Source organism: Streptomyces sp. NPDC102270, from assembly GCF_044766405.1.
GTDB lineage: Bacteria > Actinomycetota > Actinomycetes > Streptomycetales > Streptomycetaceae > Streptomyces.
Map to the genome: position 1 here is coordinate 1 of NZ_JBIWLX010000035.1, position 47,893 is coordinate 47,893.

The 47,893-nt window shown below is 70.2% G+C and carries 48 protein-coding genes; 31 read left to right on the forward strand and 17 right to left on the reverse strand.

The features are described 5' to 3' along the window. Positions 1-107 precede the first annotated feature (107 nt). The 9 genes from ACIRP7_RS42690 to ACIRP7_RS42730 all read left to right on the forward strand — a co-directional run bounded on the left by ACIRP7_RS42690 (position 108) and on the right by ACIRP7_RS42730 (position 7,806). Positions 108-752 carry an HAD family hydrolase gene (locus tag ACIRP7_RS42690; protein WP_403671511.1) on the forward strand — a complete coding sequence of 215 codons (645 nt, stop codon included), beginning with the start codon at positions 108-110 and terminating at the stop codon, positions 750-752. Between the two features lie 69 nt (positions 753-821). Next, entirely contained in the window at positions 822-1,505 is a 684-nt protein-coding gene (locus ACIRP7_RS42695) for a VC0807 family protein (protein ID WP_403671514.1), read from the forward strand. 66 nt (positions 1,506-1,571) lie between these two features. Beyond that, positions 1,572-2,783 (forward strand): MFS transporter, encoded by a 1,212-nt coding sequence (locus ACIRP7_RS42700; RefSeq protein WP_403671517.1) that lies wholly within the window; start codon positions 1,572-1,574, stop codon positions 2,781-2,783. Continuing rightward, positions 2,734-3,906 carry an acetoin utilization protein AcuC gene (locus ACIRP7_RS42705; RefSeq protein ID WP_403671520.1) on the forward strand — a complete coding sequence of 391 codons (1,173 nt, stop codon included), beginning with the start codon at positions 2,734-2,736 and terminating at the stop codon, positions 3,904-3,906. Before ACIRP7_RS42700 ends, ACIRP7_RS42705 begins: the two co-directional genes overlap by 50 nt. A 91-nt stretch (positions 3,907-3,997) precedes the next feature. Further along, a complete protein-coding gene (locus ACIRP7_RS42710; protein WP_403671523.1) occupies positions 3,998-4,813 on the forward strand; it encodes a phosphatase in 816 nt (271 codons plus the stop codon). A gap of 129 nt (positions 4,814-4,942) precedes the next feature. Then, complete coding sequence (locus ACIRP7_RS42715; RefSeq protein ID WP_016437488.1) at positions 4,943-5,152, forward strand: helix-turn-helix domain-containing protein; 210 nt, start codon at positions 4,943-4,945, stop codon at positions 5,150-5,152. A 177-nt stretch (positions 5,153-5,329) separates the two neighbouring features. Continuing rightward, a complete protein-coding gene (locus ACIRP7_RS42720) occupies positions 5,330-5,428 on the forward strand; it encodes a 30S ribosomal protein bS22 (RefSeq protein WP_003948845.1) in 99 nt (32 codons plus the stop codon). 237 nt (positions 5,429-5,665) lie between these two features. Beyond that, positions 5,666-6,730 carry an NAD-dependent epimerase/dehydratase family protein gene (locus tag ACIRP7_RS42725; protein WP_403671525.1) on the forward strand — a complete coding sequence of 355 codons (1,065 nt, stop codon included), beginning with the start codon at positions 5,666-5,668 and terminating at the stop codon, positions 6,728-6,730. 14 nt (positions 6,731-6,744) lie between these two features. Then, positions 6,745-7,806 carry a lysophospholipid acyltransferase family protein gene (locus tag ACIRP7_RS42730; RefSeq protein WP_403671528.1) on the forward strand — a complete coding sequence of 354 codons (1,062 nt, stop codon included), beginning with the start codon at positions 6,745-6,747 and terminating at the stop codon, positions 7,804-7,806. 379 nt (positions 7,807-8,185) lie between these two features. Here the strand turns inward: ACIRP7_RS42730 and ACIRP7_RS42735 are convergent, their stop codons facing one another. The 3 genes from ACIRP7_RS42735 to ACIRP7_RS42745 all read right to left on the reverse strand — a co-directional run bounded on the left by ACIRP7_RS42735 (position 8,186) and on the right by ACIRP7_RS42745 (position 11,654). Next, on the reverse strand, positions 8,186-9,406 hold the full coding sequence (locus ACIRP7_RS42735) for a DUF5667 domain-containing protein (RefSeq protein ID WP_403671530.1): 1,221 nt from the start codon (positions 9,404-9,406) through the stop codon (positions 8,186-8,188). 233 nt (positions 9,407-9,639) lie between these two features. Next, entirely contained in the window at positions 9,640-10,413 is a 774-nt protein-coding gene (locus tag ACIRP7_RS42740; RefSeq protein WP_403671533.1) for an ECF subfamily RNA polymerase sigma factor, BldN family, read from the reverse strand. A 314-nt stretch (positions 10,414-10,727) separates the two neighbouring features. Then, positions 10,728-11,654: an HAD family hydrolase gene (locus ACIRP7_RS42745; protein ID WP_403671536.1), complete on the reverse strand. Its 927-nt coding sequence runs from the start codon at positions 11,652-11,654 to the stop codon at positions 10,728-10,730. Between the two features lie 117 nt (positions 11,655-11,771). Between ACIRP7_RS42745 and ACIRP7_RS42750 the strand changes: the two genes are divergently transcribed. The 11 genes from ACIRP7_RS42750 (at position 11,772) to ACIRP7_RS42800 (ending at position 25,941) form a co-directional block, all read left to right on the forward strand. Beyond that, positions 11,772-12,059 (forward strand): glutaredoxin family protein, encoded by a 288-nt coding sequence (locus ACIRP7_RS42750; protein ID WP_403671539.1) that lies wholly within the window; start codon positions 11,772-11,774, stop codon positions 12,057-12,059. A gap of 235 nt (positions 12,060-12,294) precedes the next feature. Continuing rightward, positions 12,295-13,062, forward strand: a complete 768-nt coding sequence (locus ACIRP7_RS42755; RefSeq protein ID WP_393600225.1) for a redox-sensing transcriptional repressor Rex — start codon at positions 12,295-12,297, stop codon at positions 13,060-13,062. Beyond that, positions 13,059-14,780: a glutamyl-tRNA reductase gene (locus tag ACIRP7_RS42760; protein ID WP_403671543.1), complete on the forward strand. Its 1,722-nt coding sequence runs from the start codon at positions 13,059-13,061 to the stop codon at positions 14,778-14,780. Before ACIRP7_RS42755 ends, ACIRP7_RS42760 begins: the two co-directional genes overlap by 4 nt. Next, on the forward strand, positions 14,777-15,736 hold the full coding sequence (gene hemC / locus ACIRP7_RS42765; RefSeq protein ID WP_403671546.1) for a hydroxymethylbilane synthase: 960 nt from the start codon (positions 14,777-14,779) through the stop codon (positions 15,734-15,736). Before ACIRP7_RS42760 ends, hemC begins: the two co-directional genes overlap by 4 nt. Next, positions 15,733-17,436 carry a uroporphyrinogen-III synthase gene (locus ACIRP7_RS42770; protein ID WP_403671550.1) on the forward strand — a complete coding sequence of 568 codons (1,704 nt, stop codon included), beginning with the start codon at positions 15,733-15,735 and terminating at the stop codon, positions 17,434-17,436. Before hemC ends, ACIRP7_RS42770 begins: the two co-directional genes overlap by 4 nt. Before the next feature lie 560 nt (positions 17,437-17,996). After that, a complete protein-coding gene (locus tag ACIRP7_RS42775; RefSeq protein WP_403671553.1) occupies positions 17,997-21,941 on the forward strand; it encodes a helix-turn-helix domain-containing protein in 3,945 nt (1,314 codons plus the stop codon). A 272-nt stretch (positions 21,942-22,213) separates the two neighbouring features. Then, complete coding sequence (locus ACIRP7_RS42780; RefSeq protein ID WP_403671556.1) at positions 22,214-22,855, forward strand: hypothetical protein; 642 nt, start codon at positions 22,214-22,216, stop codon at positions 22,853-22,855. 81 nt (positions 22,856-22,936) lie between these two features. Beyond that, the gene (locus tag ACIRP7_RS42785) at positions 22,937-23,815 is read left to right on the forward strand and encodes a glycine betaine ABC transporter substrate-binding protein (protein WP_403671558.1); all 879 of its coding nucleotides are present in this window, start codon (positions 22,937-22,939) and stop codon (positions 23,813-23,815) included. Positions 23,816-23,853: 38 nt separating this feature from the next. Continuing rightward, positions 23,854-24,213, forward strand: a complete 360-nt coding sequence (locus ACIRP7_RS42790) for a hypothetical protein (RefSeq protein WP_403671561.1) — start codon at positions 23,854-23,856, stop codon at positions 24,211-24,213. Positions 24,214-24,294: 81 nt separating this feature from the next. Next, positions 24,295-25,287 carry a porphobilinogen synthase gene (gene hemB, locus ACIRP7_RS42795; RefSeq protein WP_403671564.1) on the forward strand — a complete coding sequence of 331 codons (993 nt, stop codon included), beginning with the start codon at positions 24,295-24,297 and terminating at the stop codon, positions 25,285-25,287. A 294-nt stretch (positions 25,288-25,581) separates the two neighbouring features. Continuing rightward, positions 25,582-25,941 carry a DUF805 domain-containing protein gene (locus ACIRP7_RS42800; protein ID WP_403671567.1) on the forward strand — a complete coding sequence of 120 codons (360 nt, stop codon included), beginning with the start codon at positions 25,582-25,584 and terminating at the stop codon, positions 25,939-25,941. A 29-nt stretch (positions 25,942-25,970) separates the two neighbouring features. Here the strand turns inward: ACIRP7_RS42800 and ACIRP7_RS42805 are convergent, their stop codons facing one another. Next, positions 25,971-26,144 carry a hypothetical protein gene (locus ACIRP7_RS42805; protein ID WP_403671570.1) on the reverse strand — a complete coding sequence of 58 codons (174 nt, stop codon included), beginning with the start codon at positions 26,142-26,144 and terminating at the stop codon, positions 25,971-25,973. Between the two features lie 232 nt (positions 26,145-26,376). Between ACIRP7_RS42805 and ACIRP7_RS42810 the strand changes: the two genes are divergently transcribed. Both ACIRP7_RS42810 and ACIRP7_RS42815 read left to right on the forward strand, forming a co-directional pair. Further along, positions 26,377-27,279: an SAM-dependent methyltransferase gene (locus tag ACIRP7_RS42810; protein WP_403671573.1), complete on the forward strand. Its 903-nt coding sequence runs from the start codon at positions 26,377-26,379 to the stop codon at positions 27,277-27,279. A gap of 113 nt (positions 27,280-27,392) precedes the next feature. After that, positions 27,393-28,604, forward strand: a complete 1,212-nt coding sequence (locus ACIRP7_RS42815; protein ID WP_403671576.1) for a PLP-dependent aminotransferase family protein — start codon at positions 27,393-27,395, stop codon at positions 28,602-28,604. Between the two features lie 6 nt (positions 28,605-28,610). Here the strand turns inward: ACIRP7_RS42815 and ACIRP7_RS42820 are convergent, their stop codons facing one another. Genes ACIRP7_RS42820 through ACIRP7_RS42840 form a run of 5 tightly spaced genes read right to left on the reverse strand, consistent with a single transcriptional unit; the run spans position 28,611 to position 31,231 of the window. Further along, positions 28,611-29,114 carry a hypothetical protein gene (locus tag ACIRP7_RS42820; RefSeq protein ID WP_403671579.1) on the reverse strand — a complete coding sequence of 168 codons (504 nt, stop codon included), beginning with the start codon at positions 29,112-29,114 and terminating at the stop codon, positions 28,611-28,613. Next, positions 29,111-29,368: a polymorphic toxin type 24 domain-containing protein gene (locus ACIRP7_RS42825; protein ID WP_403671582.1), complete on the reverse strand. Its 258-nt coding sequence runs from the start codon at positions 29,366-29,368 to the stop codon at positions 29,111-29,113. The genes ACIRP7_RS42820 and ACIRP7_RS42825 overlap by 4 nt, the downstream gene beginning before the upstream one ends. Continuing rightward, complete coding sequence (locus ACIRP7_RS42830; RefSeq protein ID WP_403671585.1) at positions 29,359-30,177, reverse strand: DUF4253 domain-containing protein; 819 nt, start codon at positions 30,175-30,177, stop codon at positions 29,359-29,361. The genes ACIRP7_RS42825 and ACIRP7_RS42830 overlap by 10 nt, the downstream gene beginning before the upstream one ends. A gap of 44 nt (positions 30,178-30,221) precedes the next feature. Beyond that, entirely contained in the window at positions 30,222-30,407 is a 186-nt protein-coding gene (locus tag ACIRP7_RS42835; RefSeq protein ID WP_403671588.1) for a DUF397 domain-containing protein, read from the reverse strand. Further along, a complete protein-coding gene (locus ACIRP7_RS42840; protein ID WP_403671590.1) occupies positions 30,404-31,231 on the reverse strand; it encodes a Scr1 family TA system antitoxin-like transcriptional regulator in 828 nt (275 codons plus the stop codon). The genes ACIRP7_RS42835 and ACIRP7_RS42840 overlap by 4 nt, the downstream gene beginning before the upstream one ends. Before the next feature lie 113 nt (positions 31,232-31,344). Between ACIRP7_RS42840 and ACIRP7_RS42845 the strand changes: the two genes are divergently transcribed. Further along, positions 31,345-31,746: an ATP-binding protein gene (locus tag ACIRP7_RS42845; protein ID WP_403671593.1), complete on the forward strand. Its 402-nt coding sequence runs from the start codon at positions 31,345-31,347 to the stop codon at positions 31,744-31,746. Between the two features lie 20 nt (positions 31,747-31,766). Here the strand turns inward: ACIRP7_RS42845 and argS are convergent, their stop codons facing one another. After that, on the reverse strand, positions 31,767-33,524 hold the full coding sequence (argS, locus tag ACIRP7_RS42850) for an arginine--tRNA ligase (RefSeq protein ID WP_403671595.1): 1,758 nt from the start codon (positions 33,522-33,524) through the stop codon (positions 31,767-31,769). Between the two features lie 148 nt (positions 33,525-33,672). Here argS and lysS point away from each other — a divergent pair, with 148 nt between their 5' ends. Further along, positions 33,673-35,418 (forward strand): lysine--tRNA ligase, encoded by a 1,746-nt coding sequence (gene lysS / locus ACIRP7_RS42855; RefSeq protein WP_403671598.1) that lies wholly within the window; start codon positions 33,673-33,675, stop codon positions 35,416-35,418. A 96-nt stretch (positions 35,419-35,514) separates the two neighbouring features. Here the strand turns inward: lysS and ACIRP7_RS42860 are convergent, their stop codons facing one another. The 3 genes from ACIRP7_RS42860 to ACIRP7_RS42870 all read right to left on the reverse strand — a co-directional run bounded on the left by ACIRP7_RS42860 (position 35,515) and on the right by ACIRP7_RS42870 (position 38,748). Next, the gene (locus ACIRP7_RS42860; protein WP_403671601.1) at positions 35,515-36,774 is read right to left on the reverse strand and encodes a DUF2637 domain-containing protein; all 1,260 of its coding nucleotides are present in this window, start codon (positions 36,772-36,774) and stop codon (positions 35,515-35,517) included. A 119-nt stretch (positions 36,775-36,893) separates the two neighbouring features. After that, entirely contained in the window at positions 36,894-37,814 is a 921-nt protein-coding gene (locus tag ACIRP7_RS42865) for a DUF3558 domain-containing protein (protein WP_403671604.1), read from the reverse strand. A gap of 118 nt (positions 37,815-37,932) precedes the next feature. Beyond that, positions 37,933-38,748 (reverse strand): DUF3558 domain-containing protein, encoded by an 816-nt coding sequence (locus tag ACIRP7_RS42870; protein ID WP_403671607.1) that lies wholly within the window; start codon positions 38,746-38,748, stop codon positions 37,933-37,935. 205 nt (positions 38,749-38,953) lie between these two features. Here ACIRP7_RS42870 and ACIRP7_RS42875 point away from each other — a divergent pair, with 205 nt between their 5' ends. Then, positions 38,954-40,147, forward strand: coding sequence for an RtcB family protein (locus tag ACIRP7_RS42875; protein ID WP_403671610.1), 1,194 nt, complete (start codon positions 38,954-38,956; stop codon positions 40,145-40,147). A gap of 7 nt (positions 40,148-40,154) precedes the next feature. Here the strand turns inward: ACIRP7_RS42875 and ACIRP7_RS42880 are convergent, their stop codons facing one another. From ACIRP7_RS42880 to ACIRP7_RS42890, 3 genes are all read right to left on the reverse strand, one after another. Further along, positions 40,155-40,289 carry a hypothetical protein gene (locus tag ACIRP7_RS42880; RefSeq protein WP_403671613.1) on the reverse strand — a complete coding sequence of 45 codons (135 nt, stop codon included), beginning with the start codon at positions 40,287-40,289 and terminating at the stop codon, positions 40,155-40,157. Then, positions 40,286-41,062: an SDR family NAD(P)-dependent oxidoreductase gene (locus ACIRP7_RS42885; RefSeq protein ID WP_403671616.1), complete on the reverse strand. Its 777-nt coding sequence runs from the start codon at positions 41,060-41,062 to the stop codon at positions 40,286-40,288. The genes ACIRP7_RS42880 and ACIRP7_RS42885 overlap by 4 nt, the downstream gene beginning before the upstream one ends. A 117-nt stretch (positions 41,063-41,179) precedes the next feature. Continuing rightward, a complete protein-coding gene (locus ACIRP7_RS42890) occupies positions 41,180-41,515 on the reverse strand; it encodes a YnfA family protein (protein WP_403671618.1) in 336 nt (111 codons plus the stop codon). A 132-nt stretch (positions 41,516-41,647) separates the two neighbouring features. Here ACIRP7_RS42890 and ACIRP7_RS42895 point away from each other — a divergent pair, with 132 nt between their 5' ends. Continuing rightward, positions 41,648-42,109 (forward strand): hypothetical protein, encoded by a 462-nt coding sequence (locus ACIRP7_RS42895; protein ID WP_403671621.1) that lies wholly within the window; start codon positions 41,648-41,650, stop codon positions 42,107-42,109. A gap of 47 nt (positions 42,110-42,156) precedes the next feature. Here the strand turns inward: ACIRP7_RS42895 and ACIRP7_RS42900 are convergent, their stop codons facing one another. Beyond that, complete coding sequence (locus ACIRP7_RS42900) at positions 42,157-42,558, reverse strand: winged helix-turn-helix transcriptional regulator (protein WP_403671624.1); 402 nt, start codon at positions 42,556-42,558, stop codon at positions 42,157-42,159. Positions 42,559-42,684: 126 nt separating this feature from the next. Here ACIRP7_RS42900 and ACIRP7_RS42905 point away from each other — a divergent pair, with 126 nt between their 5' ends. The 5 genes from ACIRP7_RS42905 (at position 42,685) to ACIRP7_RS42925 (ending at position 47,785) form a co-directional block, all read left to right on the forward strand. Then, the gene (locus ACIRP7_RS42905; RefSeq protein WP_403671627.1) at positions 42,685-43,575 is read left to right on the forward strand and encodes an NADP-dependent oxidoreductase; all 891 of its coding nucleotides are present in this window, start codon (positions 42,685-42,687) and stop codon (positions 43,573-43,575) included. Between the two features lie 282 nt (positions 43,576-43,857). Next, positions 43,858-44,949, forward strand: coding sequence for an LLM class flavin-dependent oxidoreductase (locus ACIRP7_RS42910; RefSeq protein ID WP_403671630.1), 1,092 nt, complete (start codon positions 43,858-43,860; stop codon positions 44,947-44,949). Continuing rightward, positions 44,946-45,557 carry an FMN reductase gene (locus ACIRP7_RS42915; RefSeq protein ID WP_403671633.1) on the forward strand — a complete coding sequence of 204 codons (612 nt, stop codon included), beginning with the start codon at positions 44,946-44,948 and terminating at the stop codon, positions 45,555-45,557. Before ACIRP7_RS42910 ends, ACIRP7_RS42915 begins: the two co-directional genes overlap by 4 nt. Before the next feature lie 86 nt (positions 45,558-45,643). Next, the gene (locus ACIRP7_RS42920; RefSeq protein WP_403671639.1) at positions 45,644-46,360 is read left to right on the forward strand and encodes a response regulator transcription factor; all 717 of its coding nucleotides are present in this window, start codon (positions 45,644-45,646) and stop codon (positions 46,358-46,360) included. Beyond that, positions 46,361-47,785 carry an ATP-binding protein gene (locus ACIRP7_RS42925; protein WP_403671636.1) on the forward strand — a complete coding sequence of 475 codons (1,425 nt, stop codon included), beginning with the start codon at positions 46,361-46,363 and terminating at the stop codon, positions 47,783-47,785. Positions 47,786-47,893 lie beyond the last annotated feature (108 nt).

The following is a 47,893-nucleotide window of genomic DNA, read 5'->3' on the forward strand; positions in this document are numbered from 1 at the left end:
GGTACTGCAGGGGGGACCCTGTGGGAGAGTAGGACACCGCCGAACAATTTTTGGGAAAACCCCCGTGCCATTCGGCACGGGGGTTTTCTGCGTTTAGGGTCAATAGCATGCGCTATGACCTCGTCATCTTCGACAACGACGGCGTTCTTGTCGACAGTGAGCCGATCTCCAACCAGTACCTCGCCGCCTATCTGACGGAGCTCGGGCACCCGACCTCCTACGAGGACTCCATCCGGGACTACATGGGCTCCGCCATGCACCGGATCCACGACCTCGTCCTGGAGCGGACCGGACAGCGGTTGCCAGCGGACTTCGACGACGTCTTCCACGCGAGGGTCTTCGCCGCGTTCGAGCGGGAGTTGAAGGCCGTGGACGGCGTCACCGGGGTGCTGGAGAAGCTGACGGCGGACGGAGTGCCGTACTGTGTCGCGTCCTCCGGGAGCCATGAGCGGATCCGGGTGGGGCACCGGGCTGCCGGCCTTGACCGGTGGTTCGAGGACGAGCGGATCTTCAGTTCGGAGGACGTGGGGCGGGGGAAGCCGGCGCCGGATCTGTTTCTGCATGCCGCCGAGCGGATGGGGGTCGAACCGGGGCGGTGTGTGGTGGTCGAGGACAGTCCGCTGGGCGTGCGGGCGGCCAACTCGGCGGAGATGGACGTGTACGGGTTCACCGCCATGACGCCGGCCGCGAAGCTCACCGGGGCCACTCAACTCTTCTCCGACATGGGTGAGTTGGCGGACCTGCTGGTCTGACATTTGTCATGCCGAGGTCCGGACGATCGTTTCTACTGGCAACCCCCGGCCGGACGAGAAGCTGAGGGCATGACGACGAAGACGAACTCGAAGCGCGCGAACCTGACTCCTCTGATCGTGGACGTGGCGGTGCCGATCGGGGCGTACTACCTGCTCAAGGACGGGCTCGGGATGAGCACGTTGATGGCGCTGGGCCTCAGCAGTGTCGTCCCGGCCGTGCGGACCGGCTGGAGTGTGGTGAGGGAGCGGACGGTCAACGCTCTGGCCGCTCTCATCCTCGTGGTGAACGTCGTGGGGCTGCTGCTCAGCTTCGTGGCCGGCGACCCCCGGCTGATGCTCGCGAAGGACAGCGGGGTCAGCAGTGTGATCGGGATCGGCATCCTCGTCTCTGTGGCGCTGGGGAGGCCGATGATGACGGCCGGGATGAAGCCCTGGCTGGTGAAGGGGATCGCGGAGCGGGAGGCCGCCTGGGCGCGGCTCCAGGACACGTCGGCGGACTTCCGGCGGGCCGAGCGGCGGTTCTCCGTGGTGTGGGGCGTCGTACTGCTGACGGAGTGTGTGATGCGGGTCGTGGGGGCGTACACGCTGCCGGTGGACACGATGGTGTGGCTCGGGTCCCTGATCATGGTCGGGTCGATGGGGGTCGCCTTCCTGGTCAGCGGGGCGATCGGGGCCGGCCCGATGGCTGGGATGCTGATCGCAGAGACGAAGGCCGGCGCCCCCGCGATGCCCGAGGTCGCCCTCGCCCGATAAAGCTGAGGGAAATTCATCTTTGGCTGGATCTACCCACGAGTACGCCGGGGCCCTACGCTCGCCGCCATGACAGATGTGCTGCGGCGCGGTAGGGCCTCGTTGGCGTTCAGCTTCTTCGCGCAAGGCGTCGCCTTCGCTCTCCTGGTGACGCGGATCCCCGCGATCCAGGACCGGTACGGGGTCTCCGACGCGCTGCTGCCCGCCTTCCTGGCCGCCGTGCCGATCCTCGCCGGGGTCGGGAGCGTCTCGACCGAGCACCTGGTGAAGCGAATACGGCCCAGCCGGCTGCTGCGGTTCGCCCAGCCCGTCGTGCTCCTGGCGCTGCTCGGGGTGGGGGCCGGGGATTCGACGGTTGAGCTGGGTGTCTCGCTCGGTGCCTTCGGGCTCGCCGTGGGCATGCTCGACGCGTCCATGAACATGCTCGGGGTGAGTCTGCAGCGGTCGTACGGGCGCAGCATCATGCTGAGCTTCCACGCGGTGTTCAGTCTCGGCGGGATCGTGGGGGCCTCGCTCGCCTGGGTCGGGGCGCACTGGCATCTCGCGCTGTTCGTGTCCTATCTGCCGGTCGTGGCGGTGCTGGTGCCGCTGTGTCTGGTGGGGAGCCGGTGGTACGTCGACGGGGACACCACGGGAGTGGAGGAGAAGCCGCAGGGGGGCGACGGCGTCGTCTTCAAGCTGCTGCTGCCGCTGTGTCTGGTGATGACCTTCGCCTACATCGGGGACTCCACCGTCTCCAACTGGAGTGCGAAGTACCTCAAGGACGTGCTCGGCAGCAGCGAGCAGGTGGCGACCGTGCCGTACAACGTCTACATGGTGACGACCCTGCTGGGGCGGGCCGTGGGGGACCTCGGGGTACGGCGGTTCGGGGCGGCCGCGGTCGTGCGGCTGGGGGCGGTGGTGGCGGCCGGAGGGTTCGCGGTGGTGGCCGTGGCGCCCGGGCCGTGGGTGGGGATGCTCGGGTTCACGCTGCTGGGGATGGGGTTGTGTGTGCTGGTGCCGCAGACCTTCGCCGCGGCAGGGCGCTTGTTCCCGGGGGCGTCGGACGCGGCCATCGCGCGGCTCAACGTCTTCAACTACGTGGGGTTTCTGATCGGTTCGCCGTTGGTGGGGGCCCTGGGGGACGCGTGGAGCTATCGCGGGGCCATGCTCGTACCGATGGTGTTGGTGCTGGTGACACTGGTGTACGCCAAGTCGTTCGAGGCTCAACCGGACCGATACGGTGGCGAGCATGAGCGGCCGCGCACAGCTGATGTGGGACGAGGCAGTAACGGGCTATGACTTCGGTCCGGACCATCCGATGGATCCGGTCCGGCTCGATCTGACCCGGCGTCTGGTGGACGCCTTCGGGCTGGACCGGGACATGGCGGTCGTGGCCGCGAAGGCGGCGGGCGAGTCGACGCTGCGGCTCGTGCACCGGGAGGACTACGTCCAGGCCGTGAAGGCGGCTTCCGTGGATCCCGGGGCGGCCGACCAGTCGTACGGGCTGGGGACGATGGACGATCCGGCCTTCGAGCGGATGCACGAGGTGTCCGCGCTGATCGCCGGGCAGTCGGTGGGCGCGGCGGAGGCCGTGTGGCGGGGGGACGCGCTGCACGCGGTGAACTTCGCGGGCGGGCTGCACCACGCGATGCCGGGGGGCGCTTCGGGGTTCTGCATCTACAACGACGCCTCGCTCGCCATCGCGCGGCTGCTGGAGCTGGGGGCGTCACGGGTCGCCTATGTGGATGTCGACGTGCACCACGGGGACGGGGTGCAGGCGGCGTTCTGGGAGGATCCGCGGGTGCTGACGATCTCCCTGCACGAGCATCCTCGGACGCTGTTCCCGCAGACCGGGTGGCCGGAGGAGACCGGGGCGGACTCGGCCGAGGGGAGCGCCGTGAACGTGGCGTTGCCGGCGGGGACGGGGGACGCGGGGTGGCTGCGGGCGTTCCACGCGGTGGTGCCGGAGCTCATCGCGGACTTCCGGCCGGATGTGCTGGTGACGCAGCACGGGGCGGACACGCACTTCGAGGATCCGCTGGCTCATCTCGCGGTGTCGCTGGACGCGCAGCGGGCTGTGCAGGTGGCGTGTCACGAGCTGGCGCACGAGTACGCGGGCGGGAAGTGGATCGCGCTCGGGGGCGGGGGGTACGCCGTGGTGGATGTCGTACCCCGGTCCTGGACGCATCTGGTGGCCATCGCCGCGGGGCGGCCGGTCGAACCCGAGGCGATGATTCCCGAGGGGTGGCGGCAGCACGTGTTCGCCCGGACCAGGCAGTTGGCCCCGGCGCGGATGACCGACGGGCGGTGGCCGGTGTCCTACGCGGAGTGGGATGCGGGGTACGACCCCGCGGACCGGCTGGACCAGGCGGTGCTGGCGACTCGGCGGGCGGTGTTTCCGCTGCGGGGATTGCTGGCGTAAGGCCGGCCGGGACGGCGCGGCGCTACTCCGACTGTGCGGTGTTTCCCCGTTCCCGTCTCCCGACCCGCCCTCATCCGCCACCATCGCTCCCGTGTTGAGCACCGGCGCGCTCCGCGCCCATCTGCTGGCCGCTCGTCTGGCCGGACCCGTGGCCACCTCCCGAGAGGAGAGTCTGCGGAATTATCGGTTGTTCGCTGCTCGGGACCCGAGGGTGCTGATCGGACTCGATCCTGAATGGGCATGGAATGAGCGGGACCTGATCGGTCTCATGGCTGACAAGTGCGGGGTTTCGGGCAATCCTCGACACACAATCGGCCGTGATGTGATCGATCCCGAACGGACGCTCGCCGCGCTCGACGCCTTCGCCGAGCGCCTCGCGGCAGTCGCCCAGCGCAGCGGGGCCGTGCTTCTCGGCACCGGCCATCCGCACCGGCTGCTCGGGTTCTACGCCGCTCTCGCGGACGCCCTGTCGGCGGCGGGATGTGCCGTCCTCACCCCCGCGCATGGTCGCCGTGTCGACATAACGACCCGGTTCGGTCTACGCACGTACAACCTTGAGTACGTACGAGGAGTCGCGCTCGTGCGGGGACCGGACGCGGAGAGCTCCGGTGGTGAGCCCGGCGCACACACGCATTCGCCGCTCCCGGTTCGTACTGCCCTGGCAGCCGCGGCGGAGAGCGGCGGGCCGCTTCCGGAGCTCGTGATCGGGGATCACGGCTGGGTCTGCGGAGCAGGTCAGCTGGGGTTCGAGGCCATGGGGCCGGCGGACACGGACGACCCCGCGCTCTTCGTGGGGGAGGCCGAGGGGGTCGTGTCCGTCGTCGTTCCACTTGATGACGGCGTGCGCTCCGATTACTACCTGCCGCTGACCCGCTACGTACTCAATCGAGCGTGTCTGTCACAGTAGGCCGCCGATGGGTGCACCTCTTCCCCATTTGCATCACCCGCCCCTACATTGGGGAGTGAGCACGCAGCGACGAAGAGTCACCGGAAGGGGAAGCCGGTGACCGTCGAGTGCGGAAGGTTCAGGTGTGTCATGGCTGCTGAACAGAGGCCTCTGAGTGAGGTTCAGTTTCTGACCGTGGCGGAAGTCGCCTCGGTGATGCGAGTGTCGAAGATGACCGTGTACCGGCTGGTGCACAGCGGTCATCTGCCCGCGATCAGGGTGGGACGGTCCTTCCGTGTCCCCGAGAACGCGGTTCACGAGTACCTCCGCGAGAGCTATGTGGGGGTGGAGACAGCCTGACGACGACCGGACTCGGGGAGGTTCCCAGGGGCCTCAGGGCACTCGTGGACCCCTGTCGGATCTCCCCGGTTCACCTCGATTACGACCTCAGCGCTCGGGCGGGTAGGCTAACCCCTCGTAGGTCGTGTGGGCCCATGATGCCCAGCACCGAGTGATGAGAAGTGAGCGAGGGTAGTCGTGGGCTCTGTTATCAAGAAGCGGCGCAAGCGGATGGCCAAGAAGAAGCACCGCAAGCTGCTCAAGCGCACGCGCGTTCAGCGTCGCAACAAGAAGTAAGCGACGCCGCGGAAGCGTGCGTGTGGCCCCCCACCCGTTACCGGTGGGGGGCCACACGTGTGTCAGGACGCGCGCGTGGGCCGGATGTCGTCACCTCACGCAGTGGGCGGTCATCACAGCGCAACAACGAACCGCTAAGTTGGCGGAACACGGGGAACACAGGGAGCGCGGCACAGGACTGGGGCTGTACAAGGGCTGTACCAGAGCTGGACTACGGCTGGAAGGAAGGCGCTGATCTTGGGAAAGGTCGTGCTCGTTACCGGAGTGGCCCGACAGCTGGGGGGCCGGTTCGTACGACGCATACAGCGTGACCCGCAGGTGGACCGGGTGATCGCCGTGGACGCGGTGGCGCCGGAGCATCATCTGGGCGGTGCCGACTTCATCCAGGCGGACATCAGGCAGCCCGGCATCGCACGGGTCCTGGCCGAGACGGCCGCCGACACCGTCGTACACCTGGACGTGACGGCGATGGCGCTCGGCAGTGGGAGCCGGACCACGGTCAAGGAGACCAACGTCATCGGCACCATGCAGTTGCTCGGTGCCTGCCAGAAGTCGCCGAACGTGCAGCGGCTCGTGGTGAAGTCCAGTACGAACGTGTACGGGTCCGCGCCCCGCGATCCCGCCGTGTTCACGGAGACCACCCCGCCCAAGTCCCTGCCCTCCGGCGGCTTCGCCAAGGACACGGTCGAGGTCGAGGGGTATGTACGGGGCTTCGCGCGGCGGCGCCCCGACGTGGCCGTGTGCGTGCTCAGGTTCGCCAACATCCTGGGGCCGACGGCGGACACCCCGCTCGCCTCGTACTTCGCGCTGCCGGTGCTGCCGACCGTGTTCGGGTACGACCCGAGGCTGCAGTTCGTGCACGAGGACGACGTGATCGAGGTGCTCAGGATCGCCTCGCACGAACCGGAGCGGGGCACGCTCAACAGCGGCACCTTCAACATCGCCGGCGATGGGGTCCTGTTGCTGTCGCAGTGTTCGCGGCGGCTCGGGCGGCCCACCGTGCCCCTGCTGCTGCCTGCCGTCACCTGGGCCGGTTCGCTGGTGCGTACGCTGGGGATGACGGACTTCTCGCCCGAGCAGATCCGGCTGCTCACCCACGGCCGGGTCGTGTCGACGGTCCAGATGCGCGAGACGCTCGGATTCCGGCCGAAGTACACGACGGCCGAGACCTTCGCGGACTTCGCGCGCAGCCAGGGTCCCGGGCTGCTGCCGCCGGAGGCCCTCGAGAGGGCCGTCGACCGGATCGCCGCGCTGCCGCCTCTCGCCGGCAGCGGCCACCCCCCGACGCAGAGCGCCAACTGAGGAGCGCATCAACGATGGCGGACGCCAAGGTCATTCCGTTCGACGACGACCGGTCCCGCGCAGGCGCCGTACAGCGGCCGGCGCGGCGCCGCAGCGCGGGGAGCCGGCGCAAGGGCACCGAGCCCGCGCTGGTCCGTGAGGTCCAGCCCCTGCCCAGCGGGGCTTTCGCGCAGGATGATGTTCCTGTGACGCGTGAGGAACAGCTGCCGCAGCAGGCGAACGACGAGGGCGGCGCGGGCGGCCTGGAGCGGCGCATCGCCGGGGGCCTCAGCTTCCTGCGCCGGCGGTTCACCGGGGACTACGAGGTCGACGACTTCGGGTACGACGAGGAACTCACCGACCAGGTCCTGATGTCCCTGCTGCGGCCGGTGTACGAGAAGTACTTCCGGGTCGAGGTGAAGGGCGTCGAGAACATCCCGGCGGAGGGCGGCGCGCTGATCGTCGCCAACCACTCCGGGACGCTGCCGCTGGACGGCCTGATGATGCAGGTCGCCGTCCACGACCACCACCCCGCGAACCGGCATCTGCGGCTGCTGGCGGCGGACCTGGTGTTCATGCTGCCCGTGGTCAACGAACTCGCCCGCAAGCTGGGCCACACCCTGGCCTGTGCGGAGGACGCCGAACGGCTGCTCGGGCAGGGCGAAGTGGTCGGTGTGATGCCGGAGGGCTTCAAGGGCATCGGCAAGCCCTTCAGCGAGCGCTACAAGCTCCAGCGCTTCGGCCGGGGCGGTTTCGTCTCCACGGCCCTGCGGCAGCGCACGCCGATCATCCCGTGCTCGATCGTCGGCGCGGAGGAGATCTACCCGATGATCGGCAACGCGAAGACGCTGGCCCGCGTCCTGGGCTTCCCGTACTTCCCGCTCACCCCGACCTTCCCGTGGCTGGGCCCGCTCGGCGCGGTCCCGCTGCCGACGAAGTGGACGATCCAGTTCGGCGAGCCGATCCCCACGGACGGCTACCCGCCGGAGGCCGCCGAGGACCCGATGCTGATGTTCAACCTGACGGACCAGGTCAGGGAACAGATCCAGCACACGCTGTACAAGTTGCTGGTGCAGCGGAGGTCGGTGTTCTTCTGAGTCGGCGCGCGGACTCGGCTGCCGACGAGGCGGGCGTGGCCGCGAGGACGACCCCGCTGCGTGAAGGCGCTGTGCGAAGCCTGCGCGGCAGTGCGAGGGCAGCGGACGGGAGGGGCCAAGTTGCTGGTGCGGCGGAGGTCGGTGTTCTTCTGAGTCGGCGCGCGGACTCGGCTGCCGACGAGGCGGGCCCCGCTGCGTGAAGGCGCTGGACGGAGTCCGGCGCGGCTGTGCGAAGCCTGCGCGGCAGTGCGAGGGCAGCGGACGGGAGGGGCCAAGTTGCTGGTGCGGCGGAGGTCGGTGTTCTTGTGACGCGCTGATCCGGTACGACGGTGGGGGCGCTCTTCCTGAGAAGGGCGCCCCCACCGTCGTACCGGAAGAGCTAGTTCGCGTCCTCGCCGTTGATGCCCAGGCCGGGGAGGAGGCCGGGGAGGAGGGGCGGGAGGGTGACGTCCGGGTCGGCCGAGGGGGCCGGGGACGTCGGGGTGGCGGTGCCGGTGTCCTTCGGGGGGTCGAGGAGGCCGCCGGTGTTGCCGCCGAGCAGGCCGTCGTCCTCACTGCCGGACGGGGTGGACTTGCTGGGGCTGCTGCCGCCGGTGTGTTCCGAGGAGCCATCCGTGCCCGGGGCAGTCGAGTGGCCGGAGCCGGTCGAGGTGTCGGAGGACGCCGAGCCGGAGCCGCCCTGCCGCTGCCCTCCCTTGCCGCCGCTCTGCGCCGGGGGTTCCGGGAGCAGGGACTGCAGCGGCGCGACCTCTTCGTCTATGGCGTCGAAGACCTCGGACACCTGCTCGCTGACATCGCCGAGCTGGACGGGCAGCCGGTCGCGGAGCGCGCCCCAGGCCTCGCGGTGCGAGCGCGAGAAGCCGGCGAGGGCCTGGATGGGGCCCAGGGAGTTCGGGTCGCGCTCGTACGCCGCGTGCAGCAGGCGGTGGCCCTCGGAGGCGTCGTGCTGCATACCCGAGAGCGCGCGGCGGATCTCGCCCACGGACTCGTGGTCGAGGTGACCGCCCCGGCCGCGCTCCATCAGACGGCGGGCCTCGTTCAGCCGGGTGGAGGCCTGGTCGAGGTAGGCGACACCGCGCTCGTCGTCCCCGTCGGACAGATAGGTGAGCTTGAAGTCCTCGATGCCGCGCTTGAGGCCGTACAGCGAATCCCCGGGCAGCGCGTCCGAGCTGGCCGCGGCCACACCACCGAAGGCTCCGGCGGCGACTCCGACGCTCAGGCCGCCCGCGGCCAGGCCCTTGGTGAGCCGGGAACGCGGTCGCAGTTTCCCGAGCCCACTCGCCCGGTGGGTGCCTTTGGCCCGATGGGAGCGCTGCTCGGGGACCGCGGGTTCCGCCCCGTCGCCCTCCAGCAGCATGGCCTCCATCGCGGCCACCAGCTGGGCTCGCTGGACGACCTTGACCTTCGGGTCCAGCTCAGGCCTGGGCAGCTCGCCGAGACACTCCGCGAGGACCAAAAGACGGTCCGGATCGGGGTGTTCCGCGGCGGCCGGCGCTGGTCCTTCGGACTGCTGCTCGGCCGCCGGTTCCCGGTCGGACTGCTCCTCCAGGGCCTGGGCGAAGGCGTTCGCCCGCCGGTGCGCCGATACGTTCGCGATCACTGGCGGCACCTCCTCTCGTCATGACGGTCGACTCCCCAGGGGGTCCTGAGGGTTGCACGCCCTGACCACAAGCACACGATCGGGTGATCGAAGTCGGCCAGGGAGTGACCACAGGGAGCCTGCATCCCGCACAACGAGCGGCGTGGCACTTGGGTTACGGACTGCGGATGATCGGATCGGGGAGTCAACGGACTTTCACCGAGAGCGAGTTGATGGTTACCGGGCGTGTGCTCTCAGCGGGCGTCGTCCGGGAGGAGTCGGGCCAGGGTGCGGACGGCCCGGTACTGGAGGGTCTTGATGGCGCCCTCGTTCTTCCCCATCACCCGGGCGGTCTCGGCGACCGAGAGCCCCTGGAGGAAACGGAGGGTCACACACTCCTGCTGCTGTGGGTTGAGCCGGCGGACGGCGTCCAGCAGTGCGGCGTTGGAGAGGGCCTCCAGGACGGAGTCCTCGGGTGAGCGCTCGACCTCGTTGGCGTCGAGCATCTCGCCGGTGGTGATCTCCAGCCGGAAACGGCTCGACTTGAAGTGGTCGGCGACGAGGTTGCGCGCGATGGTGACGAGCCAGGCGCCGAAATCGCGGCCCTGCCAGGTGAAGGTGCCGATCCTTCGGAGCGCGCGCAGGAACGTCTCGCTCGTCAGGTCCTCGGCGGTGGCCTTACCTCCTACCCGGTAATAGATGTACCGGTACACGGTGTCGCTGTACTGGTCGTACAGCCGGCCGAAAGCGTCGGCCTCGCCGGCCTGGGCGCGTTCGACCAGGTCCATCATGCGGGCGCTGTCGCTGTCCGCGGCCGGACGGCGGGCCGGTGCGGCACCGGTCGAACGCCCTCGTCTGCCGACGGCCGCGGAACCGTCGGCCAGTGCGTAGCACGGGCCGATCGGTGCCGCGGCTACGGCGAAGGCGGGGACGGCGTACGCGGTGGGGACGAAGCCGCGCAACAGGTCTTGGACCGTTGCGCGCAGCGTAGCCAGGCCCGAGGCGTCAACCCCGACGTGTGGGTACACGGGACTCCCAGAGGCAGAGCTTCCATCACGTGCAGTGCGGGACCGTTCACCCGTCGTAGCGACGGAGGGGTACCGGATTGCGTCTGAGGAGAATAACGCTTAGTGCAGGCGCTGCTACACCCAGTTGCTCTATTCATCGATTACGTCGCTTCCGTAACCGATTGGGGGCCGTTCAAGTACCGGAGAGTGACCGGTTGTTGATCGAAAACGGTCTTGTTCTGTCAGGGAACGGGGCGTGTTGTGGCCGTGTGCAGCCAATGCGCCTGCACACGGGGTTACGCGTACAAAACCTGGGGATTGGTGTGTTTGCCTGGTTACCGGCGGCGCTTGTGCAGGGCGATCGCCGCCACCGTGCCGCCCGCCACCGCTCCCACGCCCGCGGCCGCCGGGATGCCGACCTTCGCCGCCTTGCGGCCCGTGCGGTAGTCGCGCAGGCGCCAGTCCAGTCGACGGGCGTGCTTGCGGAGCTTGGCGTCCGGGTTGATCGCGTAGGGGTGACCCACCAGCGAGAGCATCGGGATGTCGTTGTGGCTGTCGCTGTACGCCGCGCAGCGCGACAGGTCGAGACCCTCCGCCGCCGCCAGGGCCCGGACCGCCTCCGCCTTCGCGGGGCCGTGCAGGGGCTCACCGACCAGCTTGCCCGTGTAGACGCCGTCCACCGACTCCGCCACCGTGCCCAGGGCGCCGGTGAGGCCGAGACGGCGGGCGATCACCTGGGCGATCTCCACCGGGGCCGCGGTGACCAGCCACACCTTCTGGCCGGCGTCCAGGTGCGCCTGCGCCAGCGCGCGCGTGCCCGGCCAGATGCGCTCGGCCATGTACTCGTCGTAGATCTCCTCGCCGATCGACTGGAGTTCGGCGACGCGGTGGCCCTGCACGATGGAGAGCGCCGAGTCGCGGGCCTCCTGCATGTGTTCGGGGTCCTCGACACCGGCGAGGCGGAACCACGCCTGCTGCCAGGCGAATTTCGCCAGCTCGCGGGTCTCGAAGAACTTCCGTTTGTACAGGCCACGGCCGAAGTGGAAGAGGGCGGCGCCCTGCATCACCGTGTTGTCCAGGTCGAAGAAGGCGGCGGCCTTGTCGTCGCCCAGGACCGGGAACTGTGACGCCGGTTCCGTCCCAGGGGTCTCCTCGACCTCCTGGGAGGACTTGCGCGCGGCCTCCGCCGAGGCCTCGCCTGCCAACACGCTTCGCGCCGTGGCGGAGCGCCTACGGGGAGTGAGCCATCCGAGAGCGGCCATGGCGTGAGCATAGCCAGTCTGTTCGGTGGTTCCGGAGTCGAGAGGTTTGGAGGGTGTGAACACTCCACGACTGTGCCGTTAAGCAGGCGGTCACGTCCGGCGGCGACGCGCGGGAGAATGGCCCGCATGAGTCCCATCTTCCGCCGAAAGCAGGCCAGGGCCCCCGAGGGCCGGCTCGTCACCCTGATCCGCAAGCCCGGTTGTCATCTGTGCGACGACGCACAGCTGGTGATCGAGAAGGTCTGCGGAGATCTCGGGGTTCCCTGGGAGTACAAGGACATCGACCAGGACCCTCAGCTCCACGAGCAGTACTGGGAGCAGATCCCCGTGGTACTCGTCGACGGTGAACAGCACACGTTCTGGCGAGTGAACGAGGAACGTCTCCGCAAGGCGCTGACGGACTAGTCCACCTGGCCCGGCCGGTCGCTTAGGATCGATGGCGAAGTTGCCTCGGGGGCGGGATTGAAGAGGGAAGTGTGCGGTTTTGCCTCCGAGAGAGACGCGCGTGACCCCGGTCACGTTGGCCGGGCAAATCGGACACCATCTTTGTGCACGCGTTCACAAAGACATAGCCTGCATTCGACGGGGCGGTCCGGGGACGTGTGACCGCCTACAGCCCCGCTCTACCCGCAGGAGCACCGTGGCAACTGGCCGAACTCACCGACCGGCGACCCGTAGCCGAGGGATTCCCGAGGCCACCGTCGCCCGCCTTCCGCTGTACCTACGAGCCCTGACGGCACTGTCCGAGCGCTCGGTACCCACGGTGTCCTCCGAGGAACTCGCCGCTGCCGCGGGGGTCAACTCCGCGAAGCTGCGCAAGGACTTCTCCTACCTGGGTTCCTACGGAACGCGCGGTGTCGGCTACGACGTCGAGTATCTCGTCTACCAGATCTCCCGCGAACTGGGCCTGACCCAGGACTGGCCGGTTGTGATCGTCGGTATCGGCAACCTCGGCGCCGCGCTCGCCAACTACGGCGGCTTCGCGTCCCGTGGGTTCCGGGTCGCCGCGCTGATCGACGCCGATCCGGCGATGGCCGGCAAGCCCGTCGCGGGCATTCCGGTGCAGCACTCGGACGACCTGGAGAAGATCGTCGAGGACAACGGCGTCTCCATCGGTGTCATCGCGACCCCCGCCGGTGCCGCCCAGCCGGTCTGTGACCGGCTCGTGGCCGCCGGCGTCACCTCCATCCTGAACTTCGCGCCGACCGTGCTGTCCGTGCCGGACGGCGTGGACGTGCGCAAGGTCGACCTCTCCATCGAGCTGCAGATCCTCGCCTTCCACGAGCAGCGCAAGGCCGGTGAGGAGGCCGCCGCCGCTTCCGACGGCGCCGCTCCGGTCGTCGCCGGCCGCGGCGGCTCCGCCGACAAAGGGCCCGACGGGGACGTACCCGCCGTGATGCCGGCATGAGTCTCCTCGTCGTCGGGCTAAGCCACCGCAGCGCGCCGGTCAGTGTGCTGGAGCGGGCGGCGCTGCATGTCGATGCGCAGGTCAAGCTGGTCCAGGACACGGTCGCGGCGGAGCCGGCCACGGAGGCCGCGGTGCTCGCGACCTGCAACCGGATCGAGCTGTACGCCGACGTGGACAAGTTCCACGCGGGCGTGGCCGAGCTGTCCACCCTGCTCGCCCAGCACAGCGGGGTGGGCCTCGAGGAGCTCACTCCGTATCTCTACGTGCACTACGAGGACCGGGCCGTCCATCACCTCTTCTCCGTGGCCTGCGGGCTCGACTCCATGGTCGTCGGCGAGGGGCAGATCCTCGGGCAGATCAAGGACTCGCTGGCGCGGGCGCAGGAGCTGCACACGGCCGGGCGGCTGCTGAACGACCTCTTCCAGCAGGCGCTGCGGGTCGGCAAGCGGGCCCACTCCGAGACGGGGATCGACCGGGCCGGGCAGTCGCTGGTCACCTTCGGGCTGGAGCAGCTGGCTCTGGGTGCCGAGGTGCCGGACTGGGCGCGGGGCAAGAAGGCGCTGGTCATCGGCGCCGGATCGATGTCCTCGCTGGCCGCGGCGACGCTGGCGCGGGCGGGTATCCCCCAGATCGTGATCGCCAACCGTACGGCCGAGCGGGCCGAGCGGCTCGCGGAGATCCTCAACGAGGGCGCTTCGGGCGGGGACGTGGTGGCCCGTGCGGTACCGATGGCTTCGGTGCCGGACGAGCTGACACGTGCCGATGTCGTGGTGTCCTGCACGGGGGCGACCGGGCTCGTCCTCAGTGCCGAGACCGTCGCCGCCGCGCGGGGGTGGGTCGCACAGCCCGGCGCCGACGAGGTGCCGCCCCACGGCGGATCGGGAGCCGCCCCGGCGGCCCGAGTGCCCGCGGGCTCCGCAACCGACGAGAACTGTCCGCTCGACCTGGCCCCCGTTCAGGCCACGGCCGGTTTCTCCGTGCTCGGTGAGGCCGCCGTGGCCGGAATGGCCGCCTCCGAGCTGGAACAGCACGCCGCCTGGGTGGACAACGCACCTCGGCCGCAGAGCTCCGGGCCGGCCGTGACCGTGCTCGACCCCGCCGAGGAGGCCGACGCCATCGCCGCCCTCGCGGCGACCGCCGCCGTCATCGGGCGGGTGCCCGAGCGGCGCCGGCCCGAGCCCGTCGCCGAGATCCCGCGGCCCACCCCCTCGCTCTTCCTGCTCGACCTCGCCATGCCCCGGGACATCGACGCCGCCGTGCACCGGCTGGCCGGGGTACGGCTCGTCGACATCGAGTCGCTCGCCGAGGCCTCGGCGGACGCTCCGATGGCGGCCGACGTCGACCAGGTCCGTCGTATCGTCGCGGACGAGGTCGCCGCCTTCGGGGCGGCGCTCAGGGCCGCGCACATCACGCCCACGGTCGTCGCGCTGCGGACCATGGCCGCCGATGTCGTCGCGAACGAGATCGCGCGGCTCGACGGGCGGCTGCCTGGCCTGGACGACAAGCAGCGCGGGGAGATCACGCAGACCGTACGGCGCGTGGTCGACAAGCTGCTGCACGCGCCGACCGTACGGGTCAAGCAACTCGCGGCCGAGCCCGGCGGTGCCGGGTACGCGGACGCGTTGCGGACTTTGTTCGACCTCGACCCCGAGACGGTGGCCGCCGTCTCCCGCGCCGAGGACAGCACCACCGATGAGAAAGACCGAGGCTCGTCATGAGTACCAAGGCGCTACGGCTGGGGACCAGGCGGAGCAAACTCGCCATGTCCCAGTCGCGGCAGGTGGCGGACGCCGTGAGCCAGGTGACCGGGCGGCCCGTCGAGCTCGTGGAGATCACCACGTACGGCGATGTGTCCAAGGAGGCGCTCGCGCAGATCGGCGGCACGGGGGTGTTCGTGACCGCGCTGCGCGAGGCCCTGCTCAAGGGTGAGGTCGACTTCGCGGTGCACTCGCTCAAGGACCTGCCCACCGGGCAGCCGGACGAGCTGACGCTTGCCGCGATACCCGAGCGCGAGGACCCGCGGGACGTCATCGTCGCCCGGGACGCCCTGAAGTTCACCGACCTGCCCCGCGGAGCCCGCATCGGCACCGGTTCGCCCCGGCGCACCGCACAGCTGAACGCGTACGCCCGCGCACACGGACTTGATATCGAGACGGTTGCGATCCGGGGGAACATCGACACCCGGGTGCGGTTCGTGCGCGATGGTGAGCTGGATGCGGTGGTGCTGGCCGCGGCAGGGCTGCAGCGCATCGGCCGTATCGACGAAGTGACCGATTTCCTCTCGGTCGACACAGTTTTGCCTGCTCCCGGCCAGGGAGCACTGGCGATCGAGTGCACCGCGGACAACGCGGACCTGATCGCAGCGCTCGGCGAACTCGACGACCCGTTCACGCGGGTCGCCGTGACCGCCGAACGGTCACTGCTCGCCGCCCTGGAGGCCGGCTGCTCCGCCCCTGTGGGCGCGCTGGCCGACCTGCTGGCCGACGGGCAGATTGTCAAGGAAATGCGCCTGCGGGGCGTCGTCGGCACCACCGACGGCTCGCGCACGGTGCAGTTGTCCACCACCGGTCCCGTGCCCGAGACGTACGACCAAGCAATGGCGCTCGGCCGTGAACTAGCGGCCGAGATGCTTGCCCAGGGCGCGGCCGGTCTGATGGGGGAGCGAGCACTGTGAGCCCCACCACACTTCCCGTCGGTCCCGAACACGGGCACGTCACCTTCCTGGGTGCCGGACCCGGAGATCCGGGACTGCTGACTCTGCGCGCCGTCGAGGCGCTCACGAACGCGGACGTTCTCGTCGCCGGGCACGAGGTGCTCGACGTCGTGCGCGTCCACGCTCGGTCGGGCGTCGCCGTCGTGAACACGGACACCGAGTCGCCCTCGACTCCGGTTCCGGGCACGGGCGCGCCCCAACTGACAGTTGTTGACGGCACGTCAACAACCGCCCCTGCCCCCGCTGTACGGGATGCCGCACATCTTGTCATGGAGGCCGCGCGGGGCGGCAGGCGGGTCGTGCGTGCGGTGTCCGGGGACCCCGGGCTCGACGCGTACGCCGCCGAGGAGATGCTGGCCTGCGCCCGCGCGGGCGTGCCCTTCGAGGTCGTGCCCGGTGTCGCCGCGGCCGTCGGCGTGCCCGCGTACGCCGGTGTTCCGCTGCGCGACGCGCAGGGCGCGGACGTGCGGTTCGTGGACGCGCGGACGGCCTCCGACCGGTGCTGGACGGAGGTGGGGGTGTCGGACGGGACCGTGGTCGTGTCGACGACCCTGGACTCCGTGGGCGCCGCCGCCGGGGAGCTGGTCGCGGCCGGGCGCAAGCCCGATACGCCGATGACGGTCACCGTCGCCGGTACGACCACACGCCAGCGGACCTGGACGGCCACCCTGGGCACCATCGCCCAGACGCTCAAGCAGGCCAAGGTGCTGCCCTCGCCCGAGGGCGGGCGGCCGGTGATAGCCGTGGTCGGTGAGCGCTCGGCCGCCGCGCAGCGCGACCAGCTGTCGTGGTTCGAGAACAAGCCGCTGTTCGGCTGGAAGGTTCTCGTGCCGCGTACGAAGGAGCAGTCGGCCTCGCTCTCCGACCAGCTGCGGTCCTACGGGGCCGTGCCGCACGAGGTGCCGACGATCGCCGTCGAGCCGCCGAGAACGCCCCAGCAGATGGAGCGGGCGGTCAAGGGGCTGGTCACGGGCCGGTACGAGTGGATCGCCTTCACCTCCGTCAACGCCGTCAAGGCGGTACGGGAGAAGTTCGAGGAGTACGGGCTCGACGCGCGTGCCTTCGCGGGGATCAAGGTCGCCGCGGTGGGCGAGCAGACGGCGAAGGCGCTGGTCGCCTTCGGTGTGAAGCCCGATCTGGTGCCGAGCGGTGAGCAGTCGGCCGCGGGGCTTCTCGAGGACTGGCCGCCGTACGACCCTGTTTTCGATCCGATCGACCGGGTGTTCCTGCCGCGCGCCGACATCGCGACCGAGACGCTGGTCGCCGGGCTCATCGAGCTCGGGTGGGAGGTCGACGACGTCACCGCCTACCGGACCGTGCGGGCCTCGCCGCCGCCGGCGGAGACGCGGGAGGCGATCAAGGGGGGCGGGTTCGACGCCGTGCTCTTCACGTCGTCGTCGACCGTGCGGAACCTGGTGGGTATCGCCGGGAAGCCGCACAACGTGACCGTGATCGCGTGTATCGGTCCCGCCACGGCGAAGACGGCCGAGGAGCACGGGCTGCGGGTGGACGTGATGGCTCCCGAGCCGTCCGTGCACAAGCTGGCCGAGGCGCTGGCCGACTTCGGGCTGCGGCGGCGTGCTGCCGCGCTGGAGGCGGGGGATCCCGTGACGCGGCCGAGTGAGCGGCGGCCGGGGGCCAGGCGTCGTCGTACTACCTGACCCGGGTGGGTCGGTCGTGGTGGAGGAGCGGCTGCGGGTGAGGCTTGCGGGCTTGCGGTGCCCTGATCTGTTCGGATCCCCTGTTCCACCGGGGTGACGGGCGGTTCAGGGCCTGCTCGTCGGCTCCGGCGGTACCTGCCTGACCGGGCTGCCTGTCGCGTCTGGCGGTACCCGCCTGGGCGGGCTCCCTTTCGCCTCCGGCCGTACCCAGCCGGCCAGGTCGCGCGCGGCTGTGCCCGTCAGCGGCCTTCGTCCGCGAGGGGCTCCCGGGTCCGGATCACGCACAAGATGCGTGTCGCCGCCCCGGACCGTTCGGGTCGCGCGGTGGTGACCATGCTCCCGGGCACGGAGCGGTGGGCCCTGCGTATCCGCGAAGCCCCCGGAACATGATCGTCGCGTTGTCGCCGCGACGTCGGCTCCGTACGTGCCCCTCCATGACGGTTGCCGTTCTCCTTGGATCTTCGCAGGGTTCACACACCCTGGAATACCCTGCTCCGGTACTTTAAAGTGCAAGGAAATCGCTTGCCGTGACGGTGTATGTCCTGAGGTGAGGTGGCGTCTTGGGCCGTCCCGAACGACCAGTGGACCCCGGCGCAGGGCCCGTACAGCGCTTCGCGAACGAGCTGCGGGCGCTTCGCAGGGACGGCGGATCACCGTCGTACCGGGCGATGGCCCAGCTCACCGGCCTCTCCGTGACCGCCCTGTCGCGGGCCGCCTCCGGCGAGCGGCTCGCGTCGGCCGCGGTGGTACGGGCGTATGCGCGGGCCTGTGGAGCGGATCCGGACGAGTGGGAGCGCCGTCGGGAGGCCGTCGCCGAGGAGGCGGCGCCGCAGGGGGCGGAGGAGGGGGACTCGCCCTATCAGGGGCTGGCGCGGTTCGAGCCGGGCGACCGGGACCTGTTCTTCGGCCGGGACCGGTTGGCCGACGACGCGCTGAAGCTGGTGGTGGACCACCGGTTCGCCGTGCTGCACGGCACCTCGGGCAGCGGGAAGTCCTCGCTTCTGCGGGCCGGGCTGCTGCCGCGTCTCGACAGCCTGATCCGGGAGCAGGACTGCGATATGGAACTCCGGCTGATCACGCCGGGGGCCCGGCCCGCCGCCACCCACGAGAAGCTGCTCGATCCGGCGCCGGACGGGCCGGAACGGTTCGTGGTGGTGGACCAGTTCGAGGAGATCTTCACGCTGTGCCGGGACCGGGCCGACCGCTGGCGGTTCGTGGACCGGCTCCTGGCCGCCGCTGAACCGGCGAGCCGGCTGCGGGTGGTGATCGCGGTGGGCGGAAGATTCCTCCCGCGCTGCGCACAGCACGACGGTCTGGCCCACGCGCTGCAGCACCACGCCCTGGCCGTCCGGCCCATGACACGGGCGGAGTTGCAGGAGGCGGTGGTCAGGCCGGCCACCGCGGCGGGGCTGCGGGTGGAGCGGGAGCTCACCGCCCGGATCGTCGAGGAGGCCGCGGACCGGCCCGGCGCGCTGCCGCTGCTCTCGCAGGCCCTGCGGGAGACCTGGCGAAGACGGACCAGCGGCGTTCTGACGCTCGCCGCGTACGAGGCGGCGGGCGGCATCAACGGAGCGATCGCCGCGGCCGCCGAAGAGGTCTACGGCCGTCTCTCACCTGTCCAGGTCGTCACCGCACGGCGGCTGCTGCTGGCGCTCATCACCCCCGGTGAGGGCAGCGCCGACACCCGTCGCCCGGTCAGCCTCGCCGATCTGCGCGAGTGGCCCGACCCCGAGCTGCCGGTCGTCCTCGACCGGCTCGCCCGCGCCCGGCTCGTCCTCCTGGACGAGGGGAACGTCGAACTCGCCCACGAGGCCCTGATCACGCACTGGCCGAGGCTTCAGGCGTGGATCGAGACGAACCGGGAACGGCTGCGCGAGCACCGCCGCCTCAGCGAGGTCGCGCGGCGGTGGACGGAGCGCGACCACGACCCCTGCAGCCTCTACCGGGGAACCCAGCTCGCCGTGGCCGACCTGCTGTTCGACCGGGGCACCAGCGACCATGACCTCACCGGGCGGGAACGGGCCTTCCTCAGCGCCTCCCGGGTCGCCGACTCCATGGAGCGCTGGAAGGCGAGGCGAATACAACGGCGGATGCGGTCACTGGCTGTGGTGTGCACCGTCGTGGTGGTGGGCGCGCTTGTCGCCGCGCAGGTCGCCTGGCAGCGCGGCAACGCGGCGGACCTGGAGAACATCCGCGCCACGGCCCTGGAGGCCGCCGCCCTCGCCGCCCGGACCCAGGCGGTCGATCCCCGTACCGCCGCCCTGCTCAGCGTGGCCTCCTGGCGGCTCGCCCCCTCCCCGGTCAGCCGCGCGGCCCTGATCAGCACACTCGCCGAACCCGAGGACGACGTCCTGACGGGGCCCGTGCTCGGTGACGACGACCGTGCCTTCCTCGTCGACTCCGGCCGCACCCTGCTGGTGGCGGGGACCGGCGCCTGGTTCTCCTGGGACGTGGCCACGCACCGCGCCACCGGATCGGGGCCGCTGCCGGACGGCCGGGTGGCCGAGGCGGACCCGGCGGGCCGGACCCTGCTGACCGACGGCGGGCGCCTGTGGCACCTGACCGCGGGGGCCGGTACCGGTCATGCCGTGACGGGTGGCCGGGTCCTCGGCATCGGGGCCGACGGGAACAGCTATGTCGTACGGGACTCCGGACCGGACCCCGAGGTGCGGCTGCGTGCGGCCGACGACGGCAGGACCTTGTTCGAGGCGGCCGGCAACACCTATCCCGTCCCCTCGCCGGACGACTCGCTGGTGGCCGTCTGCCGACCGGACCGGCCGCCGCAGGTGTGGGACACCGCCCGCGACGCGGCCAGGCCGGGCGACTGGGGGACCCTGCGGACGGCGGACTGCTCCTCGGGGAGCGTCGTCTTCGGCGTGGACGGCGCCCGGCTCGCCGTGGCCACGGACACCGGCGTCCGCGTCTGGGACACGGCCACCGGACGACGACTCGCCGATCTCGCCGGGCCGGCCACCGGGCACCTCGCCTTCACGCCGGACGGAGCGTTCCTGGCGGCGTCCGGCCCCGACGGTGTCACGGTCTGGCGGATCTCGGCACCCCGGCTGCCGGTGCTGCGCCGGCCGGGGCCCGGCAGCTCCGTCACCGCCCTCGCCTGGGACCCCGCCGGCCGGGCCCTGCGCTATCTGACGGGCAGCACCGTGCACTCCCTCGACCTCGCCTCCGCCCTGGCCTCCCCGTGGCGCGCACGACCCGTGGACGCCGTACTGCTCAGTCCGGACGGCCGGTTCCTCGCGACCGCGGAGCGGACCGCGGCCGGCTACCTGCTCCGCATCCGGGAGACCCGTTCCACCCGCCTCGTCGCCGAACTGCCCTTCCCCCGCCTGGCCACCGGCCTCGCCGGGTCCTCCCGCCCGCTGCTGGCCTTCAGCCCGGACAGCAGCAGCATCGCCTACGGCACCACCGGGGTGTCCGGACCCGTGCCCACCGCTCGGTTCGCGGTGCGCGACGTCTCACCGGCCGGCGGGAAGGGCACCTTGTTCGACGTGACGGGTCCGGCCGCGTCCACGGCCCGCGCCATCATCCTCACCGCGCGCGGCCGGAAGCTGGTGGTCGGCTGGAGCACACCCGCGGGACCGCTCGTCGGGCGGATGTGGGACACCTCGCACGGGATCCCGTGGGTGCGGTCGGACGATCCGAAGGCCGTGAGCAAGGAGGCCCTGGCTGCGGGCTTCGCTGGCCGGACGGCCATAGCGCTGGTGGGGCCCGACCTGCACCCCTCGTTCAACGACGGAGGACAGACATACGAGCTCGCGGTCAGTCCCGGTGGCAGCCATGTGGCGACGGGTGGGGCCTTCGGCACCGTCACCATGTGGGACACCGGAACGTACCGTGACCCGCTGGCCGTGATCCCCGCGCCCTCTGCCGTCGCCGGTTGCACCGCCTGCGCGCGGGTCACCGCCCTGGCCTTCGGCCCCGACGGCAGCACCCTCGCCGTCGCCTACAGCTCAGGAGCCCTGCGCCTGTGGGACCTCAGCCTGAACCGGCCCCTGGGCGACGGCCCGGCAATCTCGGGTGACGTGATCGAGTCCCTGGCCTTCGGCTCCGACGGCTACCTCTACGCCGCCGGGCCGCATGTCTCCGTCCAGGCCTATCCCGTAGGTCCCGCGCAGGTCGCCGCCCGGCTCTGTGTCCGCGCGGGGCGGTCTCTGACCGTCGCCGAGTGGCGGCGCTACCTTCCCGGCGCGTCCTACCGGCTTGTCTGTGACGGGCCCCGCCCGGACGACGGGTCCGCGCAGGCCGCGACCGAGGCAGGCCCCGGCCTTGTCGAGCCGGCCCGCACACCATCGCCACCGTCAGCGGCCGTGCTCCCGGGCGCCGCCGACAAGGCGAAGCCCTCGCCCGCCCCCGATCCCCGGCCCCGGAAGGAACACCACACGGGCGGGAACCAGGCGGGTCAGGGCGAGAACCGGAGGACGAAAAAGCCGGCCGAGGGAAAGCCGCCGGCACCCCGGAACACGTCGGCCGTCGCACGGAAACACCGGTGACACCGAGCGTTGGTGTACCCGTCGGTAGGGTCGCCGATCGCTTTGTTTACCCCTCTGACCTGCATTGATCAACAACTCCGGGGCTCCGAGAGTGGTTGTCGAACGGCCCGCTCCACCACTGCCGACTCCTCCCCCCGGTGCGGTAGTGGCGCGGTCACCGTGCCGGCCCTCACACCCCCGAGGGCCGGCAAAACGAAGAAGCGCAGCAATTCCCGGGATGTCCTCAGCCGAGTTTCCCCGCAGTGGGAAGCCGTCTTCCACTGGAGTATTCGATGCGTTTTGCGTTCCGTGCCACCACCCCCTCCCGCCGCCTCGCCCGCAGCGCCGGTGCCGTCGCGGCCCTCGCCCTGGGCGCCTCCCTCATGGCGGCCCCGCAGTCCTACGCCGACAGCAGCCCCTCGGTCCGCCAGCTGCTCCAGGCGTGCAGCACGGCCGACCTGTGCAAGTTCCACCCGCAGAGCTACACCGCGTACACCGGGCCTGGGCACCAGGTGGGCTCCACCGCGTTCAACTGCGCCTCCGAGATCAACCAGCACACGGTCAACTGGTCGGACACGACCTCCGCCACGAACACGGTCGGCGTCGCGATCGAGGCGGGAGTGGAGTTCTGGGAGGTCTACAAGGTCTCCGTGGAGGTCTCGTACTCCCACTCCTGGACGGCCTCGCACACCGACTCCGAGACCAAGACGCTCAACGTCCGCCCCGGCTACAAGGGCTGGCTCCAGCGCGGCACCGCCAAGCAGAAGGCCACGGGCTGGTACGAGCTCCACTTCGGCAAGCGCTACTACGGCCACTACATCTGGTACGTCAACAACTACCAGGCGGCCGGCTGGGACCAGGACCACCCCAAGAACGGCTACGTCACCTTCCACGACGCGCCGATGACGTCCGGCGAGCGCGCTTCGCACTGCTGAACCGTCCCCCAGGACAGCGGGCGGCGCCGGGCAAGCGACCGCACCGGGCCGCCCGCCCCCACCGAGAAGTGGTGTTCCGTGATGCCAGCAAGTCGTCTTCGTCCGCGTGCCGCTGTCGCTGCCGCCCTCTGCTCGCTGCTGTTCCTGACGGGCTGCGGTGGCACGGCGAAGGGAAACGCCGCGGCCGCCTACGCGGATGACGCGGGGCCGGTCGTGATCGGCACCGACGGTTCGGCGGAGAGCCGGATCGTGGCGGCCCTGTACGGCGAACTGCTCGCCGACGCAGGGGTGAAGGCGCGCATGGCGAGCACCCGTTACTCCTCTCCGGCCGCCACCACGCGAGCCGTGGTGGAGGGGCGGATCGGTCTCGCACCCGCCTACGAGACCTCGACCCTGCGCGCCCTGCCCGCCGGCCAGACTCTGCCCGGCAACATGGCCGCCACCCTCAGCATGGCTCTGCCCCAGGGCATCGACGCCCTGCCACCCGCGCAGGCACAGAACGGCGTCGTCCTCGCGGTCACCCGGGCCACCGCCCGCACACACGGCCTGCGCACCCTCGCCGACCTCGCGAAGCCCGGCCGCCTCACCCTCGGCGGCCCCGCCTCCGGCGATCCGGACGCCCCGTCGGTCGCCTCGCTGCAGGAGGCCTACGGCACCCACCTCACCGAGACCCGTACCTCGGCCACCGCCGACGTCCTGGTCCTGCGCGGCACCGACCCCGTCATCACCCGGGACGGCCTGGTCGTGCTGACCGATCCGAAGAACGCCCTGCCCCCCGAGCACGTCTTCCCGCTCATCGGCGCCCCCTACGCGGGCCTGGCCGCGAGCAAGGCCCTTGCCAGCCTCAACTCCCGTCTGACCACAGCACAGTTGGCCGTACTCGCCGCTTCCGTCGACGGCGGGGCAGCCCCGTCAGCCACGGCGCGGACCTGGCTGCGGTCCAACGGCCTGCTCGGCTGAACACCCCCCGACCCCCTCTTCCGAAAGGCACCAGCGACATGGGCAACGTCCGCAGAAAGCTCACCATCGCCGCGCTCGCCCTGGCCTCCGCCACCGGCGTCCTCGCGGCACCCGCGACGGCCAGCGCCGCGACCGCCAACGTGCAGGTCCAGGTCTGCAACGACAACGGCTCCGCCCTGAAGTTCTTCCTCGTCGGCTACAACGACCAGGGCGACTGGGTCAACTCCCGGTTCTGGGACGTCCCGGCCAACGGCTGCACCACGGCCTGGAACTACTGGTGGCAGACCAACAGCTCGGTCGAGCTCCACTACGTCCGTCCGCCGGCCGGCTGGAAATGGCACGAGGTGTACGTACCGAAGTCCAAGAACGGCCGTACCTTCACGTACCACCAGTCGTAGGACGACCACCGCCCGCCCCGGGGCCCGGCCGGCGACAGACCGTCGGCAAAGGTGCCCCCGGGGCGGGCGTAGCGTAGGTGTATGACGACGTACGGATCCTTTCCCGGCTCGCGGCCGCGGCGGTTGCGGACCAGCCCCGTCATGCGGCGCATGGTGGCCGAGACCCGGCTGCACCCCGCTGACTTCATCCTCCCGGCGTTCGTGCGGGAGGGCGTCAGCGAGCCCGTGCCGATCGCGGCCATGCCCGGGGTCGTGCAGCACACGCGGGACAGTCTGAAGAAGGCCGCCGCGGAGGCCGTCGCCGCCGGGATCTCCGGGATCATGCTGTTCGGGGTGCCGGAGGAGTCGAAGAAGGACGCTCTCGGCACGCCGGGCACGGACCCCGACGGGATTCTGCAGGTCGCCCTGCGGGACGTGCGGGCCGAGGTCGGTGACGAGCTTCTCGTGATGTCCGATCTGTGTCTCGACGAGACGACCGATCACGGGCACTGCGGGGTGCTGGACGACCAGGGGCGGGTCGACAACGACGCGACCCTGGAGCGGTACGCCGAGATGGCCCAGGTACAGGCCGACGCCGGGGCCCATGTGGTCGGGCCCAGCGGGATGATGGACGGGCAGATCGGTGTCGTCCGGGACGCCCTCGACCAGATCGGGCGGGAGGACGTCGCGATCCTCGCGTACACGGTGAAGTACGCGTCCGCGTTCTACGGGCCGTTCCGGGAGGCCGTCGGGTCCTCGCTGCAGGGCGACCGCAAGACCTACCAGCAGGATCCCGCGAACGTACGGGAGTCGCTGCGTGAGCTCGCCCTCGATCTGGAGGAGGGCGCCGACATGGTGATGGTCAAGCCGGCGGGGCCCTACCTCGACATCCTCGCCCGGGTCGCCGACGCCGTCGACGTGCCGGTCGCCGCCTATCAGATCTCCGGTGAGTACTCGATGATCGAGGCCGCCGCCGAGAAGGGCTGGATCGACCGCGACCGGGCGATCCTGGAGGCGCTGACCGGGATCAAGCGGGCCGGGGCGCGGAACATCCTCACCTACTGGGCGACCGAAGTGGCTCAGAAACTCGCCTGACGGCACCGCCGGACGGCGTGTCACGGCAACGGTTCGAGCTCGGTCCGGATACGGCAGGAGCTCGAACCGGCCAACGCCCGGATAACAAAGCCCACTTCGCCCGGCGACCTTCTGGCGATCTGTCCGTAATGCGCACCCGGTCACGGTGGATTTGTCGTGCTGTGTCGGCCGTCCGGCTTGATGAACCGCTTACATCCGTCGAATTGACGAGTTCCCGACATCCTCCATATCTTCTGCGCCTGGCCTGATCCATTCGGAACGGTTCCGAACGGCGATCTCTGGGGGGACACCACCATGAGCTGGTTCATCGAAGTTCTCAAGAAGTACGCGGTCTTCAGCGGGCGTGCGCGCCGCAAGGAATACTGGATGTTCGCGCTGTTCGCCACGATCATCTACGTCGTGTTCCTCGTCCTCAGTGTCGTCACCAAGCAGACGTGGATCGTGTTCCTCCCCATCGTCGCCTTCCTGCTGCCCGGCCTGGCCGTCACCGCGCGCCGTCTGCACGACACGGGCCGCAGCGGCTGGTGGATCCTGTTCCAGTTCGTCCCGATCGCCGGTCCGATCACTCTGTTCGTCTTCTCGGTGCTGGACAGCGAGCCCGGTGACAACAAGTACGGTCCCAACCCGAAGGCCATCGCCCCCACGTACGCGTGACGCCGTAGCTCTTCTCCGAGGCCGCCCGGTCAGTGCCGGGCGGCTTTCTGGTGTTCCGGGGCGGTGACGGCGGCCGCTCTGTTCGTGGCCGGGCCCTCGTCGCGTACGCCCTGGCCGTCGTTGCATCCCGTCAGCGTGACAAGGGTGAGGAGAGCGAGGGCGGTTGCGGCGAGCACACGGGGCGTGCGGGGGCGGATGGGCATGGGATCAGGCTGCGGGGTGGAGGGGGCGTCCGCCAGCCCTGGCAGGGGGATTCGGGACGGCCTGGTCGCTCAGGCCTCTGTGACCTGCGGGGACGTGGTGTCCCGAGTCCCCGGCGCGGGACGCGGGACGGGGCATGTCGGGCACCGGGCACCATCAACTGCCCCCGAGAGTTAGGTTCTTGACCATCGTGGTGGTTGTCCGTTGAAGGACCGACTCATAGGGGAGACGCCCATGTCCGGTGACGCGCTGAGCCAGGACCCGGCCGAACTGGCCAAGAGGATCGACACCACCAAGGCACATCCGGCCCGCGTCTACGACGTCTTCCTCGGCGGCAAGGACAACTACCCCGCCGACCGCGAGGCGGCCGCCGCCGCGCTCGCCGCCAACCCGCGTGGCTACCTCGACGTACGCCACAACCGCGACTTCATGCGCCGGGCCGTCGACAGGCTGGCCGAGCGGGACGGGATCCGGCAGTTCCTCGACATCGGCACCGGGCTGCCCACCGCCGAGAACGTCCACCAGATCGCCCAGCGCATCCGGCCCGACTCCCGGGTCGTGTACGTCGACAACGACCCCGTGGTGCTGGCCCACGCGCGTGCGCTGCTCACCAGCGGCCCCGAGGGACGTACGGACTACATCGACGCCGACTTCAAGAGCCCCCAGCAGATCATCGAGCAGGCCGCCAAGACCCTGGACTTCGACCAGCCCATCGCACTGTGCCTGGTCGCGATCCTGCACTTCGTCGAGGACGAGGAGGCCTTCCCGATCGTGCGGGAACTCGTGGAGGCGCTGCCGTCGGGGAGCCGGCTCGTGCTCAGCCACCTGACCGACGAGATGCACCCCGAGCCGACCCGCGCGGTCCAGCGGACGTACACCGAGCGCGGGTTCACCTTCGTGTTCCGGTCCAAGGCCGAGGTGGAGCGGTTCTTCACCGAGGCGCCCGGTGTCACGCTGGACGAGCCCGGGGTCGTTCCCGCCCATCTGTGGCACCCCGGCCCGGCGCCCGCGCCGCCCGCCATCGACGCGGAGGACTTCGCGTCCCTCGACGACATCGAGAAGATCCGCTACCGCGACATCAACGACGTCACGGACGACGACATCAACGTCTACGCGGCCACCGGCACGAAGAGCTGAGGGGCCGGGCGCCCGGCGTCCGTATCGCGGAAAGGTACGTGTAGGCGGCACTCGGTTCTCTAGGCTGCGCGGCATCCAGTCGTCCCGTCGTCGCAGTCGAAGGAGCCGTGCCCATGACGGTGCCCACGTTCGCCTCCGTGCCGCCGCTCGCCGCCCGGGCCCGGGCGGTCGGCGGGTCTCCCGTACGGGACATCCTCGCCGTCACCGCCCGCCCCGAGGTCATCAACTTCGCGGGCGGGCTGCCCGCGCCGGAACTGTTCGACGCGCAGGGCATCGCGGACGCCTACCGGGCGGTGCTGGAGGAGATGCCCTCGCGCGCGCTCCAGTACTCGACGACCGAGGGCGAGCCCGCGCTGCGGACGGCCCTGGCGGAGCGGACCTCGGCTCGCGGACTGCCCACGGAGGCCGACGACATCCTCGTCACCACCGGCTCGCAGCAGGCACTGTCGCTGCTCGCCACCGCGCTGCTGGAGCCCGGGGACACGGTTCTCGTCGAGAGCCCCTGCTATCTGGCCGCACTTCAGGCGTTCGGGTTCGCGGGCGCGCGGGTGGTGGCCGTGCCGGGGGACGCGGAGGGGCCCGACCCCGTGGCACTGGAGGAGCTCGTCGTGCGGGAGCGGCCCAAGCTGCTCTACACCGTGCCGACCTTCCAGAACCCGACCGGACGGACCATGTCCGCCGAGCGCCGGGCCGCCGTCGCGTCGGTGGCCGCGCGGTGCGGGCTGTGGATCGTGGAGGACGACCCGTACGGCGAACTCCGCTTCGAGGGCGAGCGGGTGCCGTGGATCGCGTCCCACGAGGAGGTCCGCGACCGGGTCGTGCTGCTCGGGTCCTTCTCCAAGGTCATGGCCCCCGGGCTGCGGCTCGGCTGGCTGCGGGCGCCCGGTGACCTGCGGCGGGCCTGCGCGGTCGCCAAGCAGGCCGCCGATCTGCACACCCCGACCGTCAACCAGCTCGCCGCGGCACGGTACTTGGCCGACCGCGACCTCGACGCGCATGTGACGCGGGTCGCGGGCGTGTACCGGGAGCGCCGGGACGCCATGCTGGCGGGGCTGGCCGACGCCCTGCCCGAGGGGTCGGCCTGGACCCGGCCCGAGGGCGGCATGTTCCTCTGGGCGAGGCTTCCGTCGTCGTACGACACGACCGCGCTGCTGCCGCAGGTCGTGCGCCGGGATGTCGCCTACGTCCCGGGCGCGCCCTTCTACGCCGGTGAGCCCGACCGCTCGACCCTGCGGCTGTGCTTCGTGACGCAGACGCCGGAGGAGATCGGGGAGGGGCTGCGGAGGCTGGGGGAGGGGCTGCGGGGCGACCGGGCCGGTGTGTGAGACGCGCTAGCCGAAGGGGGTGACGGACGGGGCGGTCCAGAAGGTGACGGTCGGACCGTAGGAGCCGTCCTCCTCGTCGCTCACCTCGACGGTGATCTCCAGGTCGGGGTACCGGGCGGACAGGATGCCCTGCCAGCATTCCCCCAGGGCCAGCGCGAGTTGAGGCAGTTCCTCGCCGAGTTGATCGTCGTCCGTCAGAGGTGTGTTGACGAAGGTGTCCCACAACTTGACCTGGTTGGTGACTGCTTCGACACGTTCCCGGTCGTCACCCAGGTTCGTGAACCAGTTGTCGACGTTCTCCTGACCGAACCGTGCCTTGAGGAACACACCGCCGCGGTACTCGACCGTCTCGGGGCAGAACAGCCAGGCCGCGGCCAGGACGAAGCGCAGGCCGCCCTCGAAGTCGAGGTAGTTGGCCGGGGTGAGGTTCTCGTCCTTCCAGTCCGTGCGCCACCTGGTGAAGAACGCCGGCAGCCTCCGGTCGGTCCACGACGGCTTGCTGCTGGTCACGGGATCTCCCAGGGGAACGCGGCGCGTACTTCGTTCGACGGGCGCACGAAGACCTGACCGGTTTTCGGGTTGGTGTTGCGCTCGTACTCTACGACGTGCGGGGTGTCCACCCCGCCGTGCGGACGGCCCTCCAGGTCGACCCGCTTCACCGCACGGCCTTCGGAGTCGTACGTCGTGTAGTTGGTGACTTTGCCGGTCTGCGGGTCCGTTTTGTAGAATCGCCTCGGGTGCTTCCCGGGACCGGTCAGTCCCACCAGAAGGACCAGACGCGCTGGCCCAGCACCGCGTGTTCGGCGTACTCGGACAGGGCCTCGTGGTGCCCCTGGGTGATGTTGTCCGGGCAGAACGCGAAGTGCTCGGCAGCGACGGCCTCGGCTTCCTCCCTCGTGGCAGGCGGGGCGGCTACGGAGACGACCAACTGGTCGAAGCTGAGCGCGATGACGCGTATGCCGAAGCGGTCCTCCCAGGAGCGGAGGACAGCGCAGAGGCGGGCCACGTCGTTCTCGTGGTTCAACGGGCCCGTCCAGCCGATCGCCGCCGGGATGTCCGCGCTGCGGCGGGCCGGGACCAGGGCGAGACGCGGCTCCTTGAACCACGAACCCTCGTCGAGGAGCGCGTCGGCGGTCTCGGCGGCCCGGGTGTCGGGGTCGGCGGGGAGGGAGGCGGGGGCCTTGGCCAGACCGGGCCAGGTGTCGCTGAAGAACTCCTCGTCGGCGCCGAGCTCGTCGTCGGCGTACTCCTCCCAGAAGCCCGCCAGCACCTCCTCCGGGTCGTGGTCCCCGGGGTACGACATCTCCCCGGGCATCAACTCCCACTCCTCCGGCCCGCCTTGAGTCCCGCCGACGTCTATCAGGACAGGCAGCAGCCCGGCTCGGGCCGCCGGTGTGCCCAGTGCGGTCCATGCGCCGGAGGACGCGGCGTACTCGGCATGCCACAGCAGCGGTTCGTGCCACGGTCCGTCGTCGGTCGCGTCGATCAGTCTCCCCAGGGGGAGTCCAAGTCCGAGCGAACGACCGCTCGGGTCTGCCGCGAGGGTGGGCAGCGGGTTGGGAAGAGTCGCCATGCCCGTGACTGTAGGGGCCGCCACTGACAATGACCGACGGCGCGCTACTTGAGAGCGGTGGTGAAGGCGGTCCAGGTGGTGGGGGTGACCTTGAGGGTGGGGCCACTTGCTTCGGGGTTCTTGGAGTCGCGGATGTGGATGGTGTGGGGGCAGGTGGCTACCTCGACGCACTGGCCGCCTTCGTCGCCGCTGTAGGTCGACTTGAACCACTGAAGTCCTTCGGCGCTCATTGCTCTCCTAGCAGGCGGTCGAGCAGGTCCCTGGAGTCCTGTGTGGTCAGGGCCTGCGTCCGCAGCATCGCATATTTGCGCGCCAGCCTGGATACCTCATCCGCGTCAGAAACCCACTGGCTGCCGCGCTGCGACTCGGTGTACGCGAGGTGCTGGTGGTCCGGGGTTTCGAGGAGAGTGAAGGGGCCGTTCAGGCCCGCGTTGTACGGACTGTTCAGTGGTAGGAACTGGAGAGACACGCACGGGAGTTCAGTCAGCACTCGCAGATGGCGCAGTTGCTCCCTCCAGACGTTTTGTCCGCTGATCCTCATGTGCAGCACCGGCTCCCACACGATGAAGCTCAGCGTCGGCGGGTTCCTGCGGTGCAGGATCTCCTGACGTTCCAGGCGGGCCGCCGTACGCGTCTCGATCTCGTCCTCGTCGTACGCGGGCACCCGGTTGCGGAGTACGGCCCGGACGTACTGGTCGGTCTGGAGGAGGCCGGGCAGGACCGCGTTGTCGTACCAGGACAGGGAGATGGCCTCCCGCTCATGCTCCATGTACAGCTCGGCCCACATCGGGAACTGGTCGATGTCCGGCAGGTTGGCCACGCCCGCCGCCAACATCCCCTTCGTCTCCAGGACTTCGTCCAGCAGCGCGGCCAGGTCCGGTTTCAGTGTCCGCCTGCCCTGCTCGATCGACGCGATGGTCTCCTCGTCGACGCGGACGAGGTCGGCGAGGGCGGTCTGGGTGTGGCCCGCGGCGCGGCGCGCGGTGCCGAGTTGTCTGCCCAGCATCTTCATGGACGTGAGGTTCTTCGGCCGCGGCGGCTTCCTGGCGCTCATGAAGGTCTCCATCCCCCTGCGGTCGCGTACGTCACCGGGTGTGAGCCCGTACAAAAAATCTGTACGGGTTCACGGAGTGATCAACTGTAGTCACTCTCCGCGACCCTCGTCTCGTGAACGAGACGACCCAACTACCGCTCCTGCGCGAGAGGTTCTTCCGCCGTGAACGCCGGTCCGCGCAGGCCGCCCGCCGCTTCACGGCCGAGGCCCTGGCCGGCTGGGGCCTCGCGGAGAACTCGCGGGCGGACGACGTACTGCTCTGCGTGAGCGAACTGGTGACGAACGCGCTGCTGCACGGCGTACCGCCCGGACGCCAGTTGCGGCTGTTCCTGCGGTACGACGTGAGCACCCTGGTCGTCGAGGTGCACGACAGCGGGGGCGGTGTGCCGCACATCGTCCGTGACGGGGACGAGGGCGGACGGGGGCTGTTGCTGGTGGCCGCGCTGAGTGACCGGTGGGGGGTGCGGGAGCGGGAGTCGGGGAAGGCGGTGTGGTGCGAGTTCGTCGTGCCGTAGCGCCTTCCCCAACCGACAGGTCAGAGCTTCTCGGGCGTCCTGATCCCCAGCAGCGCCATGCCCTGGTGCAGGGTCCGGGCCGTCAGGTCGCACAGGAGCAGACGGTTCTCCGCGATGTCCTTCGGCGGTGCCGGTTTGATCACCGGGCACTTGTCGTAGAACGACGTGAACAGCGAGGCCAGCTGGTAGAGGTACGCCGCCAGCTTGTGCGGGGCGTACTCCGCGGCCGCCTCGAAGACCGTGCTGCCGAACGTGTCCAGGTGCAGGCCCAACGCCCGCTCCGGCTCCGCCAGTTCGAGCTCCGGGTGGGCGGCCGGCCGTACCTCTCCCGCCTTGCGCAGGATCGACTGGATACGTGCGTACGCGTACTGGAGGTACACGGACGTGTCGCCGTTCAGCGAGACCATCTGGTCCAGGTCAAACTTGTAGTCCCGGTTGGGGGACGTAGACAGGTCGGCGTACTTCACCGCGCCGATGCCCACCTGTGCAGCCCGCTCCTGGATCTCGTCCTCGGTGAGGTCCTTGGCCTTTTCGCGCACGACCTCTGCCGCCCGCTGCACCGCCTCGTCCAGCAGGTCCTCCAGCTTGACGGTCTCGCCCTCACGTGTCTTGAACGGCTTGCCGTCCGCGCCGAGCACCGTGCCGTAGCCCATGTTGTGCGCGGTGACATCGTCGGACAGCCAGCCGGCCCGGCGGGCAGCCTCGAAGACCATCTTGAAGTGGAGCGACTGGCGTACGTCCACGACGTACAGCAGTGTCGTCGCGTGCAGGTCGGTGACCCGGTTGCGGATCGCCGTCAGGTCGGAGGCCGCGTAGCCGAAGCCGCCGTCCGCCTTCTGCACGATCAGCGGGACCGGCTGGTCGTCCTTGCCGCGGATCTCGTCGAAGAAGACGACGAGTGCGCCCTCGGAGCGGACCGCGACGCCCATCTCCTCCAGGAGGCGGGCGGTCTCGGGCATGCCCTCGTTGTACGCCGACTCGCCGACGATCTCCTCGTCGCGGATCTCCATGTCCAGCTTCTCGAAGACCGAGTAGAAGTAGACCTTCGACTCGTCCACGAACTGCTGCCAGAGTTCGAGGGTCTCCTTGTCACCGGACTGCAGGGCGACGACCCGCTTCCGCGCCCGCTCCTTGAACTCCTCGTCGGAGTCGAAGACCACACGGGACGCCTTGTACACCCGGTTCAGGTTCGACATGGCCTGCTCGCCGTCGACCTCGCCCGGAGGGGCCAGCTCGCCCGGGTTCTCGATCAGGTACTGGATGAGCATGCCGAACTGGGTGCCCCAGTCGCCGATGTGGTGCCGGCCGATCGTCTTCTCACCGGTGAAGTCGAGCATGCCGCGCAGGGCGTCGCCGATCACCGCGGAGCGCAGGTGCCCGACGTGCATCTCCTTCGCCACGTTCGGCTGGGCGTAGTCGATCACCGTGATGCCGGGCTCGTCCTTGAGCGGTACGCCGAGGCGGTCGCCGTCCTCATAGCGCGCGGCGAGGGTCTCGGTGATCGCCCGGTCCGTGATCGTCACGTTCAGGAACCCGGGGCCGGAGACCTCGACCTCCTTGATCACGTCACCGGTGACGATCTGCGACACCACCTGCGTCGCCAGGTCCCGCGGGTTCGCCTTGGCCTTCTTGGCGAGCGCAAGGATGCCGTTCGCCTGGAAGTCGGCCCGGTCGCTGCGTCGCAGCAGTGGGTCCGCGGAGGCCTCCGGCAGCGTGGCCGAGATCGCGGAGCCGAGCTGCTGATTGACGGAGTCGCTGAGGGACGTGACCGGGGCCATGGGAGTGGGTGCCGTTCTCCTCGGGGGATCAGATAGACACGGTCAGTATCCCATGGGAGGTAAAGCGGTTTTCTCCGGCGCGGGGCGGTCTGGGAGAATGAGGTGTCCATCAAGCCTTCAGTACTCCAGTACTTCAGTAAAAGAGGACGTGCCGATCGTGGCTCAGAGCACCGAGACCACCGACTGGGTCTCCCGTTTCGCGGATGAGGTCATCGAGGAGTCGGAGCGTCGGGCCCCGGGCAAACCGGTCGTCGTCGCGTCCGGGCTGTCGCCCTCGGGACCGATCCACCTCGGGAACCTGCGCGAGGTCATGACCCCCCACCTCGTCGCCGACGAGATCCGGCGCCGCGGCCACCAGGTGCGGCACCTCATCTCCTGGGACGACTACGACCGGTACCGCAAGGTTCCGGCCGGTGTCACCGGGGTCGACGAGTCGTGGGCCGAGCACATCGGCAAGCCCCTGACCTCCGTGCCCGCGCCCAAGGGGTCCGCCCACCCGAACTGGGCCGAGCACTTCAAGGCCGCCATGGTCGACGCGCTCGCCGAGCTCGGCGTCGAATTCGACGGGATCAGCCAGACCGCGCAGTACACCTCGGGCGTCTACCGCGAGCAGATCCTGCACGCCATGGCGCACCGCGGGGACATCGACGCGATCCTCGACCAGTACCGGACCAAGAAGGTCCCGGCCGCCGCGAAGAAGCAGCAGAAGCCTCTCGACGACGCCGAGGTCGAGGCCGCCGAAGGGTCCGGCGCGGCCGCCGAGGACGACGGCTCCTCCGGATCCGCCGGGTACTTCCCGTACAAGCCCTACTGCGGCAACTGCGAGAAGGACCTCACCACCGTCACCTCCTACGACGACGCCACGACCGAGCTGTCGTACACCTGCAACACCTGCGGGTTCTCCGAGACCGTCCGGCTCAACGAGTTCAACCGCGGCAAGCTCGTCTGGAAGGTCGACTGGCCGATGCGGTGGGCCTACGAGGGCGTCGTCTTCGAGCCCAGCGGCGTCGACCACTCCTCGCCCGGCTCCTCCTTCCAGGTCGGCGGGCAGATCGTCGGGATCTTCGGCGGGAAGCAGCCGATCGGACCGATGTACGCCTTCGTCGGGATCTCCGGGATGGCGAAGATGTCGTCGTCGAAGGGCGGGGTGCCCACGCCGGGCGACGCGCTGAAGATCATGGAGCCGCAGCTCCTGCGCTGGCTCTACGCCCGCCGCAGGCCCAACCAGTCCTTCAAGATCGCCTTCGACCAGGAGATCCAGCGGCTCTACGACGAGTGGGACAAGCTGGACACCAAGGTCGCCGACGGATCCGCGCTGCCGGGCGACGTCGCCGCGCACTCCCGCGCGGTGGGCACCGCCGGCGGGCCGCTCCCGACGACGCCCCGGCCCCTGCCGTACCGGACCCTCGCCTCCGTCGCCGACATCACCGCCGGGCACGCGGACCAGGCGCTGCGCATCCTCAGCGACCTGGACCCCGACAACCCGCTCTCGTCGCTGGACGAGGCCCGGCCCCGCTACGACAAGGCCGAAGCCTGGATCAACACCCAGGTGCCCGCCGACCAGCGGACCGTCGTGCGCAGCGAGCCCGACGCCGAACTGCTGAAGTCCCTCGACGAGGCATCCCAGCAGTCGCTCCGGCTGCTCCTCGACGGGCTGGCCTCGCACTGGTCGCTCGACGGGCTGACCCACCTGGTGTACGGCGTGCCCAAGGTGCAGGCCGGATTCTCCGCGGACGCCACGCCCAAGGAACTGCCGGCCGAGATCAAGACCGCTCAGCGGACGTTCTTCGCCCTGCTCTACCAGCTGCTGGTCTCCCGGGACACCGGGCCCCGGCTGCCCACGCTGCTGCTCGCCGTGGGCCAGGAGCGGGTCCGGGCGCTGCTCGGGGAGTAGGCGGTTCGCAGAAAGGGCCCTCGTTCCAGAGTTCCCGGATTTCCCGGATTTCCCGGATTTCCCGGAGTTCTCGGACGAGGGCCCCTTTCGCGTGTCTCAGGCGATGTGGTCTTCCTGGAGCTCCGCGGTGTGACGGTTCGTGAAGCGGTTGACCATGCGCTCGGCCTCCCGCTGGGGGAGCACGACACCGTACGTCGCCTCCACGTCACCCCGGAGCTGGCCGGGGGAGGGATAGCTGCCGTCTATCGACTTCTTGAAGACCTGGTAGAAGTCTTCCTCCGTCGGTTCCGGAGTGCCACCGCCCTCACCGAGCTCCCGGGTACGGCCGTTGCTCACCGGGATGGGAAAGCTGCCCGTCTCCTCCATCGAGGGCTCCCTGGGGGGCTCCTCGTACTGGATCTGCTGCAGCTCGTACTGCTCGGCCTCCATCTGCTCCTCGTACCAGCGGTTGTACTGCTCCGCGGGGTCGTAGTCGGGGTTGTAGCCGCCGTGGTACTCGATCTGCTGCGGGGCCTCGAACCAGGGGCTCAGGTCGGGCTCCGGTTCCTGCTGCGCCTGAGGCTGCTGCGAGGTGCCGTTCAGCTCACGGCGCTGCTCACCGGCCGCCGCCGCCCGCTGCGGGTCGGGAGCCGCCCCGGCGTCACGAGCGCCCGCCACCGCGTCGATCGCGGGAGCCGGCGGAAGCAGGACCGGCTCGATGCCCGCCGCCGCCAGTCCCGCCGGAGCCGTCTCCGCCAGCGGAACCCCGTACCTGGCCAGCCGGAGCGGCATCAGGGACTCCACCGGAGCCTTGCGACGCCAGGCCCGGCCGAAGCGGGAGTGCAGACGGGCCTGATAGACAAGACGGTCCTGCTCGAGCTTGATGACCTGCTCGTAGGAGCGCAGCTCCCACAGCTTCATCCGGCGCCACAGCAGGAACGTGGGGACGGGGGACAGCAGCCAGCGGGTGAGGCGGACCCCCTCCATGTGCTTGTCCGCCGTGATGTCCGCGATCCGGCCGATCGCGTGCCGGGCCGCCTCCACCGACACCACGAACAGGATCGGGATCACCGCGTGCATCCCCACACCCAGCGGGTCCGGCCAGGCCGCCGCGCCGTTGAAGGCGATCGTGGCGACCGTCAGGAGCCACGCCGTCTGGCGCAGCAACGGGAACGGGATACGGATCCAGGTCAGGAGCAGGTCCAGCGACAACAGGACACAGATGCCCGCGTCGATACCGATCGGGAAGACGTAACTGAAGTTCCCGAAGCCCTTTTGGATGGCGAGTTCACGAACGGCCGCGTACGACCCCGCGAAGCCGATGCCGGCGATGATCACGGCGCCGAACACGACCACGCCTATGAGAATGCGATGCATTCGAGTCAGCTGCATGGGCGCGGACACCCGTACTCCCCTCCCTGTACCTGTTGTTGCGCGCAACAGAGTGGCACATATGTGCTGCGCACGGATGGCCGGTACGTGCCGTCAGTACTTCTTCAGCCCGACTTCGCGGCCGACTTGGACGGAGATGCCGACTTCGAGGCGGCCCCGGACGCGGACTTCGAGGGCGCCGCGGACGGGGACGCGGACTTCGACGGGGCCTTCGAACCCGACGCGGACTCCGACGGGGCCGGGCTCGCCGCACCCTCGCCGTTCGCCGCCGCCACCGCGGTCACCGTCTCCTTGGCGGCCCGCTCCGCGAGCTTCGCGAGGCTGTCCGCGCTCGGCGCCTTGTCACCGGCCAGACCCGCACCGTTGTAGTCGACGGTCACCACGACGTTCTCCACGCGCGTGACCACCGTCTGCTGCTTGAAGGAGCCTTCCTTCTTCTTCAGGTCGTAACGCACCAGCGTCGCCGCGTCACCCGTCCCCGACACCGGCTGCGACTTGGCGTTCTTCGCACCGGCCACCGACTGGGCATCCTGAATCTGCTGCTCGTAGTACTTCTGCGCCTGCGCCTCACCCGTACCGCGCGAGGTGTCCGACTCGAAACGCAGCAGAGACACATTCAGCCAGCGGAACTGAGAGCCCTTCACCCCGTTGTTGTCGAGGCTGCTCCACGAGCAACTGCCGCGCGTACCCGCCTCCGACGTGCCCTTCTTGCCGGCCTTCGGAGCCTCGGGCACCAGCGACTTCAAGGTCTTCGCGGACAGCACCCCGCACGACTCGGGAAGCGACTTGTACGCCGCCGCCTGCACCGTGGGCGCCGCGCTCGCGGAGGCCGACACCGTCGCACCGGCGTCCGCGGCCTTGTCGCCACCGCTGCCGGAGCCGGAGTCGCCGGAGTCGGAGGAGCAGCCGGCGGCGATCAGCATCACCGGGACTGCGGCCGCGCAGACAAGGACGCGGTGAAGACGCTTCGCTCGCTGAACACCCTGGTCACGCTCTGCTCGTCGCTGCATGGTTCCTTCACTCATGACGCTTGTGGTTCCTGCCGTCGGATCGGGTCCGAGGGGCCACGGTACGCGGTGAGCATGCTGTGCGGTCCAGCTTCGAATGCCTCGTGCGCACGGGTGAGGGGCGTGTGAAGAGCACTCAGCCCGACAGCGACCCGGCCAGCTGAGAGGCCAGTTTCCGGGCGTTGTCCTGCATTTCCTTGCTGTCCGGGGTCACGCCGATCGTCGTCGGCTGCTCCTCGTACTCGATGGTCACGATCACGTTGGACGTGCGGAACGCCACAGTCACCTTGCGCTGCTGAGCCGTCGAACCCGAGTTGCTCAACACGTCGTCCAGGAACGCCTCGTCGCCCAGATCGTCCAGCACGCGGGGCTGGAGATCCGACGGTGTGGTGGACGCCGAACCGCTCAGACTCGCGGAACCACTCGGAGTGGCCGTGGGAGACGCCGTAGGACTGGCGGTGCCGCTCTCCTCCACGGCGGACACGGCACTGGACGTCGCCGCCACCGGCAGATCGGCCTTCTCCTCGGCCTGCGCGAACAGCTGCTGCGCCTGACTGTCGTCGCTGACCGCATTGTCGTACGACACCACCCGCTCGAAGTCGACCGACAGGTACTCGGTGGCGTCCGTGGCCTCCACCTTCCAACGGCAGCCGACCTTACGGTCGGTGTCGTAGGTGAGCGTGGCGTCGCCCTCGTACGCCTTGGTCCGCTGGTCCTCGTCGGCGATCTGCTGGATGCCGGGCAGCAGCACGTCCAGACTGCTCTGGCCGACCACGCCACAGGCCTCGGGCAGCGTACGGTACTTGCCGGGCTGCGCCACGACGGAGGCGGTGCCGGTGTCACCGGGATTGGCGTCGTCCGTCGGGCCGTCGCCACCGGAGCTGCCGGTGCAGCCGGCCAGCACCGCCGCGAGGAGGGCGGCGACGCCGGGTACATAGGCCTTCCGCTGCACGGTGGGGCTCCTCTCGGAAAGTCTCCGACTCGTGGGGATCCAAGTGTCCCCGCAGGTTATTCGCTTGCCGCACGGGGGCGTCCCCAGCAGACAATGTGTATCGCACGCACTGCCGTGAACGCCGGTCCGTCATCCCATACGTCGACCTTGGCACCGGTTTTGCGATTCAAGACTTCTGTTTGCTTTCCGGGGGAATGAGGACGATATGTCGTACGTGGAGATGCCGGGCGCCAAGGTCCCGATCCGCATGTGGGCCGACCCGGCGACCGTCGAGGACGTGGCCCTGCAGCAGCTGCGCAACGTCGCGACCCTGCCGTGGATCAAGGGCCTCGCGGTGATGCCGGACGTGCACTACGGCAAGGGCGCGACGGTCGGGTCCGTGATCGCGATGCAGGGTGCGGTGTGCCCGGCGGCGGTGGGGGTGGACATCGGCTGCGGAATGTCGGCGGTGAAGACGTCCCTGACGGCGAACGACCTGCCGGGGGACCTGTCCCGGCTGCGCTCAAAGATCGAGCAGGCCATTCCGGTGGGGCGGGGGATGCATGACAGTCCTGTCGAGCCGGGGCGGTTCCATGGGCTGGCTACTGCGGGGTGGGACGACTTCTGGGGGCGGTTCGACGGGGTGGCGGATGCGGTCAAATTCCGTCATGAACGCGCTGGAAAGCAGATGGGAACGCTCGGATCCGGAAATCACTTCGCAGAAGTGTGCATAAGTGATGACGGATCGGTCTGGCTCATGCTGCACTCCGGTTCTCGGAACATCGGCAAGGAGCTGGCCGAACACCACATCGGAGTCGCCCAGAAACTCCCGCACAACCAGGGGCTGATCGATCGGGACCTTGCGGTCTTCGTCGCGGACACTCCGCAGATGGCGGCATACCAGAACGACCTCTACTGGGCGCAGGAGTACGCGAAGTACAACCGGTCGATCATGATGGCCCTCTTCAAGGACGTGCTCCGCAAGGAGTTCAAGAAGGCCAAGGTGGTCTTCGAACCTGAAGTGAGCTGCCACCACAACTATGTGAGCCGCGAGCGCTACGAGGGGATGGACCTGCTCGTCACGCGCAAGGGGGCGATCAGCGCCCGGGCCGGGGAATACGGCATCATCCCGGGCTCCATGGGGACAGGTTCATACATCGTGAAGGGCCTCGGAAACGAGAAGGCCTTCAACTCGGCGTCCCACGGCGCCGGTCGGCGCATGAGCCGTAACGCGGCAAAGCGGCGGTTCTCGACGCGGGACCTGGAGGAGCAGACGCGGGGCGTGGAGTGTCGTAAGGACTCCGGTGTCGTGGACGAGATCCCGGGCGCCTACAAGTCGATCGACCAGGTCATCGACCAGCAGCGGGACATGGTGGAGGTCGTGGCGAAGCTGAAGCAGGTCGTCTGTGTGAAGGGCTGAGCCGCGCTCACTTCGGGGCGTGCGTCACCGCGTAGATCATGACGAAGGCCACGATGTGGATGCCGAAGAGGAAGTAGGCGAGCCACCACCACATGTGGCGTTCGTCGTGGGGGTCCTGCGGGTCTTTCCGTTCCCCGGTCACAGGTCCCTGTGGACCTTTGTGTTGGACGCCTGGGCTCGGGGGCGCAGGACCAGGAGGTCGACGTTGACGTGGCTGGGGCGGGTGACGGCCCAGGTGATGGTGTCGGCCACGTCGTCGGCGGTGAGGGGTTCCGCGACGCCCTGGTAGACCTTCTCCGCCTTCTCCTGGTCGCCGCCGAAGCGGGTCAGGGCGAACTCGTCGGTCTTGACCATGCCGGGGGCGATCTCGATGACGCGGATCGGGCGACCGACGATCTCCAGGCGCAGGGTCTCGGCGAGGACGTGGGCGCCGTGCTTGGCGGCGACATAGCCCGCGCCGCCCTCGTAGGTGCCGTGGCCCGCCGTGGAGGAGACCACCACGACCGTGCCGTCGCCACTCGCGTCGAGCTTCGGGAGCAGGGCCTGGGTGAGGTTCAGGGTGCCGATGACGTTCGTCTCGTACATCGAGCGCCAGTCCGCGGGGTCGCCGGTGGCGACCGGGTCGGCGCCGAGGGCTCCGCCGGCGTTGTTCACGAGGACGCCGACCGTCTTGAAGGCGGAGGCGAACTCGTCGACCGCCTCGCGGTCCGTCACGTCCAGCTGATAGGCCGTCGCCTGGTGGCCCGCCGCGTTGATCTCCTCCGCGAGCGCCTCGATACGGTCCTTGCGACGGGCGGTCAGGACGACGCGGTAGCCGGCCGCGGCGAGCTGTTGTGCGGTGGCCGCGCCGATTCCGCTGCTCGCCCCGGTGACGATCGCGATCCGGGACGCGGGGGACGGGGCGGCGGGGGCCATGGCTGCTCCTCGGGCGGGCGTGGGTACGGGCTTCCGCCAGGATAGGTCGGCCGGTTTGCGAGGCTCCGGGCGGTCCGTATGGCGGGCCGGTCGCCGAGATGTCCTGAGTGCGGCCGCTCACTCGCCCCGCGGGGCGTACATGATCACCGCCATGCCCGCGAGGCAGATCAGCGCGCCCGTGATGTCCCAGCGGTCCGGGCGGTAGCCGTCCGCAGCCATGCCCCACAGGATCGAGCCGGCCACGAAGATGCCGCCGTACGCGGCGAGGATGCGGCCGAAGTGGGCGTCGGGCTGGAAGGTGGCGACGAAGCCGTAGGCGCCGAGGGCGAGGATGCCGCCCGTGGTCCACATCCAACCGCGGTGCTCCCGTATGCCCTGCCAGACCAGCCAGGCGCCGCCGATCTCGAAGAGGGCGGCGACGACGAAGAGGGCGGCGGAGCGGGCTACGAGCATGGGGATCAGCCTCGCATGCCCGTCCGCCGGCGTCCCGGTGTCACCTGATGGAGGGCGCCTGTCGGCCGACGTACGTGGGATACATCCCTGCGACCGCGGCGGTTCGGGCGGCTGGAGCGAGGAGTGGGTGGCATGCGGGTGCTTGCGGTGTGGGGTGCGGTGGTGGTGGCGCTGGTGGCGGGTGGGGGTACGGCGGTCGCGGTCGGCGGCCCCGAGGCGGATCTGGCGTATCACGGGGCCGCGTCCCTGTCCGGCGGGCAGGTGGACGTGCGGTTCTCGCCGCGCAATCACGGGCCTGCCGCCGTGCCGGACGCGACCGTACGGCTGCGGTGGTCGGAGCCGCTCGTGGACGCGCAGGCGCTGCCGAAGGGGTGTGCGCGGTCCGAGGAGCGGGTGGTGTTGTGCGCGGTGGGGGCGCTGGCGGCGGACGGGGTGGGGGAGCGGGTCGATCTGCGGGTGCGGCTGCGGGGGGTGCCGTCGGAGGTGCTGCTGGAGATCGACACGGTGTGGAACGGCGGGACGGTGGACGGGAACCGGGAGAACGACCGGCAGCGGGTGCTGGTGCTGGACAGTGAGGACGAGTACTACTTCTGACGGGTCGCCGGCCGCCCGGTTCTCCGCGCGCCTGAGCGGGTCCGGCGTCAGTCGGTCGAGGCGTCGTAGCGGTCTCTCGCCTCGTGGACTTCCTCGATGTGTGTCTCCGCCCAGCGCTTCACCGCGGTCAGCAGGCCGGCCAGGCTGTGGCCGAGGGCGCTGAGTTCGTAGTCCACGCGGACGGGGACGGACGGGGTGACCGTGCGGGTGAGGATGCCGTCGCGTTCCAGGGAGCGCAGGGTCTGGGTGAGCATCTTGGGGCTGACGCCGGCGATCTTGCGGCTGAGGTCGCTGTAGCGCATGGGGCCGGTGGACAGGGCCGAGACGACCAGGCTGACCCACTTGTCGCTGAGGCGGTCCAGGAGCTGGTTGGTCGGGCAGCCCTTGATGAACGCGTCGTACTCCTCGCGCGCCTGTTCGCGCCGCTGGGCCGCCGTCATGGTCGGCATGGCTCACCTCCGGGGTATGTAGGCACCTTCAGGTAACTACTTACCAATGGATAGTAGCTCTTCCTAGGGTTGTTGACAGCGACGGAGATACCGGAGCGAACAGCGACCAATGGGGAGTTTCCAGTCATGCGTGCTGCTGTGGTGAGGACCTTTGGCGGGCCCGAGGCCGTGGAGGTGGTGGAGAGCGAGCTGCCCGAGCCGGGGGCCCGGCAGGTGCGGATCAAGGTCGCCGGTGCCGCGCTGAACCCGGTGGATCTGGGCGTGCGGGCCGGCTTCTTCGGTGGGGCGGGCAAGCGGATCGGTCTCGGCTGGGATGTCGCGGGGACCGTGGACGCGGTGGGCGTCGCGACGGTGTGGAGCGTCGGGGACGAGGTGGTGGCACTCCAGGGGGGTGTGGCGAAGGCGCTGGGCACGCATGCCGAGTACGTCGTCGTGGACACGGACGCGGTGGCCAAGGCGCCGGTCACGGTCGACGCGGTGCACGCGGCGACGCTGCCGCTGAACGCCCTGACCGCCGTTCAGGCCCTGGATCTGCTGGAGTTGACCGAGGGGCAGTCGCTGCTGGTCACCGGGGCGGCCGGTGCGGTCGGCGGGTTCGCCGTCCAACTCGCCGTGCACCGGGGGGTGTCGGTGACCGGGCTGGCTCGGGAGGGGGACGAGGAGTTCGTACGGTCCCTGGGGGCCACGGAGTTCACGACCACCGTCGCCGCTGCCGGGACCGTCGACGCCGTACTGGACGCGGCGGTGCTCGGTGAGGCGGTGCTGGAGCGGGTGCGGGACGGGGGTGCCTACGTCGGTGTACGGCCGGGGGCGCATCCCGGTTCAGTGCGCGGGGTGCGGACGGTGTCCGTCGCGGTGGAGGCGGACGGGGCGCGCCTGGCGGAGCTGGCGGGGCTGGTGGACAAGGGGGTGCTGACGCTGCGGGTGGCCGGGACGTACGCCCTGGACGAGGTGGTCAAGGCACATGCCCGGCTGGAGGAGGGGGGTGTGCGGGGCCGGCTCGTGCTGGTGCCGTAGGGGGTGGGCCGGGTGGGTTCGCTTTCGCGGCGGAGGCGGAGGCGGAGGTGGGGGTGGGTGAGGTGGATTGTCGGATGCGGGTCGTGGGGGGCTGGTCGCGCCTGCGCGGCGGAGCCGCACATCGACACAGCCCCGCGGCCCTGGGTGGGTGTGGTGGGCGTCGGTGGTGTGTGGCACCGGCGGAAGTCGTCGGGGATGCCGTGGGAATAGGTGTGGGGGCGGTGTCGTTCTCCGGGCACGCGGTTATAGTTGAACCGTAAACAACCTGGAGGGTGAGCGACCATGCAGTTCGGGATCTTCAGCGTCGGCGACGTCACGCCGGACCCGACGACCGGGCGTACGCCGACCGAGCGCGAGCGGATCAAGGCCATGGTCGCGATCGCGCTGAAGGCCGAGGAGGTCGGGCTCGACGTCTTCGCGACCGGTGAGCACCACAACCCGCCGTTCGTGCCGTCGTCGCCGACCACCATGCTCGGGTACATCGCGGCGCAGACCGAGAGGCTGATCCTCTCCACCTCCACCACGCTGATCACCACCAACGACCCGGTGAAGATCGCCGAGGACTTCGCGATGCTCCAGCACCTGGCCGACGGGCGGGTGGACCTCATGATGGGCCGCGGGAACACCGGGCCGGTCTACCCCTGGTTCGGCAAGGACATCCGGGAGGGCATCAACCTCGCCATCGAGAACTACGCCCTGCTGCGCCGGCTGTGGCGCGAGGACGTCGTGAACTGGGAGGGGAAGTTCCGGACGCCGCTCCAGGGGTTCACCTCCACGCCGCGCCCCCTCGACGGCGTCGCTCCGTTCGTCTGGCACGGGTCCATCCGGTCTCCGGAGATCGCCGAGCAGGCCGCCTACTACGGCGACGGCTTCTTCCACAACAACATCTTCTGGCCCGCCGACCACACGAAGCGGATGGTCGAGCTGTACCGGGCCCGGTACGCCCACTACGGGCACGGCACCGCCGAGCAGGCGATCGTCGGGCTCGGCGGCCAGGTGTTCATGCGGCGCAACTCCCAGGACGCCGTGAAGGAGTTCCGGCCCTACTTCGACGTCGCACCGGTCTACGGACACGGGCCCTCCCTGGAGGACTTCACCGACCAGACCCCGCTGACCGTCGGCTCCCCGGAGCAGGTCATCGAGAAGACGCTGAAGTTCCGCGAGTACGCCGGGGACTACCAGCGCCAGCTGTTCCTCCTCGACCACGCCGGACTGCCCCTGAAGACCGTCCTGGAGCAACTCGACCTGCTGGGCGAGGAGGTCGTACCGGTGCTGCGCAAGGAGTTCGCGGCCGGGCGCCCGGCCGGCGTCCCGGAGGCTCCCACCCACGCGTCCCTGCTGGCCGCCGAGCAGAACAAGGAGGTCGTCGCATGAAGCTCGTCGTCGTGTCCGCGGGGCTGAGCGTCCCGTCGTCCACCCGGCTGCTGGGGGACCGGCTGGCCGCGGCCGTGGGACGGGCGACCGAGGTGGACATCCAGGTCGTGGAGTTGCGGGAACTCGCCGTGGAGATCGCGCAGAACTTCACGAACGGTTTTCCGGGACGGGCGTTGGCCGCCGCGCAGGACGCGGTGGCCGGAGCCGACGGACTGATCGTCGTGACCCCGGTGTTCTCGGCGTCGTACAGCGGACTGTTCAAGTCGTTCTTCGACGTGCTCGAGCCGGAGGCGCTGGAGGGCAAGCCGGTGCTGATCGCGGCGACCGGTGGCTCGGCCCGGCATTCGCTGGTGCTGGAGCACGCGCTGCGTCCGCTCTTCGCCTACCTGAAGGCCGTCGTCGTGCCGACCGGGGTGTACGCCGCCTCGGAGGACTGGGGCGCCGAGGGGCTGGACGGGCGCGTCGAGCGGGCCGCGCGGGAGCTCGCGGGGCTGATGGGCGGGCTGTCGGCGGTCCGCGGGGCCCCGCGCCGGGCCCCGGCCACGGACGGCTTCGTGGACGTGGTGCCCTTCGAGGAGCAGCTCGCCGCGTTGCGTCCGACGGGGTGAGAGGCCAGTAAGAAGGGTCCCCGGTGAGCTGCTCATCACGTCGTACGACTCGGCGGGCACGGCACACTGAGGACGTGTCCCACAATGTGCTGCTCGCCGAAGACGACCGCGCCATCCGTCACGCCCTGGAGCGCGCCCTGACCCTGGAGGGCTATCGGGTCACCGCGGTCGCCGACGGCGTCGAGGCGCTGGCGCAGGCCCACCGGACGCCGCCGGACGTGCTCGTCCTCGACGTGATGATGCCCGGGATCGACGGACTCCAGGTCTGCCGGGTGCTGCGCGCCGAGGGCGACCGTACGCCGATCCTCATGCTGACGGCGCTCGTGGAGACCCAGGACCGGATCGCCGGTCTGGACGCGGGCGCCGACGACTATGTGGTCAAGCCCTTCGACGTCGAGGAGGTCTTCGCCCGGCTGCGGGCCCTGCTGCGGCGGACCAGCTCCGACGGGATGGCTCCCGCGGTGGGCGCGGTGGTGAGGGCCCCGGCGCCGGAACTGCCCGAGGGGCGGATCGAGGCGGCCGGGCTGCGCATGGACATCCAGGCGCGGCGGGCCTGGCGGGGGACGCGCGAGCTGGAGCTGACCCGTACCGAGTTCGAGCTGCTGGAGCTGCTCGTGCGGAACGCCGGCATCGTCCTCGACCACTCGACGATCTACGACCGTATCTGGGGCTACGACTTCGGGCCCGGCTCCAAGAACCTCGCCGTCTACGTCGGCTATCTGCGCCGCAAGCTCGACGAGCCCGGCGCCCCGCAGCTGATCCACACGGTGCGTGGCGTGGGTTACGTGCTCCGGGAGGACTGAGTGGGGCGGCTGGCTCGGCTGTGGGCCCGGCCGCGGCCCCGGCTGCTGTCCCTGCGGACCACGTTCGCGGTGTCCTTCGCCGCGGTGACGGCCGCGGTGACCGTGCTCGTCGGGGTGCTGTCCTACAGCGCCGCCGCGCGGCTGGTGCGGGTGGACCAGGAGTCGGTGTTCGACCAGGTCGTGCAGGATCTGCGGGGCGAGGTCCGGCAGCAGCGGATGGCACCGGAGGACTTTTCGTCCTCGGCACCGGGGCATGACCTGGTACGGCCCGCCCGTACGGATGTGCAGGTACTGGGGCCCACGGGAGCGGTCGCCGATCCCGGGCGTCCCGGGCTGCCGGTGATCTCCGGAGACCGGCGGGTCGCGGCCGCCGGTGCGGCCGGGCGGATGGTCCTGCACAAGGAGGTCACGGTCGGCAGCAACGTGTACCGGATCGCCACCGTCTCGCTGGGCGGCGGGCGGGGCGCCGTGCAGGTCGCGCAGGAGTTCAGCGACACCGAGGATCTGCTGCGGGCGCTTCAGCAGCGGACGTTTCTGCTCATGGCGGCGGTCGTGGTCGGCGCCGGGCTGTTCGGATGGTGGCTGGCCCGGCGGATCACCCGGCGGCTGGTGATCCTCACGTCCGCCGCGGAGGACGTGGCGCGGACCCGGCGGCTGGGCATCGAGGTGCCGGTCACCGGGTACGACGAGGTGGGGCGGCTGGGGCGGGCCTTCGACCGGATGCTGGGGCGGCTCGCGCAGTCGGAGGAGGACCAGCGGCGGCTGGTGCAGGACGCGGGGCACGAGCTGCGGACGCCGCTCACGTCGTTGCGTACGAACATCTCGCTGCTGCGGCGGATCGACGAGTTGCCGCCCGCCACGCGCGACGAGCTGGTCGCCGATCTCACGCAGGAGGCACGGGAGCTGACCGATCTGGTCAACGAGCTGGTCGACCTCGCGGCGGGGCAGGCGGACAACGAGCCGCCGCAGCGGGTGGATCTCGCCGATGTCGCGGAGGAGGTGGCGGGGGCGGCCCGGCGGCGGATCGGGCGGGAGGTTCTCGTGCACGCGAGCGGTTCGACGGTGACGGACGGGCGGCCGGGGATGCTGCAGCGGGCGGTGTCGAACCTGGTCGAGAACGCGGCGAAGTTCGACCGGGACGGTACCGCTGCGATCGAGATCTCGGTGTCGGGGTTCACGGCGGCAGGGCCGGTGCGGGTGGAGGTGCTGGACCGGGGGCCCGGGATCGCCGAGGCCGATCTTGTGCGGGTGTTCGACCGGTTCTACCGGGCGGCGGACGCGCGGTCGTTGCCGGGGTCGGGGCTGGGGTTGTCGATCGTGCGGGAGGTTGCGCTGTCGCACGGGGGGGCACCGTTTGCGTTTCCCCGGGAGGGGGGCGGGACGGTGATCGGGTTCACGGTGGGTGGGGATGCCTCCGGCGGTTGAGCGGCGTTCGTCTGCGGGTTCGGTGGGGGCGGGCGTTGTGCGCAGTTCCCCGCGCCCCTGATGCCTGCGGCGCAGCTGCGGCTCCGGTGGGGGCGGGTGTAGCGCGTG

Excerpts from the sequence above, each read along its gene's own strand:
- ACIRP7_RS42690 (WP_403671511.1), top strand. The coding sequence starts at position 108 with ATGCGCTATGACCTCGTCATCTTCGACAACGACGGCGTTCTTGTCGAC.
- ACIRP7_RS42695 (WP_403671514.1), top strand. The coding sequence starts at position 822 with ATGACGACGAAGACGAACTCGAAGCGCGCGAACCTGACTCCTCTGATC.
- ACIRP7_RS42700 (WP_403671517.1), top strand. The coding sequence starts at position 1,572 with ATGACAGATGTGCTGCGGCGCGGTAGGGCCTCGTTGGCGTTCAGCTTC.
- ACIRP7_RS42705 (WP_403671520.1), top strand. The coding sequence starts at position 2,734 with ATGAGCGGCCGCGCACAGCTGATGTGGGACGAGGCAGTAACGGGCTAT.
- ACIRP7_RS42715 (WP_016437488.1), top strand. The coding sequence starts at position 4,943 with ATGGCTGCTGAACAGAGGCCTCTGAGTGAGGTTCAGTTTCTGACCGTG.
- ACIRP7_RS42730 (WP_403671528.1), top strand. The coding sequence starts at position 6,745 with ATGGCGGACGCCAAGGTCATTCCGTTCGACGACGACCGGTCCCGCGCA.
- ACIRP7_RS42745 (WP_403671536.1), bottom strand. The coding sequence starts at position 11,654 with ATGGCCGCTCTCGGATGGCTCACTCCCCGTAGGCGCTCCGCCACGGCG.
- ACIRP7_RS42750 (WP_403671539.1), top strand. The coding sequence starts at position 11,772 with ATGGCCCGCATGAGTCCCATCTTCCGCCGAAAGCAGGCCAGGGCCCCC.
- ACIRP7_RS42760 (WP_403671543.1), top strand. The coding sequence starts at position 13,059 with ATGAGTCTCCTCGTCGTCGGGCTAAGCCACCGCAGCGCGCCGGTCAGT.
- hemC (WP_403671546.1), top strand. The coding sequence starts at position 14,777 with ATGAGTACCAAGGCGCTACGGCTGGGGACCAGGCGGAGCAAACTCGCC.
- ACIRP7_RS42780 (WP_403671556.1), top strand. The coding sequence starts at position 22,214 with ATGCGTTTTGCGTTCCGTGCCACCACCCCCTCCCGCCGCCTCGCCCGC.
- ACIRP7_RS42785 (WP_403671558.1), top strand. The coding sequence starts at position 22,937 with ATGCCAGCAAGTCGTCTTCGTCCGCGTGCCGCTGTCGCTGCCGCCCTC.
- ACIRP7_RS42790 (WP_403671561.1), top strand. The coding sequence starts at position 23,854 with ATGGGCAACGTCCGCAGAAAGCTCACCATCGCCGCGCTCGCCCTGGCC.
- hemB (WP_403671564.1), top strand. The coding sequence starts at position 24,295 with ATGACGACGTACGGATCCTTTCCCGGCTCGCGGCCGCGGCGGTTGCGG.
- ACIRP7_RS42800 (WP_403671567.1), top strand. The coding sequence starts at position 25,582 with ATGAGCTGGTTCATCGAAGTTCTCAAGAAGTACGCGGTCTTCAGCGGG.
- ACIRP7_RS42805 (WP_403671570.1), bottom strand. The coding sequence starts at position 26,144 with ATGCCCATCCGCCCCCGCACGCCCCGTGTGCTCGCCGCAACCGCCCTC.
- ACIRP7_RS42810 (WP_403671573.1), top strand. The coding sequence starts at position 26,377 with ATGTCCGGTGACGCGCTGAGCCAGGACCCGGCCGAACTGGCCAAGAGG.
- ACIRP7_RS42815 (WP_403671576.1), top strand. The coding sequence starts at position 27,393 with ATGACGGTGCCCACGTTCGCCTCCGTGCCGCCGCTCGCCGCCCGGGCC.
- ACIRP7_RS42830 (WP_403671585.1), bottom strand. The coding sequence starts at position 30,177 with ATGGCGACTCTTCCCAACCCGCTGCCCACCCTCGCGGCAGACCCGAGC.
- ACIRP7_RS42835 (WP_403671588.1), bottom strand. The coding sequence starts at position 30,407 with ATGAGCGCCGAAGGACTTCAGTGGTTCAAGTCGACCTACAGCGGCGAC.
- ACIRP7_RS42840 (WP_403671590.1), bottom strand. The coding sequence starts at position 31,231 with ATGAGCGCCAGGAAGCCGCCGCGGCCGAAGAACCTCACGTCCATGAAG.
- argS (WP_403671595.1), bottom strand. The coding sequence starts at position 33,524 with ATGGCCCCGGTCACGTCCCTCAGCGACTCCGTCAATCAGCAGCTCGGC.
- ACIRP7_RS42860 (WP_403671601.1), bottom strand. The coding sequence starts at position 36,774 with ATGCATCGCATTCTCATAGGCGTGGTCGTGTTCGGCGCCGTGATCATC.
- ACIRP7_RS42865 (WP_403671604.1), bottom strand. The coding sequence starts at position 37,814 with ATGAGTGAAGGAACCATGCAGCGACGAGCAGAGCGTGACCAGGGTGTT.
- ACIRP7_RS42875 (WP_403671610.1), top strand. The coding sequence starts at position 38,954 with ATGTCGTACGTGGAGATGCCGGGCGCCAAGGTCCCGATCCGCATGTGG.
- ACIRP7_RS42885 (WP_403671616.1), bottom strand. The coding sequence starts at position 41,062 with ATGGCCCCCGCCGCCCCGTCCCCCGCGTCCCGGATCGCGATCGTCACC.
- ACIRP7_RS42890 (WP_403671618.1), bottom strand. The coding sequence starts at position 41,515 with ATGCTCGTAGCCCGCTCCGCCGCCCTCTTCGTCGTCGCCGCCCTCTTC.
- ACIRP7_RS42895 (WP_403671621.1), top strand. The coding sequence starts at position 41,648 with ATGCGGGTGCTTGCGGTGTGGGGTGCGGTGGTGGTGGCGCTGGTGGCG.
- ACIRP7_RS42900 (WP_403671624.1), bottom strand. The coding sequence starts at position 42,558 with ATGCCGACCATGACGGCGGCCCAGCGGCGCGAACAGGCGCGCGAGGAG.
- ACIRP7_RS42905 (WP_403671627.1), top strand. The coding sequence starts at position 42,685 with ATGCGTGCTGCTGTGGTGAGGACCTTTGGCGGGCCCGAGGCCGTGGAG.
- ACIRP7_RS42910 (WP_403671630.1), top strand. The coding sequence starts at position 43,858 with ATGCAGTTCGGGATCTTCAGCGTCGGCGACGTCACGCCGGACCCGACG.
- ACIRP7_RS42915 (WP_403671633.1), top strand. The coding sequence starts at position 44,946 with ATGAAGCTCGTCGTCGTGTCCGCGGGGCTGAGCGTCCCGTCGTCCACC.